This is a genomic window from Micromonospora sp. NPDC053740 (genome assembly GCF_040677775.1).
Taxonomy (GTDB): domain Bacteria; phylum Actinomycetota; class Actinomycetes; order Mycobacteriales; family Micromonosporaceae; genus Micromonospora; species Micromonospora alfalfae.
Genome location: NZ_JBFASO010000001.1, coordinates 401,005 through 458,675, shown reverse-complemented (window position 1 = coordinate 458,675; position 57,671 = coordinate 401,005). Strand labels below are relative to the sequence as shown.

44 protein-coding genes and 2 pseudogenes (2 of these 46 only partly in view) are annotated in these 57,671 nt (G+C 71.7%); 17 read left to right on the top strand and 29 right to left on the bottom strand.

What is annotated here, in order from left to right:
- Positions 1 to 3,539 carry the 5' portion of a carboxyl transferase domain-containing protein gene (locus AB0K35_RS01990; RefSeq protein WP_238667707.1) on the bottom strand. It extends 1,924 nt beyond the left edge of the window, so 3,539 of the gene's 5,463 nt are visible here — the first part of the coding sequence; its start codon is at positions 3,537 to 3,539; its stop codon lies beyond the left edge, outside the window.
- Positions 3,540 to 3,754: 215 nt separating this feature from the next.
- A complete protein-coding gene (locus tag AB0K35_RS01985) occupies positions 3,755 to 3,964 on the bottom strand; it encodes a hypothetical protein (protein WP_363883056.1) in 210 nt (69 codons plus the stop codon).
- Between the two features lie 157 nt (positions 3,965 to 4,121).
- Between AB0K35_RS01985 and AB0K35_RS01980 the strand changes: the two genes are divergently transcribed.
- Together AB0K35_RS01980 and AB0K35_RS01975 are read left to right on the top strand one after the other, a co-directional pair.
- Entirely contained in the window at positions 4,122 to 5,219 is a 1,098-nt protein-coding gene (locus AB0K35_RS01980; protein ID WP_363883053.1) for a winged helix DNA-binding domain-containing protein, read from the top strand.
- Between the two features lie 239 nt (positions 5,220 to 5,458).
- Positions 5,459 to 6,187, top strand: a complete 729-nt coding sequence (locus tag AB0K35_RS01975; RefSeq protein ID WP_363883050.1) for a cellulose binding domain-containing protein — start codon at positions 5,459 to 5,461, stop codon at positions 6,185 to 6,187.
- 55 nt (positions 6,188 to 6,242) lie between these two features.
- On the opposite strand, the gene AB0K35_RS01970 is transcribed toward AB0K35_RS01975, so the two are convergent.
- From AB0K35_RS01970 to AB0K35_RS01955, 4 genes are all read right to left on the bottom strand, one after another.
- Positions 6,243 to 7,040, bottom strand: a complete 798-nt coding sequence (locus AB0K35_RS01970) for an SAM-dependent methyltransferase (RefSeq protein WP_238667703.1) — start codon at positions 7,038 to 7,040, stop codon at positions 6,243 to 6,245.
- A 129-nt stretch (positions 7,041 to 7,169) separates the two neighbouring features.
- The gene (locus tag AB0K35_RS01965) at positions 7,170 to 7,826 is read right to left on the bottom strand and encodes a response regulator transcription factor (RefSeq protein WP_238667702.1); all 657 of its coding nucleotides are present in this window, start codon (positions 7,824 to 7,826) and stop codon (positions 7,170 to 7,172) included.
- Positions 7,823 to 9,118: a histidine kinase gene (locus tag AB0K35_RS01960; RefSeq protein WP_363883047.1), complete on the bottom strand. Its 1,296-nt coding sequence runs from the start codon at positions 9,116 to 9,118 to the stop codon at positions 7,823 to 7,825. The genes AB0K35_RS01965 and AB0K35_RS01960 overlap by 4 nt, the downstream gene beginning before the upstream one ends.
- 42 nt (positions 9,119 to 9,160) lie before the next feature.
- Complete coding sequence (locus AB0K35_RS01955) at positions 9,161 to 11,191, bottom strand: serine hydrolase domain-containing protein (RefSeq protein WP_363883044.1); 2,031 nt, start codon at positions 11,189 to 11,191, stop codon at positions 9,161 to 9,163.
- 249 nt (positions 11,192 to 11,440) lie between these two features.
- Here AB0K35_RS01955 and AB0K35_RS01950 point away from each other — a divergent pair, with 249 nt between their 5' ends.
- The gene (locus tag AB0K35_RS01950) at positions 11,441 to 12,157 is read left to right on the top strand and encodes a hypothetical protein (RefSeq protein WP_363883041.1); all 717 of its coding nucleotides are present in this window, start codon (positions 11,441 to 11,443) and stop codon (positions 12,155 to 12,157) included.
- On the opposite strand, the gene AB0K35_RS01945 is transcribed toward AB0K35_RS01950, so the two are convergent.
- Positions 12,154 to 13,518 carry a serine/threonine-protein kinase gene (locus AB0K35_RS01945; protein WP_363883038.1) on the bottom strand — a complete coding sequence of 455 codons (1,365 nt, stop codon included), beginning with the start codon at positions 13,516 to 13,518 and terminating at the stop codon, positions 12,154 to 12,156. The two genes, AB0K35_RS01950 and AB0K35_RS01945, sit on opposite strands and share 4 nt — an antisense overlap.
- Before the next feature lie 56 nt (positions 13,519 to 13,574).
- Here AB0K35_RS01945 and AB0K35_RS01940 point away from each other — a divergent pair, with 56 nt between their 5' ends.
- On the top strand, positions 13,575 to 14,123 hold the full coding sequence (locus AB0K35_RS01940; protein WP_363883035.1) for an RNA polymerase sigma factor: 549 nt from the start codon (positions 13,575 to 13,577) through the stop codon (positions 14,121 to 14,123).
- A gap of 155 nt (positions 14,124 to 14,278) precedes the next feature.
- Positions 14,279 to 16,360, top strand: coding sequence for a PQQ-dependent sugar dehydrogenase (locus tag AB0K35_RS01935; RefSeq protein ID WP_363883032.1), 2,082 nt, complete (start codon positions 14,279 to 14,281; stop codon positions 16,358 to 16,360).
- 64 nt (positions 16,361 to 16,424) lie between these two features.
- Here AB0K35_RS01935 and AB0K35_RS01930 read toward each other — a convergent pair whose 3' ends face one another.
- From AB0K35_RS01930 to AB0K35_RS01910, 5 genes and pseudogenes are all read right to left on the bottom strand, one after another.
- Positions 16,425 to 17,192, bottom strand: coding sequence for a hypothetical protein (locus tag AB0K35_RS01930; protein ID WP_238667695.1), 768 nt, complete (start codon positions 17,190 to 17,192; stop codon positions 16,425 to 16,427).
- A 59-nt stretch (positions 17,193 to 17,251) separates the two neighbouring features.
- Positions 17,252 to 19,399, bottom strand: a complete 2,148-nt coding sequence (helR, locus tag AB0K35_RS01925; RefSeq protein ID WP_238667694.1) for an RNA polymerase recycling motor ATPase HelR — start codon at positions 19,397 to 19,399, stop codon at positions 17,252 to 17,254.
- Between the two features lie 142 nt (positions 19,400 to 19,541).
- The gene (locus AB0K35_RS01920; protein WP_238668138.1) at positions 19,542 to 19,922 is read right to left on the bottom strand and encodes a YccF domain-containing protein; all 381 of its coding nucleotides are present in this window, start codon (positions 19,920 to 19,922) and stop codon (positions 19,542 to 19,544) included.
- A gap of 97 nt (positions 19,923 to 20,019) precedes the next feature.
- Positions 20,020 to 20,103: pseudogene (locus AB0K35_RS01915) on the bottom strand (anti-sigma factor antagonist); the annotation flags it as partial.
- A gap of 68 nt (positions 20,104 to 20,171) precedes the next feature.
- A pseudogene (locus AB0K35_RS01910) lies at positions 20,172 to 20,417 on the bottom strand (STAS domain-containing protein); the annotation flags it as partial.
- Positions 20,418 to 20,720: 303 nt separating this feature from the next.
- Here AB0K35_RS01910 and AB0K35_RS01905 point away from each other — a divergent pair.
- Positions 20,721 to 21,317 carry a hypothetical protein gene (locus AB0K35_RS01905; protein ID WP_363883029.1) on the top strand — a complete coding sequence of 199 codons (597 nt, stop codon included), beginning with the start codon at positions 20,721 to 20,723 and terminating at the stop codon, positions 21,315 to 21,317.
- Between the two features lie 51 nt (positions 21,318 to 21,368).
- On the opposite strand, the gene AB0K35_RS01900 is transcribed toward AB0K35_RS01905, so the two are convergent.
- The 11 genes from AB0K35_RS01900 to AB0K35_RS01850 form a co-directional block, all read right to left on the bottom strand.
- On the bottom strand, positions 21,369 to 23,276 hold the full coding sequence (locus AB0K35_RS01900) for a glycerophosphodiester phosphodiesterase family protein (RefSeq protein ID WP_363883026.1): 1,908 nt from the start codon (positions 23,274 to 23,276) through the stop codon (positions 21,369 to 21,371).
- A gap of 100 nt (positions 23,277 to 23,376) precedes the next feature.
- The gene (locus AB0K35_RS01895; protein ID WP_238667691.1) at positions 23,377 to 24,021 is read right to left on the bottom strand and encodes a response regulator transcription factor; all 645 of its coding nucleotides are present in this window, start codon (positions 24,019 to 24,021) and stop codon (positions 23,377 to 23,379) included.
- The gene (locus AB0K35_RS01890; RefSeq protein WP_238667690.1) at positions 24,021 to 25,238 is read right to left on the bottom strand and encodes a sensor histidine kinase; all 1,218 of its coding nucleotides are present in this window, start codon (positions 25,236 to 25,238) and stop codon (positions 24,021 to 24,023) included. The genes AB0K35_RS01895 and AB0K35_RS01890 overlap by 1 nt, the downstream gene beginning before the upstream one ends.
- Before the next feature lie 101 nt (positions 25,239 to 25,339).
- Positions 25,340 to 27,880 (bottom strand): ABC transporter permease, encoded by a 2,541-nt coding sequence (locus AB0K35_RS01885; RefSeq protein ID WP_363883021.1) that lies wholly within the window; start codon positions 27,878 to 27,880, stop codon positions 25,340 to 25,342.
- Positions 27,877 to 28,629: an ABC transporter ATP-binding protein gene (locus tag AB0K35_RS01880; protein ID WP_238667688.1), complete on the bottom strand. Its 753-nt coding sequence runs from the start codon at positions 28,627 to 28,629 to the stop codon at positions 27,877 to 27,879. Before AB0K35_RS01880 ends, AB0K35_RS01885 begins: the two co-directional genes overlap by 4 nt.
- A gap of 99 nt (positions 28,630 to 28,728) precedes the next feature.
- The gene (locus AB0K35_RS01875) at positions 28,729 to 29,466 is read right to left on the bottom strand and encodes a cellulose binding domain-containing protein (protein ID WP_238667687.1); all 738 of its coding nucleotides are present in this window, start codon (positions 29,464 to 29,466) and stop codon (positions 28,729 to 28,731) included.
- Between the two features lie 74 nt (positions 29,467 to 29,540).
- Positions 29,541 to 29,921: a DUF742 domain-containing protein gene (locus AB0K35_RS01870; RefSeq protein ID WP_124773772.1), complete on the bottom strand. Its 381-nt coding sequence runs from the start codon at positions 29,919 to 29,921 to the stop codon at positions 29,541 to 29,543.
- On the bottom strand, positions 29,899 to 30,348 hold the full coding sequence (locus AB0K35_RS01865) for a roadblock/LC7 domain-containing protein (protein ID WP_145795838.1): 450 nt from the start codon (positions 30,346 to 30,348) through the stop codon (positions 29,899 to 29,901). Before AB0K35_RS01865 ends, AB0K35_RS01870 begins: the two co-directional genes overlap by 23 nt.
- Entirely contained in the window at positions 30,345 to 32,297 is a 1,953-nt protein-coding gene (locus tag AB0K35_RS01860; RefSeq protein WP_363883015.1) for a nitrate- and nitrite sensing domain-containing protein, read from the bottom strand. Before AB0K35_RS01860 ends, AB0K35_RS01865 begins: the two co-directional genes overlap by 4 nt.
- Positions 32,294 to 34,855, bottom strand: coding sequence for a LuxR C-terminal-related transcriptional regulator (locus tag AB0K35_RS01855; RefSeq protein WP_363883012.1), 2,562 nt, complete (start codon positions 34,853 to 34,855; stop codon positions 32,294 to 32,296). The genes AB0K35_RS01860 and AB0K35_RS01855 overlap by 4 nt, the downstream gene beginning before the upstream one ends.
- A 5-nt stretch (positions 34,856 to 34,860) precedes the next feature.
- Positions 34,861 to 36,120, bottom strand: coding sequence for an Hsp70 family protein (locus AB0K35_RS01850; protein ID WP_357360052.1), 1,260 nt, complete (start codon positions 36,118 to 36,120; stop codon positions 34,861 to 34,863).
- A gap of 301 nt (positions 36,121 to 36,421) precedes the next feature.
- On the opposite strand from AB0K35_RS01850, the gene AB0K35_RS01845 reads away from it, so the two are divergent.
- The 3 genes from AB0K35_RS01845 (at position 36,422) to AB0K35_RS01835 (ending at position 40,732) form a co-directional block, all read left to right on the top strand.
- Entirely contained in the window at positions 36,422 to 37,303 is an 882-nt protein-coding gene (locus AB0K35_RS01845) for an IniB N-terminal domain-containing protein (RefSeq protein ID WP_145795845.1), read from the top strand.
- 115 nt (positions 37,304 to 37,418) lie between these two features.
- Positions 37,419 to 39,275, top strand: coding sequence for a dynamin family protein (locus AB0K35_RS01840; protein WP_363883753.1), 1,857 nt, complete (start codon positions 37,419 to 37,421; stop codon positions 39,273 to 39,275).
- Positions 39,272 to 40,732, top strand: coding sequence for a hypothetical protein (locus tag AB0K35_RS01835; protein WP_363883009.1), 1,461 nt, complete (start codon positions 39,272 to 39,274; stop codon positions 40,730 to 40,732). Before AB0K35_RS01840 ends, AB0K35_RS01835 begins: the two co-directional genes overlap by 4 nt.
- 102 nt (positions 40,733 to 40,834) lie before the next feature.
- Here AB0K35_RS01835 and AB0K35_RS01830 read toward each other — a convergent pair whose 3' ends face one another.
- Positions 40,835 to 41,125 (bottom strand): DUF1540 domain-containing protein, encoded by a 291-nt coding sequence (locus tag AB0K35_RS01830; protein ID WP_112678265.1) that lies wholly within the window; start codon positions 41,123 to 41,125, stop codon positions 40,835 to 40,837.
- A 365-nt stretch (positions 41,126 to 41,490) separates the two neighbouring features.
- Between AB0K35_RS01830 and AB0K35_RS01825 the strand changes: the two genes are divergently transcribed.
- The gene (locus AB0K35_RS01825; protein WP_363883006.1) at positions 41,491 to 45,438 is read left to right on the top strand and encodes a ThuA domain-containing protein; all 3,948 of its coding nucleotides are present in this window, start codon (positions 41,491 to 41,493) and stop codon (positions 45,436 to 45,438) included.
- Positions 45,439 to 45,629: 191 nt separating this feature from the next.
- On the opposite strand, the gene AB0K35_RS01820 is transcribed toward AB0K35_RS01825, so the two are convergent.
- The gene (locus AB0K35_RS01820; RefSeq protein ID WP_363883003.1) at positions 45,630 to 46,130 is read right to left on the bottom strand and encodes a septum formation initiator; all 501 of its coding nucleotides are present in this window, start codon (positions 46,128 to 46,130) and stop codon (positions 45,630 to 45,632) included.
- 87 nt (positions 46,131 to 46,217) lie between these two features.
- On the opposite strand from AB0K35_RS01820, the gene AB0K35_RS01815 reads away from it, so the two are divergent.
- The 4 genes from AB0K35_RS01815 (at position 46,218) to AB0K35_RS01800 (ending at position 49,410) form a co-directional block, all read left to right on the top strand.
- A complete protein-coding gene (locus AB0K35_RS01815) occupies positions 46,218 to 46,913 on the top strand; it encodes a response regulator transcription factor (protein WP_238667679.1) in 696 nt (231 codons plus the stop codon).
- Entirely contained in the window at positions 46,910 to 48,196 is a 1,287-nt protein-coding gene (locus AB0K35_RS01810; RefSeq protein ID WP_238667678.1) for a HAMP domain-containing sensor histidine kinase, read from the top strand. Before AB0K35_RS01815 ends, AB0K35_RS01810 begins: the two co-directional genes overlap by 4 nt.
- Positions 48,197 to 48,224: 28 nt before the next feature.
- Positions 48,225 to 48,779 (top strand): DUF5872 domain-containing protein, encoded by a 555-nt coding sequence (locus tag AB0K35_RS01805; protein ID WP_238667677.1) that lies wholly within the window; start codon positions 48,225 to 48,227, stop codon positions 48,777 to 48,779.
- Positions 48,780 to 48,885: 106 nt separating this feature from the next.
- Entirely contained in the window at positions 48,886 to 49,410 is a 525-nt protein-coding gene (locus AB0K35_RS01800; protein WP_363882998.1) for a PepSY domain-containing protein, read from the top strand.
- Between the two features lie 144 nt (positions 49,411 to 49,554).
- Here AB0K35_RS01800 and AB0K35_RS01795 read toward each other — a convergent pair whose 3' ends face one another.
- The 3 genes from AB0K35_RS01795 to AB0K35_RS01785 all read right to left on the bottom strand — a co-directional run bounded on the left by AB0K35_RS01795 (position 49,555) and on the right by AB0K35_RS01785 (position 53,732).
- Entirely contained in the window at positions 49,555 to 51,465 is a 1,911-nt protein-coding gene (locus AB0K35_RS01795; protein ID WP_363882995.1) for an ABC transporter ATP-binding protein, read from the bottom strand.
- 51 nt (positions 51,466 to 51,516) lie between these two features.
- Positions 51,517 to 52,155 (bottom strand): hypothetical protein, encoded by a 639-nt coding sequence (locus tag AB0K35_RS01790; RefSeq protein ID WP_363882992.1) that lies wholly within the window; start codon positions 52,153 to 52,155, stop codon positions 51,517 to 51,519.
- Positions 52,156 to 52,520: 365 nt separating this feature from the next.
- Positions 52,521 to 53,732 (bottom strand): chitosanase, encoded by a 1,212-nt coding sequence (locus AB0K35_RS01785; RefSeq protein WP_238667673.1) that lies wholly within the window; start codon positions 53,730 to 53,732, stop codon positions 52,521 to 52,523.
- 269 nt (positions 53,733 to 54,001) lie between these two features.
- Here AB0K35_RS01785 and AB0K35_RS01780 point away from each other — a divergent pair, with 269 nt between their 5' ends.
- The 3 genes from AB0K35_RS01780 to AB0K35_RS01770 all read left to right on the top strand — a co-directional run bounded on the left by AB0K35_RS01780 (position 54,002) and on the right by AB0K35_RS01770 (position 56,070).
- Positions 54,002 to 54,601 carry a sigma-70 family RNA polymerase sigma factor gene (locus AB0K35_RS01780; protein ID WP_238667672.1) on the top strand — a complete coding sequence of 200 codons (600 nt, stop codon included), beginning with the start codon at positions 54,002 to 54,004 and terminating at the stop codon, positions 54,599 to 54,601.
- Positions 54,598 to 55,311 (top strand): hypothetical protein, encoded by a 714-nt coding sequence (locus AB0K35_RS01775; RefSeq protein WP_238667671.1) that lies wholly within the window; start codon positions 54,598 to 54,600, stop codon positions 55,309 to 55,311. Before AB0K35_RS01780 ends, AB0K35_RS01775 begins: the two co-directional genes overlap by 4 nt.
- Before the next feature lie 126 nt (positions 55,312 to 55,437).
- The gene (locus AB0K35_RS01770; RefSeq protein WP_238667670.1) at positions 55,438 to 56,070 is read left to right on the top strand and encodes a hypothetical protein; all 633 of its coding nucleotides are present in this window, start codon (positions 55,438 to 55,440) and stop codon (positions 56,068 to 56,070) included.
- A gap of 46 nt (positions 56,071 to 56,116) precedes the next feature.
- Here the strand turns inward: AB0K35_RS01770 and AB0K35_RS01765 are convergent, their stop codons facing one another.
- Positions 56,117 to 57,671: the 3' portion of a glycoside hydrolase family 43 protein gene (locus AB0K35_RS01765; protein ID WP_363882987.1), read on the bottom strand. Its footprint extends 71 nt past the window's final position; the window shows 1,555 of its 1,626 coding nt (coding positions 72–1,626); its start codon lies off the right edge, out of view — the gene reads right to left on this strand; its stop codon occupies positions 56,117 to 56,119.

Sequence of the window (57,671 nt, the reverse complement as noted above, 5' to 3'; positions counted from 1 at the left end):
CGGTTGGTGTTGAAGCGCGTCTTCGACGGCCGCCGCGACTGGGCGCGGCGGATCGAGTCGAGGCAGGCGGCGATGGCGTCCTCTGTCGTCGGCAGGGCGACCAGGCGGCCGTCCTGCTCGCGAAGCTCGGTCAGGTCACGCACCTGCGCGAACGCGACGAGGCGCTCGTCGGCCCGGTTCTCCCGGGCCACGCACTGGAAGAGGTAGACCTCCTCGTCCGACGACGGCAGCCGGGTCAGGTCGAACTTGTGCAGCCGTTCCAACTGCATCCGCTGCGCGATGTACGGGTGCAGCCCACGGATCAGCCGGTCCTCGGTCAACTGGGCGCCCGACGGGCGGAAGGTGAAGTGGTGGTGCATGACCGCCCCGCCGCGACCCGCGACGGTGGTGGTGACCCGACGGACCTGGGGCGGCAGCGGGTGCGCGGCGATGACCTCGGCCAGCGCGGCCGCCATCGCGTCGAAGTCCTCCGGCTGGTTCTCCCAGCCGAGGTAGATGTCGGCGTCCACGGCGTCCTCGCCGGTGGCCAGCTCGGCCAGCCCGCGCAGGGCGCTGCCCAGCGCGTCGAAGCTGACCGCGGCGGAGACCACGCTCGAGTCGGCGCGCTCGGCGACCACGAACGTGCAGCCCGCGACCTCGCGGGTGCGCACGCTGGTGAGCGACCGGTTGCCGTAGTACCGCCGGGTCAGCACCTCCAACATGACCGCGTTGTCGAGGTGGTCGCGGACGAGTCGCTGGCCGAGCAGCCGGACCAGCGGCTCGGTGCTGCGCACCATCTCGGCGATGCGCTCGGCGCGGTCCGGGGCGTCCGGGTGCGCGTCGAGGTGCCGCAGGTGCCCACGGACCTCGGCGTAGACGCGGGCGCGGTTGCGGCGCAGCAGCGGCTGGGCGAACCAGGCGAACACCACGCCGCGGGCGAGGTCCGCTACCACCGGGAAGCGGACCTGCGTCGCGGCGATCAGCCGCTCCAACGCGAGGCCGGCCGGCTCGCGCAGCGTCTCGTCCGGCGGGGTCTCCCGCAGCCACGCGCGCAGCAGCGCCGCGATGACCTGCGCGTCCGCGGAGGCGCGCTGCTGGGCGAGGAAGATCCGGAAGACGGCGGCTTCGAGGGCCGGGGTGCGGTCCAGGTCGGTGACGCCGTACCGGCCGAGCGCCTTGCCGAGCCTGGTCTGGAAGGCGTCCGGCAGCCCGGCCCGCTCGACGTCGAGGCTCTGCAGGTAGGTGTGGAAGTACTCCCGGGCGCTGTGCACGTGCGCGGCGCCGCCGTCCTCGCCCGTTGGCCGGTTGCGGCTCAGTTCGGCGAGATCGGCGAACACCTCGATGAGGTCGAGTTCGGCGGCCAGGGGCCGCTGACCGGCGTCGGTGGCCGCCCGCCGCGCGCTGAGGTAGTCGTCGAGCACCCGACGGTCGTCGTGCGGGTCGACGTCGAAGCCGAGCAGCAGACCCCGCAGGTCCTCCTGGCCGCGCCTGCTGCGCTGGTACGCCGGGATGTCCGCGTCGGCGGTGGGCAGGTCCAGTTCGACGGTCTCGGTGCTCGGGTCGTCGGCGGCCTCCTCCGCGTCGTCCGCGAGCGGCTCCAGGCGCAGCAGCGGCGCACCCGCCTCCACCTGGCTGCCCACCGACACGGCGCACTCCTTGAGTCGCGCCTTGAACGGCGCCCGCAGCACCGTCTCCATCTTCATCGCTTCCAGCACCAGCACCGGCGCGCCCGCCTCGACCTCCGCGCCGACCTCCAGCGGCGTGGCGACGACCAGCGCGGGCATCGGGGAGCGCAGGACGCCACCCTCGTCCCGGCTGACGCGGTGGGTCACACCGTCCACCTCGACCAGGTGGGTCGGCCCGTACGTGCCGGTGAGCAGGCGGTAGCGGATGCCGTTGACGACGATCTGACCGGTGTGCCGGTCGAAGCGGTCGAGCTCGACGTCGGCGGTGCGCACCACCGGTCCGGCTTCGATGCCGACCCGGAACCGGTGCGCGCCGACCCGCGCCACCCGGGTGCGGTAGCCGACGCCGCGTAGCTTGAGGTCCAACGGTCGGCCGCTGGCGTGCTGCACCTGTGGGCGTCCGCCGGCCGCCGTCGACAGCAGCCGCTGCCGTTCGACGCGCTCCTCCTCCTCGTACGCCTCGATGGCGGCGGCGGCCAGGGCGACAGCGGAGTGGCGGTGGGTGACGAGGCGGCCCTCGCCGCGGACGCGGTCGATCCAGCCGGTGTCCGCGCTGGCGTCGATCACCTCGGGCTGGTCGAGCAGGTCGAGCACGAAGCTCTTGTTCGTCGCCCCACCTTCGATGATCACGGTGGTGTTCGCCATGGCCCGGCGCAGCTTGCCGAGCGCCTCGTCGCGGTCCCGGCCGTACGCGATGATCTTCGCGATCATCGAGTCGAAGTCGGCCGGGATGGTGTCACCCTCGCTGACGCCGGTGTCCACCCGGATGCCGGGGCCGCTGGGCAGGTCCAGCCGGGCGATGCGCCCGGGGGACGGGGCGAAGTCGCGGTCGGGGTCCTCGGCGTTGAGCCGCGCCTCGATGGCGTGCCCGCGCTCGGCCGGGGGCGCACCTTCGAGTCGCCCGCCGGAGGCGACGTGCAGCTGGGCCTTGACCAGGTCGAACCCGGTGGTCAGCTCGGTGATCGGGTGCTCGACCTGGAGGCGGGTGTTGACCTCGAGGAACGCGAACAACCGGTCCCCGGGGTGGTAGAGGAACTCGACGGTCGCCGCGCCTCGGTATCCGACAGCCACTGCCAGCCGTTCGGCAGACGTCTTCAGCTCGGCGGCCTGTGCCGGGTCGAGCACCGGTGACGCCGACTCCTCGATGACCTTCTGGTTGCGTCGTTGCACCGAGCAGTCGCGGACGCCGAGCGCCCACGCGGTGCCCTGCCCGTCGGCGATCACCTGGACCTCGACGTGCCGAGCCCCGGTGACCAGGCGCTCCAGGAACACGATGCCGCTGCCGAACGCCCGTGCCGCCTCCTGGCTGGTGCGCTCGTACGCGTCGACCAGCTCGGCCTCGTTCCTGATCACGCGGATGCCGCGCCCGCCGCCGCCCGCTGTCGCCTTGAGCATCAGCGGGTAGCCGACCTCGGCCGCCGAGGCACGTGCGGCGTCCAGGGTCTCGACGGCGCCGCGGCTCCACGGCGCGACCGGCACGCCGACCTTCTCGGCGATCAGCTTCGAGCCGATCTTGTCGCCGAGTTGGCGCATGGCGTCCGCGCTCGGCCCGACGAAGGTGACGCCGATCTTCTCGCACAGCTCGGCGAACGCCGGATCCTCGGCGACGAAACCCCAGCCGACCCACGCGGCGTCGGCTCCGGTCTCGGTCAGGGCGCGCTCCAGCACCGCCAGGTTGAGGTACGGGCGAGCGGACGCCGGGCCGAGATCGTAGGCGATGTCCGCTTCGCGGACGAACGTGGCGTTGCGGTCGACATCGGTGTAGAGAGCCACGGTTTCGAGCTGGATGCCGGTCTCCGCGGCCAGCTCGCGGACCGCGTGGATGAGCCGCATGGCGGCTTCACCACGGTTGACGATGGCGACACGGTTGAACACCCGAAGAACCCCTTAGCTAGACCTCGACCTGCGTGCCGAGAGACGACGGCTCCCAGCAGTGATCACCTTTCCGGCTGGCGGCGGCCAGCGCTATGGCGCAACCACCGAACCCACCGTCCCTCAGTTGTAGGAAGTGCACAAAACTTTTTGGCACCCCCGGGGACGCGGGACCCGATCTGTCCGCTCCGGCAGTTGATCAAGACGGTGCGGGCGGTTCACGTCCGCAGCCTCCCGTGTTCACCCCCGGGCGATCGGCTGACCAGGAAGATCATCGCCGGCCCGGCCGGCTCGACCACCCCGGCCCAGGCCAGGAACGCGCCAGTCGAGGAGCGGCAACGAGGGCACCGCACCTCGTACGCCCACGTCTGGCGCTGCTGCTCGCCGCGGGACTCACCGCGCTCGTCACGCCGGGCGGCGTCGCCCACGCCGCGACCGCCACGGTACCCGCGACGGGCACCCCGATCACCATCACCTCGATCGAGCAGCTCGCCGCGGGCGCCGCCGTGAACCTCGACGGCGGCGGGTCGAGCGCCCAGACTGTCGGCCCCGGGTCGGATAATCGCGCCGGCCGAAAGGGACCTGATGACCATCCTCGACACCCGGGCGCTCAACCGCGCGACGCTCGCCCGGCAACTGCTGCTCGACCGCGCCGACCTGCCGGCGCTCGACGCCGTCGCCCACCTCGGTGGCCTACAGGCCCAGGAGCCGCAGGAGCCGTTCATCGGGCTGTGGTCGCGGCTGCGCGCGTTCGACCCGACAGTGCTCTCCACCCTGCTGACCCAGCGACACGTGGTGCGTACCCACCTCATGCGCCGCACCGTCCACCTGCTCGTCGCCGACGACGTCGTGGCCTGGCGCACCCGTCACGACGCCATGCTGCGCCAACGCGTGCTCGGGGTCTACCGCGGCGAGCTCGACGGGGTGGACCTCGACGAACTCGCCGCTGCCGCGCGGGCGGTGGTGACCGACGGTGAGCCCCGCTCGATGCCCGAAATCGGGCGGGCGCTCGGCGAGCGTTGGCCGACACCGGGGCCGCGGGTGCTGGGCGAGATCGCTGTCGCGCTGCTCCCGATGACACAGGTGCCGCCACGCGGGATGTGGCGGGCGAAGGGAGGCGCGCGCTACGTCCTGCTCTCCGCGTGGCTCGACCGGGAGATCGCCCCGCCGGCCGGGGCCGGAGCCGATCCGGTCGGCCAGCTGCTCGTCCGTCGCTATCTGGCCGCGTTCGGCCCGGCGGCCACTGCCGACCTGCGGGCCTGGTGCGGCCTCGCCGGCCTCCCGGCTGCAGTGACCGCAATGCGAGACGAGTTGGTGACCTTCCGTGACGAGCGTGGTCGGACGCTGATCGACCTCCCCGACGCGCCGCGCCCCGACCCGGAGACGCCCGCCCCGGTGCGCTTCCTGCCGGCGTTCGACAACGCGATCCTCGGCTACGACGACCGCAGCCGGATCATCGACGACGCCCACCGTAACCTCTCGGTGGCCGGCGAGCGGGTGGTGCTCGTCGACGGACGGGTCGCGGCGACCTGGCGCGTCGAGTCGGGCACTGTGACAGTCGACCCACTACACGGCTTCTCCCGAGCTGACCGGGCCGCCGTGACCGAGCAGGGGCAGGCCCTGGCGTCCTTCCTCTCCGACGACGAGAGCGACCGGGTGCGGGTCGGTTCGTTCCCCCTGTGACAGGCCGCCTGATGCCGTAGACCGACGTGATGGTGCGTGCTTGCATCGATGTTCGTCGACTGCGATGCTGTGGTCGGTCGTGCTCGGGAGCCAGCGCGCACCACACCTTCTCCGGTCCACGGGGCGCACGCGGTGGTCACGTCACCCGTGCCGGGCAGTCCTCGTCGGTGACCGGAAACCCGAGCGCGGCACCATCCACCACCTCGGTGATCGGTGCCCGGTCCCCACCGGAGGTACCGATGCTTCGCATGTTCCTCGCCGTTACGACAGTGACGCTCGCCGTCTGGGGCGGGGCGAGCGGCACCACAGAGTCGACGCCCCCGCCGCCGGCCACACCACTGCCCTCGCCCACGATCGCCTGCCCACCGGCCCTGCCGATCAGCGCCAGCGTCACCGGTGCCACCACCACGAGCCTGACCATCTCGTACGTCATCTTCTTCCGCCCGCCCTGCGGCTACGACCCGCCGATGACAGTCAGCCTCTTCAGCAGCCGGGAGGACGCCCAACAGTGGCGGGCGGCTGTCGCCGAGGTTGTCTCCGGGCCGGAGCGCAACGGCTCGGTCACCATCGACCGGCTGGCTCCCGACACGGAGTACTGGTACCGGTTCACCGACGTCGACGGTCGACGCGACCCGTACGTGATCGCCTCGGCCCGGACCGCCTCACTGACCTCGTGCCGCGCAACGGCCACTGTCGACGCCCGCTGGGGCAGCGGCTTCGTCGCGACGGTCACGGTCCGCAACACCGGGACGCTGCCGCTGGACCAGTGGCGCGTCTCCTGGCGGTGGTCCGGTGACGAGCAGGTCCAGACGGCCTGGGGTGGGGTGGCCGAGACCGCAGGGGCCGATGTCACAGTTCGCAACGCCTCCTACAACGGGACGCTGGCGCTGGACGGGGCTACCACGTTCGGTCTGCTCGTGACGACCAGCGCGGTGCCCGACGGCCTGACCCTGACCTGCGCGCGGTGAACGACGTCCGCCCCGCTCCGGCGCGATGGCGGGAGCGGGGCGGACGTCGTCTCGATCAGGGCTTGCGGGCCACCGCGCCGTAGGCGTCGATCCCGACGGCGTCGGGATCCTCCGGTCGCCACAGCGGGATCGGCACCAGGCCCGGCTCCACCATCGTCAACCCGTCGAAGCAGCTCTCCAACTCCTCCGGGCTGCGCAGGATGTACGGGGCCCCGCCGCTCTGCGCCAGCCGCTCGGCGCCGGAGACCACCGCCGGGCTGGTGTTGGTGCCGTCCCAGAGCACCAGGTGTGAGCCGGACGGCACCGCGTCCATGGTGCGCCCGACGATCGAGCGCACCACGTCCAGGTCGGGCTCGTAGCCCATCACGCCCATGTACATCACGGCGATGGGCTGGTCGAAGTCGAGCGTCTGCGCCGCCTCGGCGAGGATCTTCTCCGGGTCGTGGTAGTCGGCCGGTACGTAGGTGGTGACACCCTCCGACGTCGTGCTGGCCAGCAGCGCCCGTGCGTGCACCAGCACCATCGGGTCGTTGTCCACGTAGACGATCCGCGAGTCGGGTGCGATGCCCTGGGCGACCGCGTGCGTGTTCTGCATGCTGGGCAGGCCGGTGCCGATGTCCAGGAACTGCCGGATGCCCGCCTCGGCCGCGAGGTGACGCACGGCTCGCACCAGGAACACGCGCGACTGCTGCGCCATGAGGACGATCTCCGGGTAGACCTCGGCGACAGCGTCGCCGGCCGCCCGGTCGGACTGGAAGTTGTCCTTGCCGCCCATCCAGTAGTTCCAGATCCGTGCCGCGTGCGGCACGTCGGGCTGAAGCTTCGCGGCGAGTTCGGGGTCCGGGCCGGCCATGCCTGGCTCCTATCGAGGGGTCGTCAGCTGGGGGTCACCACAGCGGTACGCCCGGGATCGTACTCCGGCAATGTCCACTCTCGACCGGCGGTGGACCCACCGCCGCCGGGCACGGGATCACTGTCGCTGTCACCGGTGGACCACCCCGTTCTGGTACGCCCACACGACGGTCTGCAGCCGATCCCGCGCGCCGATCTTCGCCATGGCGCGACCGAGGTGCGACTTGACGGTGCTGGTCTCGATGAAGAGCCGCTCAGCGATCTCGACGTTGGACAGGCCTTGCGCGAGCAACTCCACGATCTCGGTTTCCCGCGCGGTCAGCTGGTGCGCCGCCGCCGCGTCCGAGCGGGGAGCGGGCGTACGCCTGGCGAATTCCGAGATCACCCGGCGGGTGACGGCCTGGTCGACGAGCCCGTACCCACTGGCGAGGCGACGGATCGCCTCGATCAGCTCCTCGGGCTCACAGTCCTTGAGGATGAACCCGCTGGCACCGGACTCCAATGCGCCGAAGACGTACTCGTCGAGGTCGAAGGTCGTCACGACCAGCACCGCCGGTGGCGTACCTGTCGCCTCGGCGACGATCTGCCGGGTCGCGGTGATCCCGTCGCCGTGCGGCATCCGGACGTCCATGCAGATGACGTCCGGTTGCAGCCGGCGGGCCAGCTCGACGGCGGCGGACCCGTTCGACGCCTCCGCCACGACCTCGATCTCGCCGGACTGCTCCAGGATGACGCGGAAGCCGGCGCGGACGACGGCCTGGTCGTCGACGAGCATCACTCTGATCATGCGGGGGCCTCTTCCTTCGACCGGGATCTGGCGGGACCGTTCGTCGGGAGGGTCGCGGCGACCGACCAGCCGCCGGTCGCCGTCGGGCCGGCGGTGAACGTCGCCCCGATCAGCTGGGCGCGTTCACGCATGCCCACCAGTCCGACGCCACCGGTCCGTGCCGCCGGTACGCGTCGCGGCGCGGCGGGTTCGTTCACCACCTCCAGTGACACCGAGCGGGGCTCGAAGCGGAGCACCACCCGCGCCGCAGCGCCGGGGGCGTGCTGGCGGGCGTTGCTGAGCGACTCCTGCGCGATCCGGTAGAGCGCGACGTCGGCGATCGGCGGCACCTCGCGCTGCTCGCCCTCCTGGACGAACTCCACCGGGCCGGCGAGGCTGCCCGCCGTGCGGACGAGGTCGTCGAGCATGCCCAGCCCCGGCACCGGGGCGGCGCCGTCACCGCCCTCGTACCCCGGCCTGCCGCGCAGCACGCCGACCACCAGCCGCAGGTTGTCCAGGGTCTCCTTGCCCTGGCTACGGATCCAGGCCACACCGGCCTTCGCGGCCGTCGGGTCCCGGTCGATCAGTCGCTCGACCGCCGCCGCCTGCACGACCATGCCGGAGAGGTGGTGCGCCGCCACGTCGTGCAACTCCCGGGCCATTCGAGAACGCTCCGCGCCGATCGCCGCCTGGACCTTCGTGTGCTGTTCCCGGATCGCCTCGTCCGCCCGCACCCGGACCAACTCCACGTAGCGCCGGTAGGTGGCCACGTAGCCGCCGACGAACGTCGCGCTGGCGTAGGTCAGGGCGCTCGCCGAGACGTACGCGACGGCAGTCAGCAGATCCGGGATCACCACGACGGCCGCCCCGATCGACTCCACCAGCACGACAGCGCTGACGGCCAGCAGCGCACGGCGGACGGGCAGCAACGACCCGACGGTGTACGCCACGACGAACGGTGCGAGACCCCGGATTGTCGCCTCGGGCAGGGAGAAGCCGATGATGGGCAGTTGGAGGCCGACGATGAGCGCGAGGCAGAGCAGCGGCCGGACCCGACGCAGGCACAGCAGCATCGCCTGTGCGCAGCAGATGGCGACGAGCAGCCAGGCCCGCGTCGGGTCGAAAGACACCCCGTCCTCCGGTGCCACGAACCGGAAGAGCACGGTGAACAGGACGAACGTCAGGACGGTCAGCGCCGCGGCAAGCAGGCAGTCCCGGGGGAACACTCCGGTCACCCCGATCCGGGTGAGCCGTCCGTCGAGCCACTTCGTCAGCCGCGGTGTGCCGGGTTCGGTGTCGGCGTGGTCCCTCATGCGGTGCGCATCCTTGCTCCGGATCGTCCCGGGTCGGGCGGGTCAGTAGGAGATGCTAGGCGCGAGCAGGTGGAACTCCACGGCGAACCAGCCCGCGCCGGCGAGGGCGAACAGGATCAGAGCACTGCCGGTGATCCGCCGCCAGCCGATGTGGCGTCGCACGTCGTCGACGAGTCGGACCGCGGCGGGCAGTACTCCGAGCAGACCGACCAGTTGCAGCACCTGAATGGTGCGCAGGACGGGCCCGGGAACGTCCTGGAGGCTCATGATGCTGCCGATGCTCAGCACCCAACCGGCGAACGCGAGCAGCGTGCCGGCGACGGCGAGGCGGCTCAGGATCCGCGCGGTGCGCCCCGCCCGCTCCCGGGGGGCGCGGCCGAGCCGACGGCGGACGATCGCGCCGACCGGCCAGGACAGGACGGTGAGCAGCAGCACGACTGTGGACAGTGCCAGCACCGGTACGGCCACTGTGGAGGCGCGGGCCGGCTCGACGGGCAGCAACGCGAACGCGGAGTCGAAGCTGATCGCCTCGACCCGGTCCTCGGTGGCCCGCATGGCGATCGTGCGCTGCCCGCCGACCTCGCGCCAGACCCAGGGCGCCACCTCCTCGTAGCGGGCGGGGGAGTCCGACAGCGGGCCCGGCTCCACCAGCAACCGGTTTCCATCGGTGACGCTGACAGTCGTCCGACCGACCAGGCCGATCACGGTCAGGAAGTTGCTCCGGATCGCTCGCGAGGACTCGTACGTGCCGGCGGCGAGCGCGGCGTGCCTGGCGGTGGTCGCCGGGTCCACACCGACGGTCGGCTGGTCACTGGGGGCGGGGAAGTAGCGGTCGGCGAAGCCGTTCACGATCGACTCGCGAAGCTCGTGACTGTCCAGGGGGCCGGTGCCGTTGCTGTTGAGGGACAGGAAGATGCCGGCCCGGTCGTCGGGGTAGATCTGCAGGTGCGAGTGGAAGTACTTGGTGTCGCCGCCGTGGCCGAGGATCCGATGACCGTTGCGGTCCTCGGTGAAGAAACCGAGGGTCATCCGGGGCCCGTCGGCCAGCGTGCCCAGCGACGTCGCGTCGAGTACCGGCCGCTGCATCAGCTCGCGGGTCGGTTGGTCCAGCAAGGGCGCGAAGCCCACCGGTTCGCCGAGCTGGGCGAGCATGAATCGCCCCATGTCGGTCGCCGGGGCGCTCAACGCACCGGGCGGGGGCGTGCCGACGATCTCGAACGGCGCGGCGGGCCCGGCGGAGGTGTCGTACCCGTTGGACATCCGGTCGCGCAGCGCCTCCGGGAGGGGCTGCTCGAAGGTCGACGACGGCATGCCCGCGCGGTCCAGGATGTTGCGTTGGACGTACTCCTCGAAGCGCGTCCCGCTGACGCGTTCGACGATGTAGCCGGCGAGCGCGTTGCTGTAGTTCGAGTAGGCGGGGACCGTGCCGGGCTGGTAGATCTGCTCCGGTGGGTCGGTCATCAGCGCCCTCCGCAGGTTGAGATCGCCGCCGTCGGTGCCGATGAGGCCGGCGATGCGCTCCTCGAAGCCGGCGGTGTGCGTGAGCAGGTGCCGCAGTGTGACGGCCCGCTCATAGCGGAGGGGCAGTTCGAAGTCGAGGTACGCCTTGACGTCGGCGTCGAGGTCGAGCTTCCCGCTCTGCACGAGTTGCAGCACCGCGGTGGCGGTGACGAGCTTCGACACCGAGCCCATCCGGAACAGATGCCGGTCCGGGTCGACAGGCACGGCCCCGTTGCCGCCGGTGCCGGTGTCGGCGTACCCGTACCCCCGGGATGTGAGGATCTTGCCGTTGTTCACGACGGCGACGGTGGCTCCCGCGATGCCGGTGCGGTCGAGCGCGGCTGGCAGCAGGCCGTCGAGCCAGGCGTTGACGTCGGAGTCGGTCAGGGCGGAACCCGTCCCGCTCGCGGGTGCCGCCGGAGCGTCGATGTGCGGTGCGGGGTCGTGCTGGGGCGCGCCGCAGCCGGCGGCGCCCACGGCGATGACGACAGCGGTCGCCAGCACCGCGCCGAGCCGGACGACAGGCCGGGCGGGTCGGGGTGTACCGGGGGCGAGAAGGGAGAGAGAGCGCATCGTCTGCCAGTGCCTTTCCTGGCGAACGGGTGTCCGGAGCAAATCCGTACGGCGTCACCCGATGCCTTGGGACAAGCCTGTTCGAGTGATCGCCCCGAGCCATCTGGCGCGAGACGGCAATGCGCTTACGACTTGAGGAGGAGGGCGGGTGCGCCGATGGTGGGCAGAGGTGCCGCTCCGGTCGCGTGAACCACCGCCCGTACCGGTGCATCAAACCCTGTGACAGACCCCGCGGAGGAAGGACCACCCATGCGCGGCAACCTGCTCGTCGGTGCGATGCTCACCCTTACGTTCGTCGCCGGTTGCACGTCACCTCTGAAACGGGTCGGCGGCGACGCCGCGCCTGCCGGCTCTCCGTCCACCAGCGCGAGCCCGCCGAACCCGTCGGCGTCGAGCGCTCCGACGACCGGCAGCGCCGGTCCGAGTACTCCGACCACCCGCAGCGCCACCCCGGGCGCCCCGGCCAACCGCACCTCCCGGCCGGCCGCTGCGGTGAGCGAGATCAGGCGGACCGACTGGCCGAATGCGGTGATCCGCAGTCTGAGGTTCTGCGGTGAGTCCGACGACTCGGTGGTGTTCCGCAACGGGTCCAACGGTCTCGACGTGCCCTGCCGAATCCTGCCGGGTGGCGCCCGGCCGGTGTACGCCGACTTCCTCCCCGAGGAGCCGGCGAATTCGCCGTCGACCGAGGACGCGCTCGTCCTCGTCGAACTGGGCAACTCCGGCGCCGCGCGGCGGCAGGCCCTCGTGCCGGTTCAGCTCGACTACACCGGCCGGGTGCGGTGGGCGCGGCCGGTCATTCTGGGGGACACTCCCAGTCCGAGTGGCGACCGGGTCATGACGTTCGTCTCGTATCGCGTCGTGCGGGACAACGCCGTGCAGGCCACCGTCCGCAAGCTCGATGGCGGCACCGAGACACGTCGGTGGCGCACTGTCGACTACGCCGGGAACTGGGAACGGTACTAGCGTTGTTCGACCATCGAGCCGTTCACCCGCAGCGTGCCGAGGATCTCGTCGGTCCGGTCGACGCCGTCGGTCTGCTTGACCTGGACGTACACGCCGAAGGTGCCGGCGGCCGCAACAAGCGTGACCTCGCTGAACGCCGTCTGCGCGCCACCGCATCGCGCCCAGTGCCGGACGGTCCCACTGAACTCGGCGACGGTGACCGCCCGGCCGGCGGCGGGTGCGCACCCGCCGTGATCGGGCAGCGCCGGCTGCTCCGCTCCGCGCAGACCGGGGCTCACTCCCACGAAGACCCCCGGTGTCGCGCTGTCGACATCGGACCACTCGGTGAGGTCGGCCCCGACGAGCAGACCGGGGCCGCGCCCGTCGGGGAGGCCGATCACCGTCGGATCCCAGCCGCCGTCGCGCAGTTGCCGTGCCCAGTCGTCGGGAACGGCCACCGAGACAGCGCCGGTCGAGTCACCCACCCGGGTCCAACCGTGCGGCGCGGTGGCGGCGGTGGCGGACCCGGCCATGACCAGCGTCGCGGTCACCGTGCCGATGGCGGCGAGGAACCGGCGGATGCGCCGCGGCCGCGGGCGGGCCGCCAGCTGCCGGCTGGCGAGCAGACCCTCCAAAGCGGCGGCGTACGCGGCCGCTGTGGGCCAGCGGCGGTCCGGATCGCGATGCAGCGCCCGGCGGACGGCGCGCTCGACGGCGGCGGGTACGCGGGGTGCCGCCGCCACCGGCTGCCCGGGCGGCGAGCCGGTCAACATGTGCTGCGTCAGCGCGCCGATCGCATAGACGTCGGCGCGCACGTCGATCCCTCCGCCGGGGACGAGCTGCTCGGGCGCCATGTAGGCGGGTGTGCCGGCCACCACAGTGAACCCGGACGCGTGCGCGAGAGTCTTGGCGAGCCCCAGGTCGGCGACCAACACCCGGTCCCCCGCCGGGGTGGGGTCGAACAGCACATTGGACGGCTTCAGGTCGCGGTGCAGCACACCGCTGTCGTGCAGCACCGCCACCGCCCTGGCGATGTCGGCGGCGATCCGCAGCGCCGCGCGCACCGGCATCGGCCCGCCGCCCAGCCGGTCGGCGAGCGTACCGCCGGCGGCGTACGTCATCACCAGGTACGGCCGGCCGTCGGGCAGCTCACCGATGTCCAACACCCGGACCAGGTGATCGGAGTCGACCTGCCGCATGAACCGGGCCTCCTGGCGAAAGCGCCCCCGGATGTCGGCCCGCTGGGACCAGTTGTCGGCGAGCACCTTCACGGCCACCGGCGAGTGCAGCTCGTCGTCGTACGCCAGCCACACGGTGGCGAACGCGCCGGCGCCGACGGGGCGCGCGATGCGGTACCGGCCGACCTGCGGCGGGATGGACACGATCGTATTATCCGGCGACCGGGACTCCGGTGACGCCCACGAGCGGGGGAGCGCGGGTGGCGAAGGAATCTGACACCGAGGAGTTGGCGAGGCGGGCGGCGGCCGGCGACAGCACCGCACTTGACGCGCTGCTGGCCGCGATCGGTCCACGGGTGCTGGAGCAGTGCGGGCGGTTCCTGCCCTGTCGGCAGGACGCGGAGGAGGCGGCGCAGGACGCGTTGTTGCAGGTGGCCCGGCACATCCAACGGTTCGAGGGACGGTCGCTCTTCTCCACCTGGTTGCACACGGTGGTCGCCAACTGCGCCCGCCAGACCTACCGGTCACTGCGGCGACGGGCGGCCGAGCGGCCCAGCGCGCTGCTGCCCGTCGAGGTGGCCGACCCCCGCACCACGAGCGTCATCGCCGGATCGCGCCTCGACCTGCTGGACGCGTTGGACCGGCTGGAGGCGCACCGGCCGGACCTGGCGACGGCCCTCGTGCTGCGCGACCTGTGTCAGCTCGACTATCAGGAGATCGCCGGGCAGTTGGGCATTCCGATCGGCACGCTGAAGTCCCGGATCCATCACGCCCGTCGGTACGTCAGGGAGGCGTTGGGGGGTAGTTGAGCGATGCGTACGCCGATCCGTGGGTTTGCCCCCGATCGGGGGACATCGTTTGACATGTACGCCCAACGCATCTTTGATGGTCGATGTGTCTGTTCGGCGTGGTCGGGCGCTTCTCGTCTGGTCGGGCCGGTCGATGCCCGGAGCCTGGAGGACGGATGCGAGTCATCGCGCGGAGAAGCCCACTACGCCCACGACGGCGGCTGTTGCCGGTGGCGACGGCGGCGGTGACGCTGCTGAGCCTGGCCGTCGGTGTGCCGGCGGCCGCCGCGGCACCGTCGACAGTCGTCGGTGTGGCCAGCGGTCGTTGCCTGGACGTGGTCGGCAACGTCAGAACCGCCGGTGCCGGCATCAACATCTACGACTGCAACGGTCAGGCCAACCAGGCGTGGACCTTCACCTCAGGTGGTGAGCTGCGGGTCTACGACGACACGATGTGCCTGGACGTTGTCGGCCAGGACACCACCGCCCCGGCCGCGGTGCGGATCAACGGCTGCACCGGCGGCGCCAACCAACGCTGGCGGATCACCAGCTCAGGGACCATCGTCGGGGTGCAGTCCGGCCTGTGTCTGGACGTGTCCGGCGCGGGCACCGCCAACAGCACCACAGTCGGTCTCTGGACCTGCAACGGGCAGTCCAACCAGCGGTGGACGACGTCCTTCGGCAGCGCCGACAGTCAACCGCCGACGGCGCCGGGTAGCCCACGGGTCAGCGGCCTGACCTGCAACTCGGTCACGTTCGCGTGGAACGCCTCGACTGACAACGTCGCGGTGGCCTTCTACGACATCTACCACGACGGCCAGTTGATGACGTCGGTGAGCGGCACGACGCTCTCCGCCAACTTGACAGTGGTCGCCGGGGCTACCTGGGGCCTGTACGTCAACGCCCGCGACGCCGCCGGCAACGTGTCGCAGGCGAGCGCCACCGTGTCGATCACTCCGCCGCCCTGTCAGGCCGACAGCCAGCCACCGACGGCGCCGCAGCAGCTCACGGGCACCGCGTCGGGCACCACTGTGACGCTGCGCTGGGCCGCGTCGACCGACAACATCGGGGTACGGGCGTACGACATCTACCGGGCTGGCGCGAAGGTGGGAACGGTCACCGGCGCGCCGCCCGCGACCACGTTCACCGACAGCGGTCTGACGGCGAACACCTCCTACCAGTACTACGTGGTGGCTCGGGACGCGCAGGACAACGCCTCGTCGCGCAGCGGCGCCGCGACGGTGACCACCGGCGCGGCGTGCGCCAGCCCGGTGTGCGGGGTGCGGCAGGTCACCACCGACACCGACATCCCGTGGGGTCTGGTGACGTTGCCCGACGGCAGCGTGCTCTACAACCGCCGCGACGCGCACGACATCATCCAGCTCAACCCGACCACCGGGGCCAAGACCAACCTGGGCACGGTGCCGAACGTGCAGAGCACCGACGGTGAGGGTGGCCTGTTGGGGCTCGCCATCTCGGCCGGTTACTCCAGCGACCGCTGGCTGTACATCATGCACACCTCGCCGAGCGACAACCGCATCGTCCGGATCAGGTTGGAGAACGGGCGACTCAACACCGCCAGCGAGCAGGTCCTGCTCAGCGGCATCCGGCGGAACAAGTACCACGACGGCGGTCGCCTGCGGTTCGGCCCGGACGGCAAGCTGTACGCGAGCACCGGCGACGCCCAGAACGGCAACTACGCCCAGGACCGGTCCAGCCTCGAAGGCAAGATCCTGCGGCTCAACCCGGACGGCACCGTCCCCTCGGACAACCCGTTCGGCAACTACGTGTGGAGCTACGGCCACCGCAACCCGCAGGGGCTGGCGTTCGACTCGCAGGGCCGGCTGTGGGAGCAGGAGTTCGGCAACTCGGTGATGGACGAGACCAACCTGATCACCAAGGGCGGAGACTACGGCTGGCCGGCGTGCGAGGGCACCAGTGGCAGCTGCGGTACGGCCGGGTTCATCGCGCCGGCGCGCACCTATCCCACTGCCGAGGGGTCCTGTTCCGGCATCACCATCGTGCGCGACGCGCTCTACGTGGCCTGCGCCCGAGGCGCTCGGATGTACCGCGCGGTGATCAGCGGCAGCAGCCTGACGAACGTGCAGACGTACTTCAGCGGCACCTACGGTCGGCTGCGGACTGTGGAGCCGGCTCCCGACGGCGGCCTGTGGCTGACCACCACCAACGTCGGCGACAAGGACAGCACCCCGAACAACAGCAACGAGAGAATTCTCCACGTCACGTTGGGCAACTAGTTCCAGGCATCCCACCAGGGCCGCCTCGGCGCGGCCCTGTGGGATGAGCGGTGGGACGGCCCGGTCAGAGGCCGAGGTCCGGCCAGTGCGGGTCGTCCCAGCGGGCCGGGCCGGCGAGACCGAGCAGTCTGATCCGGTGCAGCCGCTTCGGGTCGGCGCCGATCATCCGCAGCCGGGCCGGGGCGTGCTGGAGCAGCCAGGCGGTGAGCTCCGCGCGGAGACTCTCCTGCTCGTCGCCAGTGAGTTCCCAGGTGCTCCACGGCAGATCTTCGCAGAGCAGGTCGTACTCCCACTCCCCGAAAGCCTCGGCGAGCCGCTGGTTCGCCAGGGGACTGGTTGCCGTCGCCCAGGCGTCGAGCCAACGGTCGAGCACGCCAGAGGCTTCCACGAGCATGGCCAGTACCGAGTGCGGCGGCACCTCGGCGTCCGGGTCGGTGACCGTGACGACCCACCAGGCGTCCAGGAACTCGCGGATCGCCGTCGACTGCTCGGTGGGCCACTCCTGCCAGCGGCCGAGCGCGAACGCACGCCCCGCATGGTCCATGCTGCTCAGGCGCTCCACCTCGCCGCTTACCAGGGCCGTGGCGAGTTGGGGCAGGATCCGCCGCAGCATGGCCGCGGGGAAATCCCAGTCGCCGGCCCAGTAGGTACGGCGCAGCAGGTCCGGGTCCAGCTCGACGTCCGGGGTCTTGAGCAGGGCAAGTTCTTCCGCGCTGCCCCAGTGGCACTCGCAGTTGCCGTCGTCGGGGTGGGCGGTCATCCCACGGAAGGTGATGGCGAGATGGGCCAGCGCGGCGTCGAGTCGACGCCGTGGGGGCGTGGGTTGCGTCATGGGGATGCGCCTTCGCGGACTCCGGCGGCGCGGCAGCCGAAGAGCGCGACGTTACACCCTCAGCCGCTGGTCAGGAGCACGAGCTGCTGGGTGGCCCGGGTCATCGCGACGTAGCGGTCGACCGCACCCTCGATGCCGGTGCCGAACGTCTCCGGGTCGACGAGGACGACCAGGTCGAATTCGAGGCCCTTGGCCTGCTCCGGGCTCAGTGACCGGACCCGGGACGTCGGCGGGAACGTCGGGTCGCCGATCACGCAGGCGATCCCTTCGGCGTGGGCCGTCAACCAGGTGTCCAGGATAGAACCCAGGTCGGCGACCGATCCGTGCGCGACGGGCAGCCCGTTGCCCCGGATGGAGGTCGGCACGTTGGCGTCGGGGAGCACGGCCCGGATCACCGGCTCGGCCTCCGCCATGACCTCCGCCGGCGTCCGGTAGTTGATGGTCAACGAGGCCACCGTGACCCGGTCCAGCCCGACCCGCTTGAGGCGTTCCTGCCACGACTCGGCGAACCCGTGCCGGGCCTGCGCGCGGTCTCCCACGATGGTGAAGCTGCGCGACGGGCAGCGCGTCAGCAGCATCTGCCACTGGGCGTCGGTCAGCTCCTGCGCCTCGTCGACGACGATGTGCGCGAACGGGCCGGCCAGCAGGTCCGGGTCGGCGTCCGCCAGCGCCGACTCGTCGACCAGGACCTCGCGCAGGTCGGGTTGGCGCAGCATCGCCAGCAGGCCCTCGCCGTCGTCGTAGGTGTCGGCCGCGAGCAGCTCGTCGACGACCCTGGCCATGTGCTCGCGTTCGACAGCGGCGGCCGGGTCACGCCGACGGGTGCGCCCCGCCCTCTCCGCGTCGCCCAGCCGCTGCCGCGCCGCGTCGAGCAGCGGCAGGTCGGACACGGTCCAGGCCCGGGGCTCGTCGCGCTGCAGCTTGCGGACCTCCGCCGGGCTGAGCCACGGCGCGCACCTGCGCAGGTACGCGGGCACCGACCACAGGTCACCCACGAGATCAGCCGCGTCGAGCAACGGCCAGGCTCTGTTTACCGTCGCCCGCAGCTCCCGGTTACGCAGCAGCGAGTCGCGGAGCACGGCGTCCGGCTCCTCGCCGTCGTACCTGTCGATGAGGATGGTGAGCAACCCCTCCCAGATCTCCTCGCGCGCCTCGTTGTGCGGGGTGCCCGGACCCGGCGTCTGGAACGCGTCGGCCCAGTCGTCGGCGCTCAGGCGGACGTCGGAGTCGCCGACCGGGACCGTCATCGGGGCGGTCGGTGGGTCCTCGTAGAACCGGACCGCCGCGTCGATCGCTTTGACCAGCTCGGCCGAGGACTTCAGCCGGGCCACGTCCGGGTCGGTGTCGACGGTTGCCGTGGCCCCCTCGGGAACGAGGTCGCGCAGGGTGCAGGTCTGCACGTCCTCCTCGCCGAGGCTGGGCAGGACATCGGCGACGTAGGCCAGGTAGGGCTGGTGCGGCCCCACGAAGAGCACCCCACCCCGGCGTTGACCGAGGCGGGGGTCGGAGTAGAGCAGGTACGCGGTGCGGTGCAGGGCGACGACTGTCTTACCGGTGCCCGGACCGCCGTCGACCACGAGGGCACCGGCCGAGCCCGCCCGGATGATGGCGTCCTGGTCGGCCTGGATCGTGCTGAGCACGTCGCGCATCCGCGCCGACCGGGCGCTGCCCAGGCTGGCGATGAAGGCGGACTGGTCGTCGAGCGAGACAGCGTGCCCGACGAACCCGTCCGCTGTGAACACCTCGTCCCAGTAGTCGCTGATCCGGCCGCGGGTCCAGCGGTAGCGGCGGCGGCTCGCCAGGCCCATCGGGTTGGCGTGGGTCGCGCCGAAGAACGGCTCGGCGGCGGGTGAGCGCCAGTCGAGCAGCAGCCGCCGGCCCGTGCTGTCGGTGAGACCGCGACGCCCGACGTACACCGGCTCGCTGTGGTCGGCCTCGACCAGGTGGCCGAGGCAGAGGTCCAGCCCGTAGCGGCTCAGCGAGCGCAGGCGGGCGGTCAGCCGGCGGACCTCGTCGTCGCGGTCGACGGCCTGCCGGCCCTTGCCGCCGGGCGCACGACGTGCGGTGTCCAGGCGGTCGGACAGTTCGGCGTTCAGCTGCGCGAGGCTCTGCGCCATGGCCGTGAAGTGCCGCTCGTCCTGGGTGATGAGCGCCGGGTCGGCCTTGGCGGCGAGGTGATCGGGAAGGTCGAACACTGAGGTGGGCAAGGAATCCAATTCATGACTTCCATTTCGGCAGAATTTGGTCTCGGCCGACGATTCTGCGTCATAAACGGGGTCTTGCCGCAAGCCCCCCAGTGCGGTATAAGTTAGAAGTGGCGGGAGGCCGAGTGCCTCCCGTTTTCCGTGTTCAGGGCACGTCGACGACCTCGCGGCCGAGGGGCCAGAAGGCGGCCGGTACGAGCTTGAAGTTGGCGATGCCGAACGGGATCCCGATGATCGTTATGCAGAGGGCGATGCCGGCGAGGATGTGGGAGAGCGCGAGCCACCAGCCGGCCAGCACGACCCAGAGGATGTTCGCCAGGCCGGACCCGACGCCCGCGCCCGGCTTGGGCACCACCGTGCGGCCGAAGGGCCACAGTGAGTAGACCGCGAGGCGCAGCGACGCGACGCCGAACGGGATGGTGATGACCAGGACGAAGCAGATCAGCGCGGCGATGCCGTAGCCGACGGCCAGCACGAGGCCACCACCGAAGACGAGCCACAGCACATTCAGTACGAAACGAATCATTACTCCAGCATGAAACATGCTCGCCACCCGGTCCGCTCGCCCCGTTCCCTCAGCGGGGAACTGCCACGGCCTGGCCACCGGAGGAGGCGGGCAGGAGGCTGCAGTGCGGGCAGCGGTGCGGCCCGGTGGCGAAGGGGGAGCCGCTCCAGCCGTGCTCGGCCACCAGGGTCCAGACGACCTCCCCTCGCTCGCGATCGGGAGCACCTGATCCACGCGGGTGATGTGCAGGATGCGCCGGACCCGGGGGTTCGGGTCGCGGACGGTGAGGGCCGCGTCGGCGCGAGTCAGCCGCCGGTGCACGTCGAGCAGCAGGCCGATGGCGGCGGCGTCGAGGTGCTGGCAGTCGGAGAGGTCGAGCACGACCTGTGCGGGGCGCAGTGCCAGCAGTCGGTCGAACACCGCGCCCACCTCCGGCAGACAGGCCAGATCGAGTTCGGTGACGCGAACCTCGACCAGCGGCAGCGTGGCCCTCGCGGGCAGCACCGGCGTCGCCATTGCCGTACCCCCCTCCGTCGCCTTCGGCTCCTTCTCACCGTGCTGTGCCGGGTTGGCGGTCACTGCAAGGCGCTGTGACAGTTGTGTGACAAAACCGCCGGCTGGCGGGCGCGGCTGGCCGAGGGTGATTCCGGGAGGCCGGCACCGACGACCACGTGGTCCGGGCGGGGGCACGCCCCCTCAACAGCGAACGCTGAGCCCGGGTCTCGGGGTGGATCGGTGGAAGACCTGAGACCAAAGCCAGGGCGACCCGAGGGGAGCTCCCGGAGGTCGGCCGGCGTCGGCGGCCACATGCTGGCTGACATGAAACGCGCTGCGCTCTACGTGATCGCCGGACCGGTCGGCATCGTGGCCTACGGTCTGGTCCGGCTGTGGGCAAGATCCGACGGGGTGTACGGCCCCGGGCTCGACTGGCAGGCCGCCCACCTGGTCGCCCTCGCCGGCATGGTGTGCTTCGTCCCGGGTGTGCTCGCGCTGTCCCGTCTGCTGCCCCGCAGTCCGTGGCGCACCGGGGTGGTGGCCGGCACGTTTGTCGGCCTCGCCGCGACGATGGTGCAGTTCGGCGCGGACATCGTCGAGGGGCTGCTGGCTGAGGATCGGGCGGAGATGTCGAGGCTCGGCGCGGAATTCAAGGACATTCCCGGCGTGGAGGTGGCCTTCTACGACGTCGTACCCCAGCTCTTCTTCCTCGGTCTGCTCGTCCTCGCGGGGATGCTCGCGGCCCGACGGCGGCTGCCGTGGTGGAGTGTGCCGCTGCTCCTCACCGGCGTCGTCCTGCCTGTGGTCACCCTCGACCTGCTTCCCATCGGCGGCCTGTGCATGGCGCTGGCGTTGGCCCCGGCGCTGCCGCTGGTGCGACAGCAGGGCGAGCGTGCCGAGTCGCCGGTCTCCACCCACTGAGAACTCGGGGTGGCGCTGGCCCGATCGGACCAGCGCCACCCTTCCAGCCCGCTACTTCAGAGCGAGGGTGCGGGCGTCGGCGGCGATGACGCTGGCGACCTCCGCCGGCACCAGCTTGCCGGCCTGCCGGTCGGCGTAGGTGGCCAGCTCGGCGTACTGGGCGTGGGCCAGCTTGATGGTCAGCGCCGTGACGGCGGCCGGGTCCGCACCCGAGGTGAGGATCAGGTGGCCGAGGCCAGCCTGGCTCACCGTCACGGTGAAGGTGCTGGTCGCGGTGGCGATGCCCTCGGGCCCGGTCGCCTCGGTGGTGATGGTGTGCCGTCCGGCGGTCAGCTTGGCCAGGTCGAGCTTGCGCCCGGCGGCTGACTTCTTACCGTCCAGCGTCACGGTGACGGTGTCCGCGTTGGTCGCGGCGACCGCGATCACCGGCGACTGCGCCCGGTCCAGCCGAGCCCCGTTGGCCGGCGAGGTGATCTGCACGGTCGGATCGGCGGAGGCCCGCTGGACGAACGCCGAGTTCCAGCCGACCAGCTCCGCCGCCCGGTTGGTGATGATCGCGTCGGCGCCGATCCGCTCCAGCCGCTGCCACAGGCCGGCGGAGTCCATCGTCCAGGCCATCACGGCGACCCCGGCGGCGTGCAGCGGGGCGACGACCTCCGGCTTGGCCAGCAGCGCGTTGCCGTCCGGGTTGTACGCGGTCAGGTGCAGCTCCTTCGCGAGCGCCACCGGATCGGCGTCCAGGGTGCTGCGGAGCAGACCGAGCGGCAGCTCGGGGGCGATCTCGTAGGTGTACTTCAGGGCGTCCACCTCGAAGCTCTGGATGAACACCCGGCCCATCATCTGCTCGTCCCGGATCACCTGGATGATCCTGGCGACCTCGTCGCGGGTGTGCTTGCCCTTGATCTCCACGAGCAGGTTGCCACCCCGCGTCCGCAGGTCAGCGAGCTGCTCCGCGAGGGTGGGCACCCGCTCGCCGACGTACTGCGGGCCGAACCAGGAGCCGGCGTCGAGGGCCTTGATCTGCGCGGCGGTCAGGTCCCGGATGTTGCCGGCGCCGTCGGTGGTCCGGTCGACGGTGCCGTCGTGCAGGATGAACGGGATGCCGTCCTTGCTCGGCTGGACGTCGTTCTCGATCCAGTCGGCGCCGCCCCTGCGGGCGATCTCCTGGGCGACGAGGGTGTTCTCCGGGGCGGCGGCGGACGCGCCACGGTGGGCGATCACTGTGAACGGGCTGCCCTCGGGGCGGAGATAGCCGTTCGGCGGCAGCTCGGTGACCGTGACGTCGTCGTACGACACTGTCGCGCCGTTGACGAAGAGCCCCTGGACGCCGTCGGTGGAACGCTGGAGGCTGCTGGTCCGCATGGCCTCCCGCCCGTCGAAGATCCAGCGGGCCTGGTTGCCGTGCACCTCGACGGCGACGCGCACGTCCCGGCCGGTGCCGGCGGCGGACGGGGCGGAGGCGGTGTTCGTCACGACCCAGGCGTCGGCAGTGGTCCGCTGGGCGAATTCGAGCCCGTTGGCGGCGGTGGTGCCGCTGCGCATGGTGGCGATCCACCAGGGGGTCGCTCCACTGGCGGGGACGTCGATGCCGAGCGAGGCCCAGCGGGTGGCGGCCGAGACCGCCTCGAAGCGCATGGTCGCCTCGAGGCGGAAGTCGTTCAGGTGCCGACCGAAGGTGATTTTGTTGTTCTCGCTGGAGCTGGCGGAGGTTCCGTACAGTCGACCGTTCTCGACCTTCCAGGTGCCGTCGACAGCGTGCCAACCGGCGGGCAGCGACCCGGCCGAGAAGTTCTCCGAGACGACGACGTTGCCCGGCTCCGCGGTGGCGGGCGACGAGGTCGCGACGGCGACCGCGGCGGCAGCGCCGGTGATGGCGAGAGCGGCGGTGACGGCGGCGGCCCGGGTGCCCAGGCGTGCCCCGGCGCGGCGAGGTGACGGTGATGCGGGTAGGACAGTCATGGTCGCGACGCTACGAAGCACGCCCGAACTGATGATCAATCAAGCATGGCGGTCGCCGGAACGCCGGGTGTACGCGTTCGATCGATGCGTCCCGGCATCTCTAGTGATTGAGGTAGGCGAGGACCGCGCGGACACGTCGGTTGGCGTCCTCGGCAGGCGGCAGGTCGAGCTTGGCGAAGATGTTGGTGATGTGCTTCTCCACCGACACCGGCGCCAGGACGAGCGCCGCGCAGATGGCCGCGTTGGACAGGCCCTGGGCCATGAGGCCGAGTACCTCCCGTTCCCGTGCGGTGAGCCCGTCGATGCCGTGGTTACGGCTGTTGCGGGTGAACAGCTGGCGCACCACCTCGGGGTCGAGGGCGGTGCCCCCGTTGGCTACCCGCGTCACCGCGTCGAGGAAGTCGTCGAGTGCGGTGACCCGGTCCTTGAGAAGGTAACCGACACCGCCCCGGCCGTCGGCGAGCAGTTCCACGGCGTAGGCCCGTTCGACGTACTGGGAGACGATGAGCACCTTCGTGTCCGGGTCCTTGGCGCGCAGCGTCAGGGCGGCGCGGAGCCCTTCGTCCCGGAACCCGGGCGGCAGCCGTACGTCGACGATGGACAGGTCGGGCCGGTGCTCGGTGACAGCGGCCAGCAGGGCGGGCGCGGTGTCGACGGCGGCTACGACGGTGTGACCGGTGTCGGTCAGCAGCCGCACCAGGCCGTCTCGAAGCAGTAGCAGGTCCTCTGCGATCACGATGCGCATCAGTAGGGCAGCTCCGCGGACAGGACGGTGGGACCGCCGAGTGGACTGGTGATGGTGAGCCGGCCGTCGAGTGCCTCGACACGGCGGCGCAGGCCGTCGAGTCCGGACCCGGCCGGGTCGGCGCCGCCCTGGCCGTCGTCGGTGAGCGTGACGGTGACCGTACCGGCGCCTCGGACGAGGGTGACGACGCAGGTCCGGGCCTCGGCGTGCTTGCCCGCGTTGGCGAGACCCTCCGCGATGACGAAGTAGGCCGCCGATTCGACCGCTGGTGGATACCGCTCCTCCGGGTCGCCCCGGACCTCCACGGCGAGCGGGCTGTCGCCGGCCAGGGCGGCGACAGCGGCGTGCAGCCCTCGATCGGTGAGGATCGGCGGGTGGATGCCACGCACCAGTCGGCGTAGCTCGGTGAGGGCGTCGTCGAGTTGCCGGCGGGCAAGATCCACATCGGACGCGGCGGTCGCGCCGCTCGGCAGCTTGCGGGACGCCAACGCCAGCGTCATGCCGGCCGCCACGATCCGGGCCTGGGCGCCGTCGTGCAGGTCCCGCTCGATCCGACGCAGCTCCGCGGCCTGGGCGTCGACGACCCGACGGCGGGTCTGCGCGAGGCGTGCGGCCTCCTCGACCAACTGCCTGTGTGCGCCGGGCGCCAGTAAGCCTCGGGCGGTGCGGGCCTGGGCCCGCCCGGCGGTCCGCAGCAACCACGCGGTGACCGGTAACAACAGCACGCCGAGCACGGTCAGGCCGAACCGACCCGGCACCGTCGTCATGAGCGGACGCATCGGGAACGGCGCGTGCGGGTTCGGCACCGCCCAGGCCCACAGCGGCGCCACGATGGCGGCGAGATCGACGACAGTGACCACGATGGCGGCGATCCCGCCCGCCAGGCCCAGCGGGAAGACCGTGACCAGCCAGGCCAGGTCGCGCCAGGTGGCGGGCTGCACGGCGACCGCACGGACCCGCTGCCGGACGGTGGCACCCTCAATCGGCAGGTACGGTGCCGCGATCGCGCCGCCGAGCACCCAACCCGCCCGGCGACGCTCCAGGTCCGCGAGGCGTCGGGTCACCCAGGTCGCGCCAAGGAAGGCCGGGCCGCCGAGCTGCGTGATCGCCAGCAGGCCGACCCCAATGGTGGAAGCCAGGCTCCAGCCGAGGCCTACGACGCCCGCGACGAGGCTGCTGAGCAGGTATGCCAGCGCCGAAGCCGTGGTGCGGATCATCGCGGCGATCCTACCGACGGCACCGCTCCGGACCGCCGGCCGGACCCGGCCCCGGATGACCCCGAGGACGAGCCCGAGCGGCGTTCCGGCCGGCACCACCGTCAGCGCCCGTCGCTCAGGGCCGGCAGGCCGCGTCGGCGCAACAGAACCCGGGCCGGTACGACGCCCGCGACCAGCCCGAGCGCCGCCACACCGCCGAGTAACCCCACGTACGTGCCGGCGTCGACGACAACCCGCAAGGTGCCGTCCTGCGCCGAGCTGAACGCGCCGACCACGATCGCGGTGACGAGTGCGCCGAGCACCAGCCCGACGGCAACCGTGATCATCGCCTCGCGGTCGACGAGACGGTGCAGCTGCCCTGTCGTCGCACCGGCCAGCCGCAGATCGGCGAATTCGCGGCGGCGCGCCGCAGTGGCGATGGCGAAGGTGTTGACGACGGCGACCGCCGTGAAGCCGAGGGAGATGACCACCATGAGTTCCCACGCACCCTGCTGGTTCTGCGCGTCACCGGCTGGCGCCGCACCGAGCGCGGGAGTCAACCGCAGTCCGGGCCACGACGCGGCGATCCGGTCCGGCACGTCGCCGGAGTAGCGCAGCCCAACCGTGTTGACCAATCCGCGCGGGTCGTGTGCCGCCACCAGCTCCGCCGGCAGAACCAGGTCGCCGAAGCCACGGGCCCGGGCAAACACCCCGGCCAGGCGGAGGTCGACCTGGTGGCCGTCGGCAAGCCAGACCCGCACGTCGTCGCCCACCCGCCAGCCGTACTGGTCGGTCACGTACGCGCTGGCGGCGAACGCGCCCGTGCCCGGCAGCGTCCCGGCACGCAGATCGAGGTCGAGCGCCGACTCGGTGCCGGCGACCAGCAGACCCTGGCTGGCGAAGTCCTCGGGCTTGCCACCCTGCTCCACGATCGCTCGGGTCGGCAGCGTCGCCGCCGCACCGGTCACCCCGTCCAGTGCGACGAGCCGTTCGACGGTGTCGAGCGGAAGGCCGCCGGGTGCCGTCACCTGTGCCGTCGCGGCGGACGTCCGCTCCTCCTGCTCCTGCCCGGCCAGCTGACCCAGGAGGGCACTGTTGAGCAGCATGGTGGCGTTGAGCGCGAACATGAGCACGAGCGGGACGGCGACCGCCGCGACCCTTCGCCGCTCTGCCCGGGTGACCAGACCGGCCAGCCAGCCGGTCGGCCCGCCGACGCCGACGACGCGGGACACAGGTGTCGTCAGCGCCCGGACCAGCGACGGGCCGAGGGCCGCGACCGTGCACAGCAGCAGGGCGGACGACACGAAACTCATGCCCATGCCGAGGGGCCCGTCGAGCGGCACGAAGACCAGCAGGGCGATCGCTCCGGCGGTGGTCACCGCCGCGACGGCGATCCGCGGGACCAGCCCACCAGTGGGTGCGTTGGCGGTCTCGGCGAGTGCCTGCGTCGGGGCGATCCGCACCGCGCGACGGCCGGCGACCCGGGCACCGACGAAGGTCACCACCATCCCGGCCACCGCGGCCACGACGATCACGATCACGTTGGTCCGTACGACGAACTGGGCCGGCACCGCGCCCAACTCCCGGAATCGGGCGGCCACCACGTGGGCGAACACCACGCCCAGCGGCGCGCCGGGCAACGCGGCGGCCCCGGCGAGCAGGAGGCTCTCCACGCCGAGGAGGCGGCGCAGCTGACCGGGGGTCGCGCCAGCGGTGCGCAGCAGAGCCAGCTCGCGCAGCCGCTGGCGGACGCCAAGCGTCACAGTGCCGGTGAGGACGAAGACGGCCGCGAACGCCGTGATGCCGATGACGAAACCGAAGATCGAGATTGGGCCGATGTAGTCCGGCAGAGCACCGGGCAGGTCGGCCCGGACGCGGTCGGCCCCGGTGAGCACCTCGTGGTCGCCGGCCACCTGCCCGACGGCGTCGCCGAGCGCGACCGGGTCGGCGCCCGCTCCGGCGAGAACGGCCACCGCAGTCGGACCGGGCAGCCCGGAAACCATCGCCACCTCGCCGTCGGCGACGAACAGCGCGCCCTGGGCGGGCAGCCCGTCCCGACCGGACGGCGCCACGACACCGGACACGACCATCGTGCGCACACCGGTCCTGGTGGTGACCATGAGATGCCCGCCCACCAAGGTGCCCGACCGTCTGGCGAGATCGGCGTCAATGGCCACCTCACCCCGACCGGGGGCCGCACCGCTGCGCAACAGGTACGGCGTCAGCGCCGCGGAGGCCCACCCGTGGCCGATCACCGGGGCACCGTCGGCTCCGCGCAACGGGCGTCCGTCCGGCGTGCTCGCCTGGACCGGAAAGGCGACGTCCGCGACCGCCGCCGCGACACCCGGAAGGTCGCCGAGTCGGCCGGCGAGGTCGACCGGCAGCGAGCCGGCCCCGGTCAGACGCTCGGACTTGACCTTGCGCTTGACCTTGGACTTGTCCTTCTTCTGCTTGGTGGTGACCTTCTCGAGGGTGACGTCGCGGTCGCCCGAGACGACGATCGGCGCTGCCGCGAACCGGTTGGCCGGCGGCTTCGCCGTGAGCACGGAGGCGAGCAGCAGGCCACCGCCGACGAACAGGGCCACGGCCAGCAGCGCGGCGAAGAACGTGCCGGCGTAGGCGCCGCGGTGCTGGCGCAGGCTGCCGAGAGCGAGCCGGATCATCGGAGGGTCACCGCCATCATCTGCGCAGCGACCTTCTCGGCCGTCGGGTCGGCGAGTTCCGAGACGATTCGTCCATCGGCCAGGAACACCGCGCGGTCCGCCCACGCCGCGGCGGCCGGATCGTGCGTCACCATCACGACAGTCGTGCCCGTCTGGTCCACTGCCTCACGCAGCAACCCGAGCACCTCTCGGCCGGTCGACAGATCCAGCGCGCCGGTCGGCTCGTCGGCGAAGATGACCTCCGGCCGGCCGGCGAGCGCACGGGCGAGTGCGACCCGCTGTCGCTGACCGCCGGACAGCCGGCCGGGTCGGTCGTTCTCACGCCCGGTGAGCCCGACACGGTGGATCACCTCCCGGGCCCAACCCTGGTCCGGGCGCACCCCGGCCAGTCGTTGCGGGAGCAGGATGTTGTGCCAGACCGACAGCGAGTCCATCAGGTTGTACGACTGGAAGACGAATCCGACCCGCTGTCGCCGGGCCTCGGTGAGTCGGGGTTCACGCAGCCGGCCGATGTCCTGTCCGGCGAGGAGCACCCGGCCGCTGTCCGGCCGATCCAGGCCCGCCGCGCAGTGCAGGAGCGTTGACTTCCCCGAGCCCGACGGACCCATCACCGCGCAGAACGAACCGGCCTCGAACCCGACCGAAACCCCGTCCAACGCCCGGACACCGCCCCCGCCGGCATAGGCCTTCGTCACGTCGAGCACTTCGACGACCAGCCCGCGAGCGGGGGTCCCATCGCTGTTTCCCATGAGGAAAGCCTGGTCGAGGCGACGTTCCCGGACCACACGGCGACCCATGATCTGGGGGTGGGGAAACCCCTACCGGGGGAGCGTGGGGGAGAACAAAGATCAGCTCGGCAGGCCGGCGCAGGCGACCCCGTCGACAGTGCACGCCTTCGGGGCGGAACCGGTCAACGATCCATTGACCCGGAACGTCACCCGGACCGAGGCGCTGCCGGGCACCTGACCGGTGTTCGGGTCCGGCACGAACGTCCACACCGCACCGTCCCGGCTGGCCTGCGCCCCCTCCACGCCGCTGATCCCCAACGACTCCCGGGGCAGGGTGACCACCAGCGTCCACCCCGACGCCGGGACCGAACCGGGATTGCTGATCGTCACCGTCGCGCCGTAGCTGAGCAGGGCGTTGTCCGTGATGGCGAAGTCCGCCCCCAGGGCGGCCGGGGTGGGTTCGGTGGTAGCGCCGGTCGGTGTGGGTCGGGTCGACGACGCCACGACCGGTGGGACCGACGAAGCCGAGGCGGACGGGGGAGCGGTCACCGCCGGGCTGGTGAGCGCCGGTCGCGCCTGCGCGCGGGGGGTAGTGGACGGCGACGCGCCCACCTGCCCGACCGACGGCGGCGGATCGAGGGTCACCGGCGTCAGCTTCTCCGGCGTACGCAGCACCCCGACGACGGAGACGCACGTCGCGATCAGCACCCCGAGCGCCGCGACGACGGCCACCCAGGTGGCCCGCGAGACGTCCTCCCGACCGGTGAGCACCCGCCGTGCGGCCGTGACGAGGGCCACGACCCGATCCAGCAGGATGATCGCCACGGTACGGCGTGGCTGGGGTGGTGTTGCCGGCACTGCCAGTCTCTCCTTCAGTTCGTCGCCGGGTGCGCGCCCACGATCCGTTGGGATCGCGGGTGGCACCTGCCCGGTCACAATCCGCGCAGCCCGACGAGTATCGCCTCGAGCAGATCCTCGGTCGGCAGCTCCGACAGCATCGGCGGTTCGTGCGTCTCGATCAGCCCGGCCGCGAGCAGGTCACCGAGCAGCACCCGGACCGTCCCCAGCGGAAGATCCAACTCTGCACCAACCTCGGCCACCGACACTGGATGGTGACACAGCTCGACGATCCGCGCCTGTTCGGGGAAGAGTGATGTGGGAGGCGTGACCCCCCTCCGGGCGACGACCAGCGAGATCAGGTCGAACTGGCCGCGTGCGGGCGCGGTGCGCCCCCCGGTCATCGTGTAGGGCCGGGCGACCGGGCCCGCGTCGTCGTCGTACCACGCCTCGTCAGTGGTGCCGCTGGTGTGCACCAGTGTCCCCGATCGTCACCGAGGAGGCCGGGCCCAGCGTGATCGGCAGGTGCTGCTCGGCCTGCCCCACGAAGAGCGCCACCTCGTACGCCATGTCACCGACCTCGACGTCGTCACCGGCGATCCGCACGGTGAGGATGGTCCCGTTCGGGATGGTGGCGATGAACAGGAACGCTCGCGACATCTGCACCACGACCTGACGCAGCCGACCCGCGTCACAGGTCCGGGTGGCGGCCAGCCCCAACGCGATCAGGCCGGCGACCACGCCGGAGATCTGCTCGGCCAGCTTCGCCCCCACCCGCCGCGAGCCGCCGAGCGGCAGCCCGTCCGGTGAGAGCACCACGGCGAACTCCGCGCCGTGCACCCGGTCGACCAGGTCGTTCAGGGCGTCGGTCAGGCCGTCCTCGGTGACCACTGCAGACGTCATTGTTGTCTCCTTGCTGTTCTGGTGACTGGCATCTCGACCGTGTCGAGGCTGGTCCTGCCGTGTTCCGGGCCGGTCGGCCCGGGGTGGCGGACCCGCGTCGGCAGCGCGCCGTTGCCGTTGGGGTCGGTCAGGTCGGCGCCGGTGCGGGCCGGTGGGTACGGGGTGCCGGGTGGTGCGCTGGCCGGTGCGCGGCCGGTGCCGGTGACCGTGATCAGCCGTGAGGGTAGGAGCACGACGGCGGCGGTCCCGCCGCGCCGGCTGGGGCGCAGCGAGACGTGGGCACCGCAGCGGCCGGCCAGGACGGCGGCGGCGTACCAGCCGGCGCGGCCCGCGGGCGGGCCGTCCGGTGGCGGATTGCCGAGCAGGTGGTTCGCCTCGGCCAGCGCGGCGACGTCCAGGCCGGGCCCGTCGTCGACGACGAGGACGGCACACCCCTGCGGTCGCTGTTCGCCGCTGACCCGGACGGTGGTGTCCGCCCCGGAGAAGGCCAGCGCGTTCTCGATCAGCTCCGCCAGCAGGTGGATGACGTCAGTGACGGCCGGCCCCGCGAGCGACCACGGCCAGTGCGGCGCGATCAGGACCCGGTGGTAGTCCGGCACCTCGGCGACCGCGCCGCGCGCCACGTCGAGCAGCGCCACCGGGCGTCGCCAGCGGCGGGCGGGTGTCGCGCCGGCCAGGGTGATCAGTTTCTCCACGTTGCGGCGGACCCGGGTGGTGAGGTGGTCGAGTTGGAACAGTTCGCCGGTCTCCTCGGTGGACCGCTCCCGACGTTGCATCCCGTCCAGCAGGCTGAGCTGGTCGCGTAACAGGACCTGGTTGCGTCGGGTCAGCCCCAGGAACAGCTCCCGCTCGGCGTCACCCCCCGGCGTCGCCGGTTCCTGGGCCGGGGCCGGCGTGTCCGGCACCGGCGTCGGGAGGTCCGCGTCGGTCCTTGTCAGTTCGTCGGTCAGGCGTCGGACGGTGCCCGCCCAGCTCAGCAGGAGCACCAGCACGACGATGAGACCGAGCCCCACGACGGCCCCGGTACGCGCGATGAGCACCGCGGCACCGGGGGTGGCCCGCTCGACGCTGCTGCGGGCGGTGTTCGTCACCAGTGCCTGCAGCGCGCCGAGGGCGGCGTCCGCCGCGGCCCGCCAGTCCTGGACGGTGAGACCGGCCAGGGCGTTGGCGGTGCCGGCCTGGAGCAGCAGCCGGTCCTCCAGGGCGCGCAGAGCCGCGAACTCGGGGCCGGCCGCGAGGCGCTGATGCTCGGCCTGGCCGTCGGGAGCAAGCCCGGCCGCGGCCTCGGTGCGCGCGTACCGCTGGATGTTGACCAGTGCGGTCAGCCGGCGCCGCTCGTCGGCGCCGAGTCGTGCGCCGGTCAGGCCCGCGCTGACCACCGTGTCCTCCCGGGCGAGCAACTCCCGGGCGCGGGCCAGCGCGATCACCGCTCGGGTGTCGGCCGCCAACCCGCTCTCGTACGCACCCCACTCCGGGCCGTACACCCGGAAGGCGACGTCGATGACCTCGTCGTACCCGTCGACCGCCGCGCCCTGGTCGAGCCGCCCGGTGTCCACCTGGGATCGGGTCGTGCCCAGGCCGTCGAGCCGTCGGACCAGTTCGCCGGCCCGGTCGCGGACGGTGCGGGCGCTGAGCAGCCGAAGGTCGCGGCCCTTGGTGAATTCGCGGATCTCGGCGGCGGCCCGGTCGGTGCCTTCGCGGGCCCCGACCAGCGCGGGCGTCGTCTGCCCCGCCCCGGCGATCGTCTCGGCGGTGATCCGGCGTTCCGTCTGGAGGCTCAGAACCAGGCGGTCGATGGGCTGGCCCAGCGTGTCCGCAAGTGCCCGGACGCGCAGCAGGTCGACGGCGTCCTGGCAGGACACGTAGGCCGCGTACGACCAGAGCGTGATCAGCACGGCGGCGAGCACTGCCAGCCTGGTCCGGATCAGCCGAACGTCGTTGCGGGTCATCGGGTCGCCCGCTGTGGCCACGGTTGCCCGGCCGTGTCGCTGGCCCGGTCGGCGACGAGGGTGCGCAGCAGCGCCAGCAGCTCGGCGCGGTTGGCGCAGTTGAGCCGGTTACGCATCCGCGCCACGTGGTGTTCGACGGTCTTGGCCGAGATGAACAGCCGATCGCCGATCTCCCGGTAGGTCAACCCGGCCAGCACCAGCTCGGCGACCTCGTACTCGCGGTCGCTGAGACCGTGCTGCGTGGGCCCGGCGACCCGTGCCGTGCTCGCACCGGTCGTCGGTGTCTGCCCGCTCTGCCCACCGGAGGGCCGTCCCTGCAACGCTCGGGCGCACTCCAGCAGGGTGGTCATCGCCCGCCGGTCCGCGGTGCGGATGGCGGCCTGCCCGGCGAGGCGGGCACCGTCCCAGCACAACCCGGTGTCGTGCAGCCCGCGCGCGGCGGCCTCCACCCGGGTCGGGTCGACGTCCCCCCGCAGCACCTCCACCCAGCTCTCCGCGGCGGCGGCGACCACTGCCGCGTACCGACTGTGACCAGCGACGGCGAGCAACGCCGTGACGTGTTCGTCGGCGATCGTCGGCTCGCCGGTCAGGATGGCGGCGTGCAGCCCGCTCCAGTGCAGCGGCACACTCCACAGGGGCGGGTTGCCGAGGCGGTCGAGCAGCGCACGCCCCTGGTGCAGGTACGGCTCCAGTCGGGCCAGGTCACCCAGCCGCGCGCCGGCGATGGCCAGCTCACCCAGCGGCAGCAGGGTGAACAGGTCGACGGGGTGCCGCACCACGGCCTCCAGCGCCTGCCCCCAACCCCGCTTGAGCGCCCCGAGGTCACTGTTGCGCCGTCCGATGCCCATCCGGATCGCGGCGGCGAAGAGCTGGTCGCGTGACTCCAGTGGCCGCCCGTCGAGCGTCACAGTGGCGAGCCGCTCGCCGGCGGCGTGGATCTCGCCACGGACCATCAGGATCCAGGCCTGCAACAGCCGGTGGCGGCGGGCCATCAGCGGGCCGCCGACACCGGCGCCCAGGGCACGGTGCAGCACCCGCTCGGCGATTTCCAGCTCACCGCAGTGCACAGCCGTCAACGCGGCGAGGGCCGCCGGGCTGTCCGGCAGCAGCGCCGCCCGGCCGTCCGGCTCCAGCAGTGCGGCAGCCTGCACGAGCGCGGAGAGCGCCGCGGTCGGCGAGCCGGTCACGCTCTCCCGTACACCGTTGGCCATCAGTCGGGCGGCGCTGGCGTGCAGTGTCGGGGGTTCGCCCGCCGGGTCACCGGCCGGTGACTCGGTGCTGGCGGCCGGGTCTCCGGTGGCCAGCCCGCCGACGATGGCGAACGCCGCCGCCGAGGCGGTGCCCGACCACCGGAACAGCTCGACGCTGCGGCCGACGTGACCACGGTGGGCCAGGGCGGTGGCGGCGACCACCGCCGCCTCGGAGCGCTCCGGGGGAGCGGCAGTGGCCAGGAGTCGGTCCGCCAGCCGAAGCGCGTCGTCGAGGTCACCGGCGAGCGCGGCGGCGAGCGCCTGCCGCGCGTTGGGCGCCTGTCCGGCAGCCGTGGCCGCCGCGAACAGCTCGGCGGCGAACGCCGGCTCGTCGGCCAGCGCCTCGTCCGCCGCGGCGGCCAGGGTCGCGGCCGGGCAGTCGCCGAGCGCGCCGACCGCGAGCAGGGAGCGGACCAACGGCAGCACCGCGCCGCCTCTGGCGAGCTGCAACTCGGTGAGCCGCCGCCAGACCGCTGTCCGCTCGGTGGTGGGGCTGAGTGTCGCGACGGCCCGCCGGACGATCGGTGCGAGCCGGCCGTCAGCGCCGAGCAGCCCGGCCGCCCTTGTCGTGGCGATCAGTTCGTCTACTCCGGCCGGGTCCCGGCCCAGCAGCGCGCCGAGCATGCTCACCGGCAGCGCCCCGCCGGCCGCGACAGCGAGCAGCAGCCGTCGTACCGCGGCTGGCTGAACGTCCAGGTCCGGCCCGAATTCGAGGATGACGGAGCGGGGTGGGTCCACAGTGCCGGCCCGGGTCTCCGCCCCGGCCAGGCCACGGGCCAGCCGTTCCACGTCCCGGGGTACGCCGGCGGTCTGCGTGTGGACGAAGTCGACCAGGTCGGCGGGGCGGCCCAGCTCGGGTGTGGTGGCGAGGTGGGCGGCGGTCTGCTCCCGGGTGAACGGCGTGAGCAGTACGGCCTGCCCGTCGCGTCGCAGGGCGTCGACCAGCTCACTGAACGCCGCTGACCGGGGCCACGGGCGGTGGGCGACCACCACCCGGTGTCGCCGGCCCGCGACAAGACGCAGCAGCGCTTCGGTCCGTGCGTCGTCGAGCAGGTGCGCGTCGTCGACCAGCAGCACGGCGTCGGGGTCGACCTGCTCATCCGGCTCTGGGGCGGCGGTGCGGACGGCGATCCCGGCACGCTGGTGAATGCGTTCCAGCTCGGCGAGGAGCGCGGTCTTTCCGTGACCGGCCGGGCCGGCGACGCCGACGGCGAGGGGGCCGGTCGGATCCTGCGCGGCAGTGTCCAGTAGCGCCTGCAACCCCTTGTCCAGGGTCAACCCTGGTGCGGCGAGGTCATTCATGATCATCGGGGTTATCCTTCGCGTCCGCGGCCACGGGCCAGCGCCAGGCGGGACGGCTTCGGCAGTTCCAGTGGGAGGACCCGAACCGGCGGCCGCGGTGGCGGATCGCCCGGAACGGTGTGATGGGTTCGGCGTGGCGCCGGGATCGTGGGCCGCCCGGCGCCGCTGACCGGGGCCGGCACGCGGGCCGGCGGCGGCTGGCGAGGGCGTGGTGACACCACCTGGCAGGCGGCCATCGCCGCCCCGGTGGCGGCGGTCAACTGTGCGTCGGGCTCCACCTCGACGGGCACCGGGAGGGCCGCGCCGATCAGCTCGTTCACGAGCGGGACCCGGGTGGAGCCGCCGGCCAGCAGAACGCCGTCGAGTTGCGCCGGAGTCAGGTCGGCGCTGCGTACGGCCCGGAGCAGGAGGTCGACGGTGGCCTGCACCGTCGGGCGGATCATGGCCTCGAACTGTGCCCGGGTCACCGGCACCCGCGCCGGGCCGCTCGGCAGGGTCAGCACCACGTCGGCAGTGAGGTCGACGGTCAGCACCCGCTTGACCCGGTCACACTCCGCGCGCAGTCCGCGCAGCGCGACCTGTGCCCCGCGACGCCCGGTCGCTGCCAACTCCCGGGCCAGCACGGTACGCGTGTGCTCGGCGAGCGCCTCGTCGAAGTCGGCGCCGCCGATCGAGTCGAGACCCTGTGGGGTGCCGAACGTCTCGTACGTGCCGCGCGGGGTGCGGCGCACCAGAGCGGCCTCGAAACTGTTGCCTCCCAGGGCGTAGACCACTGCGGTGCTGCCCGCGAACCCGCGAGCGGCGTGGCTCTCGGCGACGGTGACAGTGCGGGGCAGCAACGTCACGTGTCGTAGGCCGAGGTCCGACAGGGCCCGGTGCAGCACCTCCCGTCGGTAGGGGCGCCACCCCGCCGGGTGGCTGAGCACTATCGCCTCGGCAGCCCCGCCCTCCAGGGCGTGGACCCGCTCCACCACCCATGCCGCCAGCTCGGCGGTCAGCGTCTGCGGGGCGCACGGCTCGCCGCCGAGCAGCACCGGCACGTCGTCGCCGATCCGGTGGACGAAGTCCCGGGTGGTGCGGCTGCCGTCGTCGGTCACGGGCTCGCCGACGCGCAGCGAACCGTCCTCGGCCAGGCACAACACCGACGGCATGAGGGGTGAGTCGGCGCTCAGCGGGACGGCCTCGGGACGGGTCCAGGTCGCGCCGCGTCGCCGTGCGACGGCGGCGGCCGTGTTGCTGCTTCCGATGTCTATCCCCAGGACGTACGGCATCGTCTCTGTCTCTCCCCGTGAGTCTGCCGGTTGGTGGCGATGGCGTCGGCTGCCCCGACGACCCACCCCCGGCGAACCCCGCGGGCTCCTACGTTCGTACCAGAGATCAGTCCCTGGTCGGGACCCTAATCTCGCCGGGACGGTTTCCCCCTATCCCCCTAACGTACGAGGTGGCGGAGCCCCTAGTTCAACCGGCCCGGATGCGGGCTCAGCCCCGATGCCCGGGGGCGACTCCCGGCAATAGCGTCGTCACTGTCGACGTACGACACCCGCCAATGCCACATCCGAGGAGAACCGGCACATGGACTCGCAGCAGACGCTCCACGACTTCGTGCTCGACCTACTGACGAACCCGGACGCGCGGTCGGCCTTCGACCTCGACCCCGAGGGTGCGCTGCGGGGCGCCGGGCTCACCGACATCACCGCTGCGGACGTGCAGGACGTCGTACCGCTGGTCGTCGACTACGCGCCGGGTGCGGGCCTCGCGCCGTTGGCCTCGCCGGTCGGGCAGCTCGGCCTGGACCCGCTGCTCACCGACACCACCGACGTGGTGGGTCAGTTGCAGAGCGTGGCGCAGCAGATCAGCGTCACCAGCTCGCCCAGTGGCGTGGACGTCAAGGCCGGCGTGCTCGGCGCCATCGCGGTCGACCCGTCGACCGCCGCCGCCGGGGTCACCGTGCTGCCGGGCATCGGTCTGGGCGTCGGTCCGTCCGGCCTCGACACCGACCTGGCCGGCGTCTCCGACGTGGCGCACACCCTCGACGCCGACGTGGTGCAGCCCGTGGACGCGATCGCGGACCCGGTGCTCGGTGACGTGACCGGCACCGTGGGCGACCCGAGCGGTCTGCTCGGCGTCACTGACTCGAACCTGATCGGCGGCGACCTGACCGGTGGTGTCCTCTCCGGCACCCACGGTCAGCTCGGCGGGGTCGTCAGCTCGCTGGGTGTCGACGACACCCTCAACGGGCTGGGCCTCGGGCACGGCGACGGTGTCGTCGGCGGGGTCCCGCCGCTCGACGTGCCGTCGACGGTGGGCGGCGTGACGCACCAGGTGGACAGCCTCCTCCCCGGTGTCACCGACACTGTCGGTGACGTGACCGGTGGGGTCACCGATGGCGTGCTCGGCGACTCACACGCCTCGTCCGATCACGGACTGCTGGGTATCACCGGCGGTCTGCTCTGACCTGGATCTCCGGTCGGAGCGGAGGGCCGGATCGTCTCAGGCGATCCGGCCCTTCCGGGTTCCACATCCGGTCCCTCTTGATAATTAACCTGAAATCCGCACACTTGGTGCGGTGATGGCCGGGATCTGGTTGGACGTGCTGGACGAGATCGCCCGCACCTGCACTGCACACGGTCGCGGTGACCTCCTTCAAACGGTCCGGCAGAAGCGCGCGCAACTGCTGGACCCGACGCTGCGCGTCCTGGTCATCGGTGAGCCGAACCAGGGCAAGAGCCAGCTGGTCAACGCGATCATCAACGCTCCGGCCTGCCCGGTCGGCGACGGCCGGACGACGGTCCTGCCGACCGTGGTGCGGCACGCCGAGGCGCCCACCGCGGCGGTGGCGCAGGCGCCGCCACCAGCCCCGGGGCACCCCACCGGCACCGCCGACGCGGTGGCGGTCGAGCGGACCCCGGTGGCGCTCAACCAGGTGGCGGCGGGCGTTGCCGGCCTGGTCGGTCGTCGGCCGGGCGGCGGCCCGGCGTACGTCGAGATCGGACTGCCCCGGGCGCTGCTCGGTGCCGGGTTGGTGCTGGTGGACACTCCCGGCACCGACGAGGTCGCCGGCGTCGGCGCCGCCGTTCCGGTCGCCGCGCCGGCCCGCGCGGACACCGTGCTGCTGGTCTCCGACTCCACTCGGGAGTTGTCGGTCGCCGAACTGAACATGCTGCTGCACATCATGCGTTCGCATCCGAACGTGGTGGTGGTGCAGAGCAAGACCGATCTGGTGGCCGACTGGCGCACGGTCGCCGAGCGCAACCGGCAGCACCTGGCCGAGGCGGGGATCCCGGCGACGCTGATCCCGGTCTCGGCGGCGCTGCGACTGCGCGCGGCTGCGGCCGACGACCGTGGGCTCAACGCCGAGTCGGGTTTCCCCGCGTTGATCGCCCGCCTGCAACGTGACCTGGCCGGCAAGGCCGACCACCTGGCCCGGGCGGCGGTGCAGACGGTGGCCCGGACGGTGGTGGAGCAGTTGGCCGCGCCGCTGCGCGCCGAGTTGGCGACCCAGGAGGCCGAGGAGCAGTCCGGGCCGATCTCCCGGCTGCACGCCGCGCAGCGCGAGGTCGACGAGCTGCGCCGGTGCTCCACCCGGTGGCAGAACACGCTGACCGACGAGATCACCGACCTGCTCGCCGACCTTGAGTACGACCTGCGTGACCGGACCCGACAGATCCTGCGCGCGGTGGACGAGGCGTTCGACACCGCGGACCCGTTGGTCGCCTGGGACACCTTCCAGGACTGGCTGGAGCGGAGCCTGGTGGAGGCGGCGGAGGCGAACCACGAGTGGCTGATCCAGCGCTGTGACTGGATCGCCCGGCGGGTGGCCGCCAACTTCGACCGGTACGGCTACGACGTGCTGCCGCCCTGGTCGATGACGATGCCGGACGACATCGGCGAGCGAGTGCCCGAGCTGCAACGGCCGACGATCGACCGGTTCACCACCGGCCAGAAGCTGTTCACCGGCATGAAGGGCTCGTACGGCGGCATGCTGATGTTCGGTCTGGCGACCACCCTGGCCGGCATGCCGATGATCAATCCGGTCTCGGTCGGCATCGGGGCGCTCTTCGGCGGCAAGAGCATCCGTGACGAGAGCAAGCAGTTGCTCCGTCGTCGGCAGGCGACTGTCAAGACGGCCATCCAGCGGCATGTCGACGACTTCTTCGTCCGGATCATCCGAGACTGCCGCGACGCCGCCCGGCAGGTGCAGCGGATGCTGCGGGACCACTTCACCGGGTTGACCGAGGAGCTCCAGGAGGCAATCGTGCAGTCGTTCCGCAGCGCGAAGCAGGAGGCCGACACCGATGCCTCAGTGCGCGAGCAGCGGCAGCGCGAGATCCGGTTGAAGATGACCCGGTTGGCGGCGGTGTACGAGCAGTCTCAGCAGTTGACCGGCGCCCGCTCCGCCCCGCTGTTGCTGGAGCCGCAGGCATGACTGTGGGAGTGCGCCTGGACGAGGCGGCGTGGGGGTTGTTGCACCAGGCCATCGAGCTGTACCAGGACAATCCCCGGGCCGTCGCCGAGCTTCGGCAACAGGTGGCACGGTTGGAGCAGCCACTGCGCATCGCCATCGTCGGCCCGTGGCGATCGGGTAAGTCGACGGTGCTCAACGCGTTGATGGGCGAGGAGGTCGCGCCGGTCGAGCGGGCGGACGGGGCCTTCACCTGGTACGAGGACGGGGCCGCCCCGCGCGCCACCGCCTACCCGGTCGGGCAGCCACCACAGGAATTGGCGGTGGTGAAGTCGGCGACCGGGCTGCGGGTGGATCTGGGCTGGGGTGCGGGGGAGGTGCGGGACATCGTGGTGCGGTGGCCGACGCGGGCGCTACGGCAGATCACCCTGATCGACACCCCGGCGGTCACCGGAGGCGCCGAGCAGGGCCGGGCGCCGGTGTTGGAGCGGGTGCTGCGCGATTCGGACGCGGTGTTGTACCTGACCCGCGACGGTCGCGACAGCGACCTGCGGGTGCTGGAGTCCGCACGGGACAGTGCCGTCGGGCAGTCCGCTCCGGTCAACGTGATCATGGTGTTGTCCCGCGCCGACGAGACCGGCGGCGGCCGGATCGACGGTCTGCTCACTGCCCGCCAGCTCGCTCGCCGGCACTACCGCGACCCGAGGGTGAACGCGCTCAGCGTCAACGTCGTGGCGTGCAGCGGCATGATCGGTCTGGCCGGTCGGATGCTGGGCGAGTCGGACTTCGCCGCGCTCGCGACACTGGCTCAGGTGCCCCGGGTGGAGCTGGACGTCCACCTGATCTCCGCCGACCGCTTCCTCCGCGGCGAGCTGCCGGTACGGCTGGACACCGAGGTGCGCGCCGCGCTGTTGGGCAGGTTCGGGGTCTTCGGTGTCCGGCTGGCGGCCACGCTGGTGCGCAGTGGCTTCGACAGCCGGGTGAAGCTCTCCGCGGAGTTGATTCGGCGTAGCGGTCTCACCGAGCTGCGCGAGTCGGTGACGCGGTGTTTCATTGATCGCCGGGATGCGCTGAAGGCGCGGTCCGCGCTGGCGGCGGTGGAGGCGCTGCTGCGGGCCGAGCCCACCCGGGGCTCCGCCGAGCTGGTCGGCGCGGTGGAGCAGATCCTCGCCGGTGCGCACGAGTTCCGGGAGTTGCGTCTGCTGGTGGCGTTGCGCAACACCCGGCTGGGGTTCGACGCGGAGCTGGCCGGCGAGGCGCAGCGGCTGGTTGGCGGCGACGGGGTGGGCCTCGCGGCGCGGCTCGGTGTCGAGCATGAGGCCGACGTGCGGCAGCTCTGGGAGGTCGCCTCCGAGGCGCAGTGGCGGTGGCGGGACCGGGCGGAGGATCCTCTGCTTCCGCTGGCGCAGCGGCGCGGCGCTCAGGTGGTGGTCCGTAGTTGCGAGGGGATGATCGCCGAGTTGGCCGCTGGCGGGCGCTGAGCGTCCGACCGCCGGCACGCCGATGCTCGTTTCCGCGTAGCCGGCTCGAACGCAGGTGAGGGGCGGCCGTGGCGGCTGTCCCTCACTCGCGTCGCGCCGGGATCAGCGCGGCTCGTACGTCTGGCAGTCCGCGATGTCCTGACCCGGACCCACCCGGATTGACGGCGCGTGGCACTCCAGCTCGGCGTTGTGCTGGCAGTCGTCCCGCTTGCAGGCGCCGACCTGGGCGATGACGCGGTCCAGCCCGCCCTTCGCCGAGGTGTCGATGAACGTGGCGCAGCTGGCGTTCTGCTGCCCGATGGTGATGGCGAACGCGTGGCAACCGTCGTGGTTGTAGCCGCAGTCGGTGACTGTGCATTCGTGTACCCGCGGCATCTCCAGCATGTCGGTCATGGCGATCTCGCTTCCGTCGGTGCTGCCGGGTCACCGTCATACCCGGCCTCGACGGGACAACTCCCTGTCAGCCACCTCTTTTGGGGACGTTTTGCATAGGCGAGCCTTGCCTAACCGCCGCCGAGTTCGTCCGGATGCCGCACTGGATCAGCCAGCCCTCCGGGACGGATCGTGGCCCGAAAACCGTTATTCGATCTCGCTCCACACAGTCGCCCCTGACCTGCGGAGATAACGCTCTCACGGATCGTGGAAGAGTGCTTGACGCGCCAGTGATCCGGGCGCAACGATGCATTCGCATGTCTCGTCCCACCACCGTCAGGCGTGATCGGCGCACGCCGTCCCTCGCACCGCGAAAGGACCCCACTGTGCGCAGATCCCTGAGATCGTGGCTCGGCCTCGCGCTGAGCGCGATCCTCGTGGCCGGCGGCATCGTCGCCTCGCCACCCACGGCCAGCGCCGCACCGTTCACCGTGCTGGTCTTCAGCAAGACCGCCGGATTCCGGCACGGATCCATCGCTCCGGGCATCGCCGCGATCCAGCAACTCGGTGCGGCGAACGGCTTCACCGTCGAGGCCACCGAGGACGCCGCCCAGTTCACCGACGCCAACCTGGACCGGTTCGCCGCGGTGATCTGGCTCTCCACCACCGGCGACGTGCTCAACGCCGCCCAGCAGGCCGCGTTCGAGCGCTACATCACCGGCGGCGGCGGGTACGTCGGCGTGCACTCCGCCTCCGACACCGAGTACGACTGGCAGTGGTACGGGGGACTGGTCGGGGCGTACTTCGCCTCGCACCCGGCCGAGCAGAACGTCACGGTGAAGGTCGCCGACCAGGTGCACCCGTCCACAGCGACGTTGCCGCAACGGTGGAACCGCTTCGACGAGTTGTACAACTACCGCACCAACCCCCGCGGCAACGCGCACGTGCTGGCCACGTTGGACGAGAGCACCTACACCGGGGGGAGCATGGGTGCCGACCACCCGATCTCCTGGTGCCAGAACTACTCCGGCGGTCGAGCCTGGTACACCGGCCTGGGGCACACCGACGCGTCGTACACCGAGGCAAACTTCCGCCAGCACCTGCTCGGCGGCATCCGGACGGCCGCCGGCGCTGTCAACGCCGACTGCGGCCCCACCGTCTCCAGCAGCTTCCAGCAGGTGGAGTTGGCAAAGGGCGCGGCCGAGACCGGTGAGCCGATGAGCCTCACCGTCCTGCCGGACCGGGGCGTGCTGCACACCTCCCGCAACGGCGTGATCCGGCACACCGACGCCGCCGGCAACACCAAGATCGCGGCCACCCTGCCGGTCTACACCGGAGACGAGGAGGGTTTGCAGGGCATCAAGGCCGACCCGAACTTCGCCACCAACCGCTGGGTGTACGCGTACTTCGCCCCACCACTGAGCACCCCCGGCGGTGGTGCGCCGGCCACCGGCACCCCGGCCGACTTCGCCGTCTGGGACGGCGTCAACCGGCTGGCCCGCTTCACCGTCAACGCGGACAACACCATCAACCTGGCCAGCGAGACGCTGATCCTCAACGTGCCGACCAGCCGCGGCATGTGCTGCCACGTCGGCGGTGACATGGACTTCGACGCGGCCGGCAACCTCTACCTGTCCACCGGTGACGACACCAACCCGTTCGACTCGGCCGGTTTCACCCCGATCGACGAGCGGGCCGGGCGCAACCCGGCCTTCGACGCGCAGCGCACCTCGGCGAACAGCAACGACCTGCGCGGCAAGGTGCTCAGGATCAAGCCGAGCGCGGCCGGCGGTTACACCATCCCGGCCGGCAACATGTTCGCCCCGGGCACCGCGCGGACCCGCCCGGAGGTCTACGCCATGGGCTTCCGCAACCCGTTCCGAATGAGCGTGGACAAGGCCACCGGCATCGTCTACCTCGGTGACTACGGCCCGGACGCGGGCACCGCCGACCCGAACCGGGGGCCGGCGGGCAACGTCGAGTTCGCCCGGATCGACAGGCCCGGCTTCTACGGCTGGCCGTACTGCACGGCCCGCAACGACGCCTACAACGACTACACCTTCCCGTCCGGGCCGTCCGGGGCGAAGTTCAACTGCGCCGGCGGGCCGGTGAACAACTCGCCGAACAACACCGGCATCACCCAGCTGCCGCCGGCCATCTCGGCCTGGTTGCCGTACGGCGGCTCCGGCTCCCCGCCGGAGTTCACCGGCGGTGGCCTGTCGCCGATGGGCGGGCCGGTCTACCGGTACGACCCGAACAACACCTCGCCAGTGGCGTTCCCCGAGTACTACGACGGGACCTACTTCGCCGGTGAGTTCGGTCGCCGCTGGATCAAGAACATCAAGCTCGACGCCTCCGGCCAACCGCTGAAGATCAACCCGTTCCCGTGGACCGGCACCCAGGTCATGGACATGGAGTTCGGCCCGGACGGCGCGCTCTACGTGCTCGACTACGGCACCGGCTGGTTCAACGGCGACGCCAACTCGGCGCTCTACCGCATCGAGTACGCCCGCGAGGGCAGGGCACCCGTCGCCAAGGTGTCCGCCACCCCGACCAGTGGAACCGCTCCACTGACAGTGGCCTTCTCCTCGGCCGGCACCCTCGACCCGGACGGCGACCCGTTCACCTACGCCTGGGACTTCGACAACAACGGCACCACCGACTCGACAGCCGCGAACCCGAGCTTCACGTACACCACCAACGGGACCCGCAGCCCGACGCTGACGGTCCGGGACACCACCGGCAAGACAGCCACCGCGAGCGTTGTCGTCACCGTCGGCAACAGCGCCCCGGTGGTCACCGTGAACACCCCGTTGAACGGGCAGACCTTCACCTTCGGGGACGCGGTGCCGTTCTCGGTCACCGTCACCGACGCCCAGGACGGTGCGATCAACTGTGCCCGGGTCACTGTGAACTACGTCCTCGGCCACGACTCGCACGGCCACCAGCTCGGCAGCGTGCAGGGCTGCACCGGGGTCATCCAGACCTCGGCCGACGGTGAGCACGACACGGCGGCGAACATCTTCGGCATCATCGACGCCGAGTACACCGACCTGGGCGGTGGCGGCCAGCCGGCGCTGACCACGCACACCCAGGCGGTGCTGCAACCTCGGGTACGCCAGGCCGAGCACTTCGGTGACTCGTCAGGCGTCCAGATCGTCGCCGGGGCGGCCGGGCACGGCGGCGCGGCGGTCGGCTACGTCGACAACAACGACTGGATCTCATTCCGCCCCTACAACCTGACCGGCGTCCAGTCGTTCAGTGCCCGGGTCGGCGCCCCGGCCGGCGGTGGCGGCACGTTGGAGTTGCGGGTCGACTCGCCGACCGGGCCGCTGGTCGGTTCGGCCACCGTCGTGCCCACCGGCGGGTACGCCACCTTCGCCACTGTCACCGGTGGGGTCACCGCCCCGACCGGCACCCGAACCCTGTTCCTGGTCTTCAAGGGCACCGGCCCGTACTTCGACATCGACGAGTTCACCCTCTCCACCAGCCCCGGCGGTCCCGGCCCTGACCCGGACCCGGACCCGGATCCCGAACCGGGTGCCAACCTGGCCCGGGGCAAGCCGGCGCGGGCGTCCAGCTTCGAGGGCGCGTTCACCGCGGCCAACGCGTTCGACGGCGTGGCCGGTACCCGGTGGGGCAGCGCCTTCGGTGACCCACAGTGGATCGACGTCGACCTCGGCGCCACGTACGCCATCAACCGGGTCAAGCTGACCTGGGAGGCCGCGTACGGCAGCGGATACCAGATCCAGACCTCACCGGACGGCGTCAACTTCACCACGGTCCGTACGGTGACCGGCGGCGACGGCGGGGTGGACGACCTGACCGGGCTCAGCGGCTCCGGCCGGTACGTCCGGCTGCTCGGCACCACCCGGGGGACCGCCTGGGGCTACTCGCTGTTCGAGTTCGAGGTGTACGGCGGCAGCGGTGGAACCGGTCCGCCCGGTGGCAACCTGCTGCTGAACAAGCCCACGTCGACGTCCAGCAACGAGGGGGCCGACGTGTCCGGCGCCCAGGCTGTCGACGGCAGCCTCACCACCCGCTGGTCGAGCACGTTCTCCGACCCGCAGTGGATCCGCGTCGACCTCGGCAGCCCGACAGCGATCGGTCGGGTCAAGCTGAGCTGGGAGGCGGCGTACAGCAGCGCGTACCAGATCCAGACCTCGAATGACGGCACCACCTGGACCACGGTGAAGACGGTGACCGGTGCCGACGGCGGCGTGGACGAGCACACAGCCCTCGGCGCCAACGGCCGCTACCTGCGTGTCTTCGGCACGGCCCGGGGCACCGGGTACGGCCACTCGCTCTGGGAGTTGGAGGCGTACAGCAGCTGAACCACCACCTGAGTCCGCCCCCACCTCCGATCGCGCGGTGGGGGCGGACTCGCCTCGATCATGTGATGCTCAGTAGCTCCGGTGGCCCCCACACGACTACTTCTCATCACGTGATCACGGCGCCGCCCCGCCCGGGTCCGCCCCGACGGGCCGCCAATCGTGAGCAGCGCGGCTACGCGTCGCCGCCCGGCTCAGTCGTCGGCGACGGCCACCGGCTCCGAGCCGATGCAACGCACCTTCAACTCGTACTCCCGGGCCGCCCCCTGGAACGTGACCTCGACGTCGTCGTCCGGGCCCCGGTCCACGTCGCGGACCCGGTAACCCTGCGCGGGCGCCCAGGAGACGAGGCGTACGCCGCCGACGCCGCACTCGGCGACGGCCGTGCCGCCGTCGGTGGCGAACCCCCGGCGCGTCCCGGAGCTGGCACTCGGCGCAGTTCCCGTCATGCCCGGCGCGGCCGAGGCGGTGCTCGTCGGGCCCTGCGGGGCCGAGGCGGTGCCGGTGGGCGCCGGCTCCGGTGCGGCGAGCGCCCGCTCGATCTCGGCCTCGCTGCGCACACCGCCCGGTGTGCCGGTGAGGCTCTCGCCCACCAGGCGGATCGCGCCCAGGCCGATCAGTGTGGCGATGGCGGCGGTGGCCACCCACCCGGTGGCGACGAGGATCGAGCGACGGCCCATCGCCTGACTATCCACGATCCGTCCTTGTCGTTTGGACATCCGAACGCTAAGGCGTGGTTAACGTGCGCCGTGCTGCCGGCGGCAGCGGTTAGCCTGCCAGCTGTGGCCCGCCTGTTGCTCATCGAGGACGACCTGACGATCCGTACCCCGCTGATCCGGGCCCTGCGCGAACGCGGCCACGCGGTGGCGGCGGCCTCGACCGCGATGGCCGGCCTCCGCGACGCGCTGGAGGACCGACCCGACCTCGTCGTGCTCGACCTGGGCCTGCCCGACCTGGACGGCCGCGAGCTGCTGCGGATGCTGCGCGCGGTCAGCTCGGTGCCGGTCATCGTGGCCACGGCGCGTGACGACGAGACCGAGATCGTCCGGGTGCTCGACGCGGGCGCCGACGACTACGTGGTCAAACCGTTCACCGCGGCGCAGCTCGACGCCCGCGTCCGGGCGGTGCTGCGGCGGGGCCCCTCCGGCGTCGACGGGCAGGACCCGGCGCTCGTCGTCGGCGGGCTCCGCGTCGACCCCCGGGCTCGGCAGGTGACCCTCGACGGGGCGGCGGTCGAGTTGACGCCCCGCGAGTTCGATCTGCTGCACCACCTCGCCGGCCGACCGGGCCAGGTGGTCACCAAACGTGAGCTGCTCACTGAGGTGTGGCAGATCCCGTACGGCGGTGCCGACAAGACCGTTGACGTGCACCTGTCCTGGTTGCGTCGCAAGCTGGGGGAGAACGCCCAACAGCCTCGCTACCTGCACACGGTGCGTGGTGTCGGGGTGCGGCTCGAAGCCCCGGCGGCGCAGCCGTGAGGGCGCGTCTCGCGCTGCTGGTCGCCGCGGTCAGCGTCCTCACCCTCATCGCGTTCCTGGTGCCGTTGGCGCTTCTGGTCCGCACCGTCGCCGAGGACCGGGCCACCGTCCGGGCCACCGCCGACGCGCAGAGCCTGGTGCCGGTGGTCGGCACCGCCGACGCGGCGACCATCCGGCTCACCGTCGAGCAACTCGCCGCGGAGTCCGGGCGACCGGTGAGCGTCTTCCTGCCCGACGGGACGGTGCTCGGCGCCCAGACACCGCGTACGCCGGCGGTGGCCCTCGCCGCGCGCGGGCAGAGCCTCACCGGCGAGTCGGCGGCCGGCCGGGAGGTGGTCATCGCCGTGCAGGGTCGGGCGGACGGCACCGGGGTGATCCGGATCGCGGTGCCGCAGCACGAGCTGACCGCCGGGGTCACCCGGGCCTGGCTGGTGCTGGCGCTGCTCGGCGTGATCCTCGTGCTGATCGGGCTGCTTGTCGCCGACCGGCTGGCGCGCACCCTGGTCCGGCCGATCAGCGACCTCTCGGCCGTCTCACACCGGCTGGCAAACGCCGAACTGGACGCCCGGGTCACGCCGGCCGGCCCACCCGAGCTGCGCGAGGTGGCCGGCGCGCTCAACCATCTCGCCACCCGGATCCAGGTGCTCCTGGTCCAGGAGCGCGAACAGGTCGCCGACCTGTCGCACCAACTGCGTACGCCGCTGACCGCGTTGCGGCTGGAGGCGGAGTCGTTGCGTGACCCGGACGACGCCGCCCGGATCACCGCCGCCGCCGACGGGCTCGAACGCGCGGTCACCGGGCTGATCCGGCAGGCCCGGTGGCGGCACGCACCGGCGCAACCGGCCTCCTCGGACGCGGCGGCGATCGTCGCGGACCGGGTCGCGTTCTGGTCGGTGCTGGCCGAGGACACCGGCCGTACCGTCACCCTCGACCTGACGCCCGGCCCTCTTCCCGTCGGTGTGGCCGCCGACAACCTGACGGCGGCAGTGGACGCTCTGCTCGGCAACGTCTTCGCGCACACCCCCGACGGGACGCCGTTCGCCGTCCGGCTCGCCCGTGAGGTGGGCGAGGTGGTCCTCACGGTCGCCGACGAGGGCCCGGGCATGCCCGCCGGGGCGATCCGGCGGGGCGCCAGCGCGGCCGGATCCACCGGCTTGGGCCTCGACATCGCCCGACGTGCCGCGCAGACCGCCGGCGGTCGACTGGAGGTGCGGCCCGGCCCGTACGGCGGTGCGCAGGTGCTGCTCCGGCTCGGGCCTCCGACGTCGTCGCGGGACGCATAGGCAGTGCGGTGCCGGGTAGCTGCCAGTCATGGCGCGGTATACGAAACCCGAGCTCAGAGAGCAGATCAAGGAAGAGATCAAGGCTTCGGACAAGGGCGGCCGGCCGGGGCAGTGGTCGGCGCGCAAGTCACAGCTTGTCACTCAGGAGTACAAGAAGCGCGGTGGCGGATTCCTGGGCGAAAAGGACGAGCGGCAGAAGTCTCTCCAGCGCTGGGGCAACGAGAAATGGCAGACGAAGGAGGGCGACACCCGTGCGCGCAAGGGCGCCACGACGAGTCGCTACCTGCCCAAGAAGGCCTGGGAGGAGATGTCGGAGAGCCAGAAGCGCGCGACCGATACGAAGAAGCGCGAAGCGTCCCGATCCGGCAGGCAGTACGTCGCCAACACCGGGCCGGCCAAACGGGCGCGTCGGGACGCCACCACGGCCGGACGGATGACCGAGATGTCGGTCGCGGAGGCGGCCAAGCTGATCCGTGGCCTCGACACGCGACAGCTCAATACCGCGCTGCGTAACGAGCGCGCCAGCAAGGACCGCAAGACCCTCGTCCAGCGGCTGGAAGCGGAACTCAACCGGCGCGGCTGACCCGGCCCTCGAACGCCTTAACCCGCCCTTAGCGTCCGGACAGCGCGGTGCTATCCCAGTTCAGCCGATCCTCGAAGTCGACAACCGAGGAAAGGTGGACACCACGATGAGGCGCACCAATCTGCTCCTGGCGACGGTCGGCGGCTCGGCGGTGCTGGCGGCGGCCGGGGTCGCCCTCGGCGTCACCGCCGCGAACGACTCACGGACCGGCACGACGCTCGCCGCGGCGACCGTCGCGCCGACGCCCACCGACGCGCCCCAGGCCAGCGGTTCACCGTCGGTCAGCGGTTCGCCGTCGGCCGACACCCCATCGGGTACGCCGTCGAGCGGTACGCCGACCACCGGCACCGCGCCGGCGGGCAGCGCGGTCGACGAGAAGCGCGCCGGTGAGATCGCGCTCGCCAAGGCCGGTGGCGGTCAGATCGTCGAGGTCGAGTCCGAGCAGGAGAACGGCCGCCCGGTCTGGAGCATCGAAATCGTCGCCGGCGACACCGAGCACGAGGTGGACGTCGACCGGGAGAACGGGTCGGTGGTCAAGGCCGAGCAGGAACCGGTCGACGCCGATGACAACGACGACGACGCTGATGACAACGACGACGACGACGCTGACGACAAGGACGACGACGACTGATCGTCGGATCCCGCCGCCCGCCCCGGGGATCGACCCGTGGCGGGCGGCGTCTTCGTGCTGCCCGTCCGGCTGGTTGCGTCAGTGGTGCTGGTGCGGTCAGTGGTGTTTGGCGCGGTCAGTGCTGGTTGCTCCCGGCCCGCTGGTCTAGATGGCGACGCGTTGCTCCTGGACTGTTGGTCCGCCCTGGGCGGCCGGTTGGTCCTGGGCGAACTGGGTGCGGTACAACTCGTGATACCGGCCGCCAGCCGCGAGCAGGTCACTGTGTCGCCCGCGTTCGACGATGCGTCCGGCTTCGACGACGAGGATCTGGTCGGCCGCCCGGATGGTGGAGAGCCGGTGCGCGATGACCACGCTGGTCCGGCCGGTGAGGGCCTCGGCGAGGGCGTCCTGAACCGCGGCCTCCGAGGTGGAGTCGAGATGCGCTGTGGCTTCGTCGAGGATGACCACGCGCGGGCGAGCCAGCAGCAGGCGCGCGATGGTGAGCCGTTGCCGTTCCCCGCCGGACAGGCGGTATCCGCGCTCGCCCACGACGGTGTCCAGGCCATCGGGTAATGAGCGGATCAGGTCGTCGAGGCGGGCCCGCCGGAGCACCTCCCACATCTCGTCCTCGGTCGCGTCCGGCTGGGCGAACGCCAGGTTGGCGCGGATGCTCTCGTGGAAGAGATGCCCGTCCTGCGTCACCACGCCCAACGCCGACCGGATCGACTCGGCCGACAGTTCACGCACGTCGACGTCGGCCAGCTTCACCGCGCCGTCCTCGACGTCGTACAGGCGAGGCACGAGCTGCGCGATCGTCGACTTGCCCGCCCCGGAGGACCCGACGAGCGCCACCATCTGCCCCGCTTCGGCCCGGAACGACACACCGTGCAGCACTTCCTCACCGCCGCGCGTATCGAGCTTCGCCACGTCCTCCAGCGACGCTAGCGACACCTTGTCCGCCGAGGGGTAGCCGAACCGGACCCCGTCGAACTCGACAGCGACCGGGCCCTCCGGCAGGGGCCGGGCGTCGGACCTGTCGAGGATCAGCGGCTTGAGGTCGAGAACCTCGAACACCCGCTCGAAGCTCACCAGCGCGCTCATCACCTCGACCCGAGCACTGGCCAGTGAGGTCAAGGGTGCGTAGAGCCGCGACAGGAGCAGCGCAAGGGCGACGACGGTCCCGGCGTCGAGGCTGCCCCGTAGGGCGTAGAGACCGCCCAGCCCGTAGACCAGGGCCAACGCCAGCGAGCCGACGACTGTGAGCGCGGTGATGAAGACCCACTGGAGCATCGCCGCGCGGATGCCGATGTCCCGGACCCGACGTGCCCGCGCCGCGAACTCGGCGGACTCCTCGGCCGGCCGCCCGTACAGCTTGACCAGCGTGGCGCCGGGTGCGGAGAAACGTTCGGTCATCCGGGTGCTCATTGCCGCGTTGTGCTCGGCTGCTTCACGCTGCAACTGGGCAAGCTTGGAACCCATCCGGCGGGCCGGGATCACGAAGACGGGCAGCAGGACGAGCGCCAGCAGCGTGATCTGCCAGGAGAAGGTGAGCATCACCCCCAACGTCAGCATCAGCGTGACGGCGTTGCCGACCACACTCGACAGGGTGCCGCTGAAGGCCCGCTGCGCGCCGATCACGTCGTTGTTCAGGCGGCTGACCAGCGCGCCGGTGCGGGTCCGCGTGAAGAACGCCACCGGCATCCGTTGCACGTGGTCGAAGACGGCCGTCCGTAGTTGGACGATCAACCCCTCACCGATGCTGGCGGAGAGAAACCGCGTCACCAGACCCAGCCCGGCTTCGGCTAGCGCGATCACGGCGATCAGGACGGCCAACCGGATCACCACGCCGCTGTCGGCGCCGTCGACTATCGCGTCGACCACCCGCCCGGCGAGAACGGGTGCCGCCACAGTGAGGACCGCCGTCACCACACTCAGCAGCAGGAATCTGATGATCAACGCGCGGTGCGGCCGTGCGAACTGCGCGATCCGCTTCAAGGTGGCGCGGGACAGCGGTCGCTCATCCTGCGCGTTCATCGCGTGGTGCATGGACATCCACGCGGTAACTTCCATACTCATGCGTTACCTCCGATGTCGGAGGTTAGGACCTCACCCGAGCTTCAGGTCAAGTCACCGCGCCGGGTGCTCCAGTTCGGCGCGGATCTGGCCGAACACCGCATGGGGGTCGTCCGCCTGCGCGAAACCGATGAAGGTCACCATGCCGAGGGTGTGCTGGTCACCCCACACACAGATGTCAACGCGCAGACCCGTCCTGGCCTGACCGATGCCGCAACGGGCCATCCCGCCCAGCGGGCCCGGCTGGACCGCCTCCACGTTGGTGACGTTCGGCAGTCCGGCGAAGATCCGGTCCACCGTCGCGGTCGGGTCGGCAATCGTGCCGGAAACCGCGTTGACCAGGATGACCCGCTGGTCGTCGCCGGGAATGTGCAGGCCGTCCTGCCGGGAGTAGACCTCGGTGGCCCGGACGAAGGCGGTGCCCAGCGCGCTGGTCGGATCGCCGCTGAGCAGCTTCTTGAAGTTGCCCATGTTCTGCTCGGCCTGCCCGCGCAGCACCCGGTCCACGGACTCGGGCCAGGTGCCCAGAAGCTTGGCTGGCTTGTCGAGACGCATCACCGTCGCGGGCGACGACGACCGGGCGACGGCCGCCGGGGCGGCGGTGTCGGCAGGCCCCGCACACCCGGTCGCGAACAGCAGGATCGCCGCAGCCAGCGTGCGGAGAACCCTCGAGCCAGCCGGCCCTGTGCGCATGGTGACTTCCGCTCTCGTCTCGTGTTGCGCGAGGACGATATCCCACGCCCACGGTGGATCGGCTCCTCGGGCACCGATCGGTCAGCCGCCGGTCCGGGTGTCAGGCGTGGGCGCGGCCCGCGGAGAGATACGGCCTGGCTCGTCGGCTCGGTCAGGGTGATCGCTCTCGGCTGGCGGCGCTTACGTTCGTCGGTGGTGCGCGCTGCCGTACCGCTGCGTGAAGGCGCCGAAATTCAAAAGTTTCACCGCTTGCCGGGGCGGGCGAGGAGGCGGGCGAGATCGGCGAACACAGACGGCGGGGCCGCCGGCGAACAGCCGACGACCCCGCCACTGATGAACGTGGAAATTACGTACCGTGCCGCCGACTACCCGATCCGGAACTGCTCGCCGTAGACGGCGAACACCAGTGGCGTGTTGAGGTTGAAGTTGCCGTTGTTGAGGAACACCCGCTGGGCGGTGTCGACGCGGGAGGTGTCCGAGTGGGCCTCCTCCTTCTTCATCTCGATGACCCGCTCGTCGAGGAACGCGTTGAGCCAGGTCCGCTCGTCGCCGCCCTGGGCTGGCGGCTTGGCCCGGTTCAGGGCGCGGTTGCGGATCTGGCGCATGCCCTCGTACCCGTGCATGACGGCCGCGTCGTAGTAGGCGAACTGACCGAGTGCCCGGACCTGGTCGTTCTTGCCGTCGCGTACCGATGGGTTGAAGTAGACCCGGTCGCGTTCGGCCTCCTGGGCGGCCTGGAACACCGAGTCGGTGGCCGCGGTCCGCCAGTCGCGGGTGAAGTTGGGATCGAGCCCGGCGTGCGACGAGGTGCCGTTGACGTTGCGCAGCGCCGGCAGGTAGCCGGCGAGCACGTTGCCCGGCTTGGTGCGGGTGTACGCCTCGACCAGTTCGAGCATGTCGCCGGTGCCGGAGCAGAAGCCGATGATGCCGGCGGTGTAGCCCCGCCCGTCGCCGATGTCCTCGATGTAGGAGAACTGCGCGCGCCAGTCGAGCGAGGAGTTCTCGGCGGCCGAGACGAGCTGCATGGCGACGTTCTTCTTCGTCGGGTCGTCGAGGTTGGTGCCGCTCGGGGTGGTGGGCGTGGGCGTGGGGGTGCTGCCGCCGCCCGGCAGGGTCCACAGCTGGTTCGTGGTGCCGCCGCAGGTCCAGATCTGCAACCGGGCGCCGTTCGCGGTGCTCCGGTCGGTGACGTCGAGGCACTTGCCGGAGCCGGAGTTGACGAGCGCGCCGTTGCTGGCGGTCCACTTCTGCGCGCCGGTGTTGTTGCAGTCGTACAGCTGGACCTTGGCGCCGTTGGCGGTTGACGCGGCGGTCACGTCGAGGCACTTGCCGAGTGCTCGGATCGAGTTGTCGGTGTTGCCGACGGTCCACGTCTGGGCCGCGCTGCCGTTGCAGTCGTAGAGCTGGACGGCTGTGCCGTTGGCCGAGCTGGCGGCGGCCACGTCGACGCACTTACCGCCGAGGCCGGTGATCGGGCCGGCGGTCGCGGCGCTCGCCGACGGCAGGCCGTAGCCGACGGCGGCGACGCCGATCAGCAGGGTGCCCACGACGTAGGCGGCTGTTCTCTTGTGAACCATTGGTGTTCCTCGGGGAAGGGGCGGCGTGCCGCCAGCCGGTCGGTGGCCCGGCGCGACGGTTCGGCCCCGGCGGGCACCGCGAGCATCAGGAAACTGTATTAACAGATACCAGTACGTCGATTCCTCGTCAATCGACGACAGCTAGGCGTGACGACGTCTGTTCATCCCGTCGTTGGCGGCAGGTACCTGCCGGTGGCTATCGTCGGGCCGTAACTGATCTACGGGCCGGTCCATCGGAACCAGCACCGTCCGACGGACAGAAGATGGTCATGGAGTCGAGTCTGCGCGCTCGGGTGCGAGCCGGTGACCCCGGCGCGTTCGCCGAGCTGTTCGACACGTACGCGCGTTCGGTGTACAACCACGCGTTCCGGCTGACCGCCGACTGGGCCACGGCGGAGGACGTCATGTCCGCCACGTACCTGCAGGCCTGGCGTTCCCGGGAGCGGGTCACCGAGGAGGGCGGTTCGCTGCGGCCCTGGCTGCTCGGCATCGCCACAAACGAGGCCCGCAACCACGCCCGCAGCAACCGTCGCTACCGCAGGGTCGCCGCCGCGCTGCTCGCCTCCGACTTCACACTGCCCGACCACGCCGACGAGGTCGCCGGCCGACTCGACGACAGCCGACGCATCGCCGCCGCCATCGACGCGCTGGCCCGGCTGCGCCGACCCGAACGCGAGGTGCTGACCCTGTGCCTGTGGGAGGGCCTCGACTACGAGTCCGCGGCGGAGGCGCTGGGAGTTCCGGTCGGCACTGTGCGCTCCCGGCTGTCGCGGGCCCGCGCCCGACTCCGTACCCTCGTCGACGCCCCGCCGCACGCCGCACGGCCGCCGGTCGTGGACGCCTCGCTCGTGGGGGAGGGCAGCCAGTGAGCGCGCCGGACCCGGCCGAGTGGGCGAGGATCGCCCCCCACCCCGGTGACCACGACCTGCCACCGGGCCGGCACGACCTGCACCGCAGCCGCCTGCTGGCGGCTATCACGCAGGAGCCGCGTACCCGAAGAAGGGCCTTCGTGTCGTTGCGGCCCGCGCTCGTGGCGGCCGCGCTGGTCCTGGTCGTGGCGGGGATCGGCGGCGGGCTCGCGACCTGGTCCGGCGACGCGCCCCCGGCCGCGCTCCCGTCACCCGAGGCGACCCGTCCGGCCGCTCGGCCGGCACCGCCGGGGCCGGCCGCCAAGAACCGTGGGTACGGCACCGTGCGCCAACTCACCGACGCGGCCGACCTGGTGGTCCGTGGCGAGGTGGCGTCGGTGATGGACGGACGGGCGGTCTACCGGGTGGCGGAGGTGCTCTACCGCGCCCCGGGTGCTGCGGTGCCCACCGAGCTGATGGTGGCCGCGGAGCTGGCCGGGACAGCCGGCCGGCCGACAGTCCTCTACCTGGGCCTCGTTGACCCGGGTACGCGCGTCTATCACCCGCTCGGCGGCGAGTTCGGGATCTTCGACCTCGCCGGGGAGACGGCCACCAGCCGGTCAGCGGCGATGTCGGTGACCGGCCTGCGTACCGAGGACGCCACCGCCACGGGTCGTGCGTTCGTCACCACGGTGGCCGAGCTTCGTCAGCTCGCGAGCGAGCGGCAGTGACCCCCTGGAAAGCTGAGCCGGGAAAAAATGGAACTCGTGGCCCGGGACGCACAGATAGAAGGCGTAAACAGTGCCGCGTTCCGAGCGAGACGGCCCGGGACGGCACCGAGACGCGAGGAGCGTTCCATGGCAGTCGACCTTCGCCGTACCCGGCCGCTGTGGGCCGCGGCCGCCGCCGTGCTGTCCGCCGCGGCCTTGGCCGCCTGTGGCAGCGGCGGTGGCGCAGCCCCGGCCGCCGCGCCCGCCCCGAGCAGCGCCGCCCCGAGCAGCGCCGCCACGCCGACCGACGTCGCGCTCCCGCCGATCAAGGGCAAGCTACGCGGGTACGCCACAGTGCGGCAGCTCAGCGACACCGCGGACCTGGTGGTACGCGGTGAGGTCGAGGCGGCCGGATTCCGGGTCGACGAGGTGTTGCGCGCGACGACCGGATCGACGGTGCGGGCCGGGGCGCGGATCACGCTCGCCCCGCTGCCCTCCGGGGTGCCGGACATGGCGCACATGTCGAAGCTCGAGGCCGGCCAGGTCGTGGTTCTCTACCTCGCCCAGGACCCGGCGGACCCGGCTGCCCCGACGTTCCGGACGCTCAGTGGCGACTTCGGCGTGTTCGACCTGAGCGGGTCCGGCGCGGGGGCCGTCGCCACGACCCGCTCGCAGACAATGGCCGTCAGCGGTCTGAACGCCGAGGACCCGGCCGCGTCCGGCCACGGGTTCCGCACCACTCTCGGCCAGCTGCGGGCCGTCGCCGCCCAGGCGAAGTAGGACGAGTGGGCACGCGGGCGGCACCCGCCGAGTGCCGCCCGCGTGGTCACTGTTCCCGGTAGGTGGCGAGGTCGAAGTCGGCGTGCACGCCGTCGCAGCCCAGGTCCTGCACCCACAGGCCGAGAAACGCCCCGGTGAAGCCCCACGCCGCCGGCTCACCGTCGATGATCAACGCGGCGTGCTCGTCGGACAGGATGGTCGCGTCCAGCTCGACAGGTAGCCGCTGCCAACCGGCACCGAGGTCGTAGTCGAAGCGCACCGCCGGCCCGTCGAAGACGGCCCGCAGACCGACCCGGGTGGCGCCGTCGACATCGACTGTCAGCTCGGGGTACGCGGTGCGCCGCCCGTTGTCGGAGCTGAGCAGTTCCAGTACCGTCCGGCCGTCGTCGGCCCGGGTCAGGTAGAGGTGGTACCAGTTGAGCGTGTTGTAGTAGGCGGTGATCCCGGCGAGCTGACGGTGGTCGGCCGGTTCGAACTCCACAACGGTCTCCAGCGAGCACTTCCGTGCGCCGACGCGTCGCCCGACCAGGCTGGGTGCCTGTCGACCGACCGGCGACTGTCCACCGTGGACCCGCAGGTACGACGGGCGGGTGTGCAGGTCGATCCAGTCCGGGGTGGCCGGTCGACGCAGCGTCGACCAGCACGGGCCCAGCTCGGGGGCGTCGAAGTGGTCCGTCTCGGGCTCCGCCGGCCACTGGTGCGCGGGCAGGTCGGGCGCGACGACGTCGTCAGCGGGCACCCCTCCGGCGATCCGTGGCCAGCCGCCCGACGGCCACTCGACCCGCTGGATGGCTGTCTCCCGACCCAGCACGCAGTTGCCCAGCGGGGAGTACGGGCGGCCAACCAGGTGGGCCAGGTACCACTCGCCGTTCTGCGTGTGCACCAGGCTGCCGTGACCCGCCTTCTGCAACCGCAGGTCGGGCCGCCCGAAGGAGGTGAGCAGTGGCCCGTCCGGGTCCACCTCGTACGGCCCGAACAGCTCCCGGGACCGCGCCACGGTGACCTGGTGCTCCCAGCTGGTGCCGCCCTCGGCGGTGATCAGCCAGTACCAGCCGTCGTGGCGGTACAGGTGCGGACCTTCGGTGACCCCGGCCGGGGAGCCGGTGAACAGGATGCGAGGGCTGCCGACCAGACGGCGCGCGGCCCTGTCGTACTGCTGGATCTCGATGCCGCCGAAGCGGTCGCGGCCGGGCCGCCAGTCCGCGCTCATGCCCAGCAGCCAGGTGGTGCCGTCGTCGTCGTGGAACAGCGACGCGTCGAACCCGCGCCCGTGCAGTTTCACCGGATCGGACCAGGGGCCGGTGATGTCCTCGGCGGTGACCAGGAAGTTCTGCGGATCCCAGTAGCCGCTGGCGAAGCTGGCCACGTCGCTGTAGACGAGGTGGAACTGACCGTCGTGGTACGTCAGGTCCGGCGCCCACACCCCGTTCGAGTCGCCGCATCCGCGCAGATCGAGCAGGCGTCGGTCGGTGATGATGCCACCCAGGCTGCGCCAGTTGACCAGATCGCGCGAGTGGTGCACGAGCACACCCGGATACCACTCGAAGGTCGAGGTGGCCAGGTAGTAGTCGTCGCCGACGCGCAGGATCGACGGGTCCGGG

Bases quoted from the DNA above. Each gene is read 5' to 3' on its own strand.
- AB0K35_RS01830 (WP_112678265.1), bottom strand. From the start codon at position 41,125: ATGACCGACATGCTGGAGATGCCGCGGGTACACGAATGCACAGTCACC.
- AB0K35_RS01865 (WP_145795838.1), bottom strand. From the start codon at position 30,348: ATGACGTCTGCAGTGGTCACCGAGGACGGCCTGACCGACGCCCTGAAC.
- AB0K35_RS01965 (WP_238667702.1), bottom strand. From the start codon at position 7,826: ATGATCAGAGTGATGCTCGTCGACGACCAGGCCGTCGTCCGCGCCGGC.
- AB0K35_RS01805 (WP_238667677.1), top strand. From the start codon at position 48,225: ATGGCGCGGTATACGAAACCCGAGCTCAGAGAGCAGATCAAGGAAGAG.
- AB0K35_RS01880 (WP_238667688.1), bottom strand. From the start codon at position 28,629: ATGGGAAACAGCGATGGGACCCCCGCTCGCGGGCTGGTCGTCGAAGTG.
- AB0K35_RS01930 (WP_238667695.1), bottom strand. From the start codon at position 17,192: ATGACGCAACCCACGCCCCCACGGCGTCGACTCGACGCCGCGCTGGCC.
- AB0K35_RS01975 (WP_363883050.1), top strand. From the start codon at position 5,459: ATGCTTCGCATGTTCCTCGCCGTTACGACAGTGACGCTCGCCGTCTGG.
- AB0K35_RS01885 (WP_363883021.1), bottom strand. From the start codon at position 27,880: ATGATCCGGCTCGCTCTCGGCAGCCTGCGCCAGCACCGCGGCGCCTAC.
- AB0K35_RS01835 (WP_363883009.1), top strand. From the start codon at position 39,272: ATGACTGTGGGAGTGCGCCTGGACGAGGCGGCGTGGGGGTTGTTGCAC.
- AB0K35_RS01785 (WP_238667673.1), bottom strand. From the start codon at position 53,732: ATGGTTCACAAGAGAACAGCCGCCTACGTCGTGGGCACCCTGCTGATC.
- AB0K35_RS01955 (WP_363883044.1), bottom strand. From the start codon at position 11,191: ATGCGCTCTCTCTCCCTTCTCGCCCCCGGTACACCCCGACCCGCCCGG.
- AB0K35_RS01980 (WP_363883053.1), top strand. From the start codon at position 4,122: ATGACCATCCTCGACACCCGGGCGCTCAACCGCGCGACGCTCGCCCGG.
- AB0K35_RS01795 (WP_363882995.1), bottom strand. From the start codon at position 51,465: ATGAGTATGGAAGTTACCGCGTGGATGTCCATGCACCACGCGATGAAC.
- AB0K35_RS01905 (WP_363883029.1), top strand. From the start codon at position 20,721: ATGAAACGCGCTGCGCTCTACGTGATCGCCGGACCGGTCGGCATCGTG.
- AB0K35_RS01850 (WP_357360052.1), bottom strand. From the start codon at position 36,120: ATGCCGTACGTCCTGGGGATAGACATCGGAAGCAGCAACACGGCCGCC.
- AB0K35_RS01920 (WP_238668138.1), bottom strand. From the start codon at position 19,922: ATGATTCGTTTCGTACTGAATGTGCTGTGGCTCGTCTTCGGTGGTGGC.
- AB0K35_RS01800 (WP_363882998.1), top strand. From the start codon at position 48,886: ATGAGGCGCACCAATCTGCTCCTGGCGACGGTCGGCGGCTCGGCGGTG.
- AB0K35_RS01900 (WP_363883026.1), bottom strand. From the start codon at position 23,276: ATGACTGTCCTACCCGCATCACCGTCACCTCGCCGCGCCGGGGCACGC.
- AB0K35_RS01970 (WP_238667703.1), bottom strand. From the start codon at position 7,040: ATGGCCGGCCCGGACCCCGAACTCGCCGCGAAGCTTCAGCCCGACGTG.
- AB0K35_RS01840 (WP_363883753.1), top strand. From the start codon at position 37,419: ATGGCCGGGATCTGGTTGGACGTGCTGGACGAGATCGCCCGCACCTGC.
- AB0K35_RS01855 (WP_363883012.1), bottom strand. From the start codon at position 34,855: ATGATCATGAATGACCTCGCCGCACCAGGGTTGACCCTGGACAAGGGG.
- AB0K35_RS01845 (WP_145795845.1), top strand. From the start codon at position 36,422: ATGGACTCGCAGCAGACGCTCCACGACTTCGTGCTCGACCTACTGACG.
- AB0K35_RS01770 (WP_238667670.1), top strand. From the start codon at position 55,438: ATGGCAGTCGACCTTCGCCGTACCCGGCCGCTGTGGGCCGCGGCCGCC.
- AB0K35_RS01790 (WP_363882992.1), bottom strand. From the start codon at position 52,155: ATGCGCACAGGGCCGGCTGGCTCGAGGGTTCTCCGCACGCTGGCTGCG.
- AB0K35_RS01890 (WP_238667690.1), bottom strand. From the start codon at position 25,238: ATGATCCGCACCACGGCTTCGGCGCTGGCATACCTGCTCAGCAGCCTC.
- AB0K35_RS01780 (WP_238667672.1), top strand. From the start codon at position 54,002: ATGGAGTCGAGTCTGCGCGCTCGGGTGCGAGCCGGTGACCCCGGCGCG.
- AB0K35_RS01950 (WP_363883041.1), top strand. From the start codon at position 11,441: ATGCGCGGCAACCTGCTCGTCGGTGCGATGCTCACCCTTACGTTCGTC.
- AB0K35_RS01935 (WP_363883032.1), top strand. From the start codon at position 14,279: ATGCGAGTCATCGCGCGGAGAAGCCCACTACGCCCACGACGGCGGCTG.
- AB0K35_RS01860 (WP_363883015.1), bottom strand. From the start codon at position 32,297: ATGACCCGCAACGACGTTCGGCTGATCCGGACCAGGCTGGCAGTGCTC.
- AB0K35_RS01895 (WP_238667691.1), bottom strand. From the start codon at position 24,021: ATGCGCATCGTGATCGCAGAGGACCTGCTACTGCTTCGAGACGGCCTG.
- AB0K35_RS01960 (WP_363883047.1), bottom strand. From the start codon at position 9,118: ATGAGGGACCACGCCGACACCGAACCCGGCACACCGCGGCTGACGAAG.